Origin of the sequence: Haladaptatus sp. CMAA 1909, assembly GCF_043952005.1 — an archaeon.
GTDB lineage: Archaea > Halobacteriota > Halobacteria > Halobacteriales > Haladaptataceae > Haladaptatus.
The window spans coordinates 2,025,966-2,080,839 of the sequence record NZ_JBIOAV010000001.1 but is presented as its reverse complement, the minus strand read 5'-3'; the positions used below and the strand labels follow the sequence as shown (position 1 = coordinate 2,080,839).

The window sequence follows — 54,874 nt, the reverse complement described above, 5'->3', positions numbered from 1 at the left end:
TCGACCGGCGAAGCGAGGAGATCGACGTGGTGCTGCTCGACCGGAAGATGCCGGAGTTGAGCGGTTCGGAAGTCCTCGAACGGATCCGGTCCCAAGCGTACAACTGTCGTGTTGCCATGATCACCGCGGTGGCACCCGGATACGACATCATCGAGATGTCGTTCGACGAGTACATAACCAAACCGGTCGATGGTGAAACCCTTCGCAGAACGGTCGAGGCGCTTTACAATCGGGCACAGTACGCGGAAACGTTGACACGCTATTACTCGCTCGTTTCGACGCACTCGAACCTGCTGGCGGAACACTCCTACGACGACTTGTGTGAAAACGACGAGTTCGTCTCGCTCGAAACGGAGATCGAATCCGTTCGCCGCAATCTCGATTCCTCCCTCGAAGTCGGCGACCATCGGGAGTTTCAACACGTCCTCCGCGAGCTTCGATAACCTTCTTCTCACAAAAACCGGCAGAGTGCAGACGGAACACGTTCGTTTAAGACCGGTTCGACCATTGTACTGAGACATCTATGTCCGGGCGCAGAGCGGGGCGTGTCGATATGACCGACGGCGCTATCACGCCGAAACTGGTGACGCTGGCGTGGCCGCTGGTCGTGGGCAATCTCCTCCAGACGTTTTACAACCTCGCGGATATGTTCTGGGTCGGTCGCGTCGGCACCAACGCGGTGGCCGCCGTCTCGCTCATGTTTCCGACCTCGTGGCTCTTCGTCTCCCTCGCGATGGGCCTCACCGCGTCCGCCGTCGCGCTGGTGTCACAGCACATCGGCGCGGGGGAGGACCGAGCCGCGGACAACGTGGTCGCCCAAACGACGCTCCTCACCGTCGTCGTCGGGGTTCTCCTCGCCGCGCTCGGCTACGCGTTCCGCACGCAACTCCTCACGCTCGTCGGTGCAAAGGGGCCGGTGTACGTCCAAGCGCTCCAGTACATCGAGGTGTTGTTCTTCTCCATTCCGTTCACGTTCCTGTTCTTCGTCTTCAGAGCCGTCCTCCGCGGCGCGGGCGACACCCGAACCGCGATGTGGTTGATGGTGATCTCGGCCGGGTTGAACGTCGTCCTCGACCCGATACTCATCCTGGGATACAGCCCGCTCGGCCCGATGGGAACGCAGGGAGCGGCCCTCGCCACGCTCATCGCTCGCGTCTTCGCCGCCGTCGTCGGCGTCTACGTCCTTCTCCGCGGAGATTGGGGGATTCGACTTCGACTCGAGGACCTCCGTCCCGACTGGCCGGTCCTGAAACGCCTCGTCACGGTCGGCTATCCCGCGACAATCGACGGTGCGGCGCGGAGTTTCGCCGCCGTGGCGATGGCAGCCCTCGTCGCCAGATTCGGCCCGGTACCGACGGCCGCCTACGGCGTCGGCGTCAGGATGATGTCCGTCTCGTGGACCGTCTCGGGCGCGGTCGGACAGGCCGCCGCGACCGGCGTCGGACAGAACCTCGGCGCGGAGACGCCCGACAGGGCGGCCGAGGTGACGTGGAAGGCGACCATCGGGACGCTGGCGGTGTTGTTCGCCGCCGGCGGTTTGATGATGCTCTTCCCCGACGTCGCCATCGGCGTGTTTACCGACGACCCGGCCGTGATCCGAGTCGGTGCCCACTTCCTCACGGTCATCGGACCGTTCTTGGCCTTCTTCGGCGGGCTAATGGTGATTCAGGGCGGCTTTCGCGGCGCGGGAAACACCGGCGTCGCGATGGCGCTTTCGTTCCTCTCGCGGTGGATGCTTCGGATTCCCATCGCCGTTCTCCTCGCCTACCAGTGGACGCTGCAACTCGGCCCGCTCACGCTCTCCGGACTCTCGTGGGGCGTCAACGGCCTCTGGTGGGCGTGGTCGATTTCGGCCATCGGGTCGTTCGTCATCGGTGTCCTCTGGTTCAGCCTGGGTCACTGGCGACAGGGCGTACTGAAGGAAGAACGCCAACCGACGACGGTGGACTGACCGCTCGTGGTCGGAGTGGACCGTCTTGGACCGAGCGCTTCGAACACCGGTTCGCAAAAAAGTGTGCGTTGCAGGCTTACGCGTCGGTGAGGTACCGCTCGACGGACCAGCCCCAGACGTTCCGATCGAGCCAGTGGACGCCCCACCACGTGTAGCCGCCCTTGTCCGTCGGACCGTTCATGATTTCGCCGACCTCTCCGGGTGAGATGGTCGCGACGATAGGTTGACCGGTTCCGGGTTGTTCGCGCGTGTTCAAGTTGGTCGTCGGTGTCACCTGGTCACCATCGACGAACCTGTCACCGCCGCCACCGCCGTCATACGCGTCGCGGTAGTACGCGGCGGCGTCCTTCACGTCGCTGACGTAGGACCAACTGTGGTTGTAAGCGTAGAGCGCGCTGTCCCAGTCGCCCGGTGCGCCGTTATCGGTGAGGTAGTAGGCAGCCGCGGGAATCGCGTCCCGATAGTTACAGATGTCGGCGACGCCGTCCCCATCGCCGTCGACGCCGTAGTAATCCCACGTCGATGGCATGAACTGCATCGGCCCTCTCGCTCCCGCCGACGACTCGTCGCATCCGGCTTCGTACTGTCCGTGTTGGGTTTCTATCCACCCGACACCGGCGAGGTACGTCCAGTCGATACCGTAGTCGCTTCCGGTCTGTCGATACTCGCTCAGGTAGTTCGACGGGATGGAACCGGGCGCTGCCGCCGCCGATCCGGAGAGCCCCGAAATGGTCACTGCCGCCGTTCCCGTCGCACCGACTTTCTTTAGTATGTTACGTCTGGATGGCATCTGCATTTATCTCGCCGGACCCCACGAGAATATATTTTTCTTTCTCTATCAACAATAAATTAATATTCATGACCATGGAATTTCATGAGCGAAAGCCACCAGCAGTGCGTTCGTCCGGCGATTCCGAGCGAAAACATCGACACGGAGGTTACGGAGTCTCTAGCGCAGCAACAGGAATTCCCGCTTGAGGTGTTCACGGGCGAGCCAGACACCGACAACGCCGACCGTGAGGACGAATCCGAGGCTTACGACGAAGACCAGGTTCCCCCGCAGCGCGCTCGACGCCGCGTGGATGATCCAATCGAGCGGCGAGGTTTCCCCTGCTCCTTCGTACACGAGGTAGGTGAGAAACACGTTGAAAACGAGCGACCCGACCGCCGAGTAGACGGTGAAAGTACGCAAATCCATCTCGGCGAGTCCGGCGGGAATCGAGATGACGGCACGCATCAGCGGAAGCATGCGGCCCCACAGAACGGAACTGCGACCCCACCGTCGGAACCAGCGTTGGCTTCGCTCCAAATCCGACTCGGACACGTGAAGGACGTGCCCGTATCGGTTGAGGGCCGTCTTTCCGTTCTTCCCGAACACGTAGTAGCCGAGGAGGCTCCCCGCCGTCGCTCCGGTGGTCGAGACGGCGACGAAAACGGCGAACGAGATCGGGTCGTGAACGAGCTGCGTGGCCGCGAACGGGACAACGATTTCGCTCGGCGCGAAGTGGAGAATGAAGGCCGTTTCGAGTGTCAGGTAGATGAAGACTGCTATATATCCATACTTCGTGACAAACGAGAGTATGGTATCCGCTAGCCAATCGAACATCCGGCTTATGGCACTATCGTCTACGCTATCAATTTTTCCATACCGGAGGTTCTCGATACACCTGTCGACGAATCATGCCCTTCTATATCCGTGATGTGTTCTCCTGTGCCACACCGTCAGCGGCGGTTCGATTCGAGAATCGTGACGGCCGCACCACCCGCGACGATGGGGAGCAGATACGTCGTCCCTCGAAAGACGAGCAGCGCGGCCGTGATCGTCGGAAGCGGCACCTTCGTCACGCTCACGAGCAGGATGATGTACGCCGCGTCGATACCGCCCGAACCCCCCGGAAGCGGCGTTATGCTCGCCGTCATCGCGAGCGGTACGATAAACAACGGCGCTTCGACCGGAATAGCGTAGCCGAACGAGTAGAGGGAAAGCCACAGTGCGGTCGTCAGGAACAGCCACCCGCCCGCCGAGAAGAACAGTCCGACGGCGAGAACACGGGGTGTTCGCGCGATTCGTTCCAGATTCGAGACGAACACCGAAACCCGGTGTTCCAATTCCTGCTCCGGCAGGTCGGCGTCGAACGGCGTCCTTCTATCGATCCATTCGAAGAGTCGTGAGATGCCGCCGACAACCGATGTCGCGAGTCGGTCCCGCGACCGCCACGCGAACACGGCGATGACGGCGACCGCTACGGCGACGGAGAAAAAGAGGGTCACCGCGAATTCGAGTCGGGGATTGAGCGTCGCACGCACCGTGAAATACCCGAGTCCGACCATCGCTAATCCGACGGAGGGAAGCAGGTTGATGGTGTCGACGCTCACTACCGTCGACAACCCCGTTTCGTACTCCGCACCCGTCGATCGGGAGACGAACAGCGCGGCCAGCGGTTCGGCACCGGCCTGTGCGAAGGGCGTGATACTGTTGGCGAAGACGATGCACATGTATATCAGCACCGTCCGTTGCCGCGTCTGCGGATGGTCGAGCAAGGAGAGGAGGGCGTGAAGGGCGGAACTCCACGATATCAGCCAGAGCGACGCGGCGACGATGATGGCGACGATGACGTACCCGTTCGCCGCCCGAAATGCGACGATGACCGCGTCGACACCGACGAACCACACGATGAGAGCGATGACGAACAACGACGCGAGCAGGCCCAGAGCGACCGACCGGACGTTCAATTCTTCGCTCGCTGCGTCCATCCCCCATCTCCCCCGTTCGACCCGATCCCGACTCGGTTCATCCGTTCCAGCAAACGGTCCCCACGGGTAAGAATCATCATGACGGGTTCGTCGGTGGACTACTCGTGTCGGGGTCGTCGTCCAGACGTACTCTCCGGCACGCGGAACTAAAAGCCAGAAAACGTATGTGTTTTCGAACGCAGAAAACGGATATGGATGATTCGAAGCGTCGCCTCTCCCTCCTCGTGACGGTCCCTCTCTACGCGCCCGCCTTCCACATCACCGGGACACGATACGAGTACAAAAGTGCCGAAATCACGCCCACAAACGATACACTCTCCATCGCCGACGACGGGCGATTCGACGAAATCGCGGGCATCGACTGTCTCCGCGAACACGACATCTCTCGACTCTGTGTTTACGAAGCACGCGCACTGAACGGCACCGTCAGAGTAGACCATCCCGTGACCAGTCGAGCTTCCTTCGGGAGGCACTTGTATCCGAAAGAGCAGTACGTCGCGTTCAACGCAAACCACCCCCTCTACCGGCGGACCGCGGAGTAGAGAAACGGCTCGTACGTCCTCGGTCTCGAATGCGTGTCGGCTACGACTGTGCTGGAAGACGTGGCAATCGACGGGAAACACGTATCACGCCGGACGAGAACTGCCGTGGAGGAAGGGTCCGTGAAAACCCGCAAGAAGCTTCCACACGCGAACCGAATCGTGGACACTCCCGACGGCTACTTCGTCGTCTACCAATCGGAACGACATACCTTCATGAAGACGAGCCCGGAAACGGAGTAGATTGTCGAGTGGGCAGCGGTGCTGGTCGGCGCTGACGTGCTCCGGCGACTCTGAGATTTCTCGATTTCGAGCTCACCTCGTCCGTAGATTTAAACCCGAAAACGAAGCCAAATCGCCGCATGACATAGCCGACCGTCACGATGGGGTCGAGGCGGGTGTGTGGCACTCCCCATCGCAATCATCGCCCGTGCCGCCTGTTCGCAATTACTCGTCCAGTCGCTCGCGGAGCATGCCGTTCACGCTTCCGGGGTCGGCACTGCCGCCGGTCTTCTGCATGACCTGTCCGACGAGGAAGTTGATAGCGCCGCCTTCGCCCGCGTGGTAGTCCTCGACCGTGTCCGGATTCTCCTCGATGGCTTCCGTCACGGCCCGTTCGACTTCGCCCGAGTCGGCTTTCCCGAGTCCCTCGCGGTCGATGATGGTTTCGGGGTCGTCGCCCTCGTCCAGCATCTCGCGGAGAACCGTCTCTTCGGCGTTTTTGGCCGTAATCTCGTCCCCGGCGACGAGTCGGATGAGGTTCTTGAACTCGCCCAGTCGCCCCTCGACGTCCGTGATTTCCATGTCGCGGTAGTTGAGTTCGCCGAGGAGGCTGTCGGCGACCCACGCCGCGGCGAGGTCGGGGTCGAACTCCTCGGCCACGTCCTCGTAGAAGTCGGCGACCTGCTTGCTCGACGTGAGCTTGCTCGCTGCTTCCTTGTTCAGGCCGTACTCCTCGCGGAACCGCTCGCGGCGGGCGTCCGGCAGTTCCGGAATTTCGAGCTTCTGCTTCCAGTCGTTCACTTGGAGCGGCGGTAAGTCCTCCTCGCGGAAGTAGCGGTAGTCCTTCTCGGCCTCCTTCGAGCGCATCGAGACGGTCGAACCGTGCGTCTCGTTGAAGTGCCGGGTTTCCTGCTCGATGGCCTTTCCGCGCCGGATGAGGTTCTTCTGTCGACTTTCCTCGTAGGCGAGCGCGCTTTCCGCGCCCTTGTGACTGGAGATGTTCTTGACCTCGGTTCGGTTCGCGTCCGTGAGAACGTCCTCGGGAATCGACCCGTCGTCGTTCACGTCCGCTTCGGGGACGATGGAGAGGTTCGCGTCGATGCGCAGACTGCCGTCTCGCGTCGAGTCGAAGGCGCCGAGGTATTCGAGTACCTCTTCGAGCTTTTCGAGGAAGGAGACGACTTCGCCGGGTTCGCGGAAGTCGGGATCGGTGACGATTTCCATCAGTGGTGTCCCGGCGCGGTTGTAATTGACGAGAGTGTAGTCGGCGCGGTCGATGCCGACGGTTCGCGTTTCGATATCGCCCGTCCCGTCCCGAACGTGACGGAGACTTCCGGGGTCCTCTTCGAGGTGGGCACGGTGAATACCGACCGTTCGAGTGTCGCCTTCGAATCCGAACTCCAGTTCGCCGTTCTGGCAGATAGGCGCGTCGTACTGGGTTATCTGGAACCCCTTCGGGAGATCGGGATAGAAGTAGTTCTTCCGGTGGAAGGTCGTCTCCTCGGGGATGTCGGCATCGATGGCTTTGCCGACTTTGACGGCGTACTCCACGGCCGCCTCGTTCAGTACCGGGAGCGACCCCGGAAGTCCGAGACAGACCGGACATGTGTAGGTGTTCGGTTCGGCGTCGTCTTGGTCGGTCGAACACCCACAGAAAATCTTCGTGTCCGTCTCCAGTTGGACGTGGATTTCGAGGCCGATAACGGCCACGAGCTCGCCCTCTTGGACAGCCTGAGCAGTCATTACAGACTGGTTGGTCGGGTGAGTGTTAAAAGCCTACGGGACGCTTCGAACGGGGGCATCCCCGCGTACGATGCGCGGTAGTACTACCCGATAATCGCGTCGTGGTCGTTCACTGTCCTCGCCATCTGATGACGACAGGTCTGTTCAGTTCCGTGTACGTCCACTGTACGGTGAGTTCCGACTGTGAGACCGACTTCGGGATTTCGAATCGAAGTTCACCGTCGCGTATCGCTCCCGGTTTGCTCTGCCCACCTCGATACTGATATCGCGTGTACTCGCTACCGGTATAGCTCGTCGTCGAGTAGCTCTTGCCGTTCGCTTTGAGTTTCAGCGTTATCGCCCTCGGCAACTCGTGCTTTTCCTTCCCTTTGTTTTTGGTTTCGACGGAGACGATGGCGAACTGCTTTCCCTTCGCCGGGGTGACCGCCGAACCCAGCTTGACGTATCGGTCCTTGAACTCGACCTCCTCGACGGTGATGTGGATGCCCCCTTTCAGCGTCGCAGTCTCTCCGATTTGAACCGTTCGGACGTCTCGTTTTTTCGTCGCCCCGTTTTGAACCGGAGACAGACGGCCCGCTATGCCACCGGAAAGCCCTGCTCCGACCGCCGTAAGTACTTGCCGTCGGTTCACGGTTCGGCGCTCAACCCGCTCTCCTAATGATGTTGTGGCGGTTTCCAGACACGAACGCGGCGATGTCGTAAAAATTGTCGTCGACCGGTGTTGATTATTCCCCGTTGTCACGTTCTGCCGGATTTTATCAACTGTCTGCCGTATGTCTGACGCACATTTATTGATAAACCGTCACGCATACGATGTATGACTAGCCAGCGCGACCGAATCGGTTCGCTCGAATCCCGAATGGAAGAACTGGAAGCGACGATTCGCGGCCTGACGGAGGAATTGGTTGAGGCGAACCAGCGCATCCGCGAACTGGAGCAGGCACGGGAAGCAGCGGAAGCGGCGAAAACGGACGCGAAACCGGAATCGACACAGGCCGAAGAGGCTAAATCTGATGAGTCTAAGGACGACATAGAAGAAGAGGAGTCGTCCGAACTCGGTGACGACATCATCGTCGCGTAGGACTTCTCTTTCCCACGAGCAATCCATGCACATCAAAACGCTCGTCCTCGACAAGTTCAAGAGCTTCGGCCGGAAGACCGAAATCCCGTTTTACGAGGACTTCACCGTCGTTACCGGTCCGAACGGCTCCGGGAAGAGCAACATCATCGACAGCGTTCTCTTCGCGCTCGGACTGGCACGAACCCGCGGCATCCGCGCCGAGAAACTGACCGACCTCATCTACAACCCGGGCCACGACGGGGACGAATCGGCGAGCAGCGGGCCGCTCGAAGCGTCAGTCGAAGTCGTTCTGGACAACAGCGATGGGACCCTCGACCGGACGCAAGTCGTCAACGCCGCCGGTACCGACAACGTCGGCGACGTGGACGAAATCACCATCAAACGCCGGGTCAAGCAGACCGAGGACAACTACTACTCGTACTACTACCTGAACGGACGCTCGGTCAACCTCTCGGACATCCAGGACTTGCTCGCGCAGGCGGGCGTGACGCCGGAGGGCTACAACGTCGTCATGCAGGGCGACGTGACCGGCATCATCAACATGACGCCGTTCGAACGGCGCGAAATCATCGACGAAATCGCCGGCGTGGCGGAGTTCGACGCGAAGCGGGACGCGGCGCTGGAGGAACTCGAAGTGGTCAAGGACCGAGTCGAGGAGGCCGAACTCCGAATCGAGGAGAAGGAGGACCGACTCGACCAGTTGCGCGACGAGCGCGAGACGGCGCTCGAATATCAGGGCCTCCGCGAGGAGAAAGAGGAGTACGAGGGCTACCTGAAGGCCGCCGAACTCGAAGAGAAGCGCTCCGATCTGAACGCGACCCGAACGGACATCGACGAAAGAAAGGAGGAACTCGTCTCCCTTCAGCGCGAGTTGGACGAAAAACAGGGAACGGTCGTCCGCCTCGAAGACGAACTGGAGGAACTCAACGCCGAAATCGAGCGCAAGGGCGAGGACGAACAGCTCGCCATCAAGAGCGAAATCGAGGAGGTCAAAGGGGAGATTTCCCGCCTCAAAGACAAAATCGAGACGGCGGAGGAGAAGATAGCGGACGCGGAAAACCGCAGACGGCAGGCGTTCGTCGAAATCGACCGCAAGCAGGAGACGGTGGACGAGTTGGGCGGCGACATCCGCGACATCAAAATCGAAAAGGCCTCCGTCAAGGGCGAAATCGGAACCGAGGAGTCGAAACTCGCCGAAATCGAGGAGGAAATCGAGAACGTCGACACCGAGTACGACGAGGTGAAAGCAGACCTCGCCGAGAAGAAGGAAGCGCTCGAAGAGAAGAAGAGCGAGAAAAACGAGCGCCAGCGCGAGAAGGACCGCCTGTTGGACGAGGCACGGCGGCGTTCGGACTCGGTGAACGAGAAGCAGGACGAACTCGCGTCTGCACGCGACCGGATTCCGGAACTCGAAACCGAACTCGGGGATTTGGCCGACGAACTGACCAAAGCCGAACGAAACGCGAGCCAAATCGAGGATGTGGTGTCCGACCTGAAGGCCGAAAAGTCCGAACTCCAGTCGGACCTCGATGCGGTGGAAGGGAAGATACAGTCCAAACAGCAGGAGTACGCCGAACTGGACGCGCGGGCGAACGAGAGCGGCGATTCGTCGTTCGGTCGCGCCGTTTCCACGATTCTGAACGGCGGGGTGGACGGCGTTCACGGTGCGGTCGCGCAACTCGGCAGCGTGAGTCAGCAGTACGCCACGGCCTGCGAGACGGCGGCGGGCGGCCGACTGGCGCAGGTCGTCGTGGACGACGACAGCGTCGGACAGCGCTGTATCGAGTATTTGAAGCAGCGAAATGCGGGGCGGGCGACGTTCCTTCCCATCACGAAGATGCAAAAGCGCCGTCTACCGTCCCTGCCCAACACGCCGGGCGTGGTCGATTTCGCGTACAACCTCGTCGACTTCGATTCCGAGTACGCGTCGGTGTTCTCCTACGTCGTTGGCGACACACTCGTCGTGGAGGACATGGAGACGGCCCGCGAGTTGATGGGCGACTTCCGCCTCGTGACGCTCTCGGGCGAACTGGTGGAAAAGAGCGGGGCGATGACCGGCGGTTCGACCAGCGGGTCGCGCTACTCCTTTTCGGCCTCCGGCAAGGGCCAAATCGAGCGTGTGGCGCGCCAAATCAACGAGTTGGAGGACGAACGCCAGTCGATTCGTCAGTCCATCAGCGGCGTCGAGGAGCGGTTGGACGACGCCCGCGACCGACAGACCGACGCGACGGACCAAGTTCGCAGCATCGAGAACGACATCGAGCGAAAGGAGTCCGAACTCGAAAGCATCGAGGAGAAAATTGGGTCGCTACAGGACGACATCGAGGAGATACAGGAAGAACGCGAGTCGGTCACCGAGCGGATGGAGGAACTCGACGCCGAGGTGTCCGCCCACGACGAGACCATCGCCGATATCGAAGCCGACATCGCGGACCTCGAAAGCGAACTCGCGGACTCGAAGATTCCCGAGTTGACGAGCGAGGCCGACGAAGTGCAGGCCGAAATCGACACGCTCGAAGAGCGGATGGATTCGCTCGACGGCAAACTCAACGAACTGCAACTCGAAAAGCAGTACGCGGAGGACGCCATCGACGACCTCCACGACGACGTGGAGTCCGCTCAGAATCGAAAGGCCGAGCAGGAAGACCTCATTTCGGACCTCGAATCGGACATCGCCGAGCGGGAGGAGACCCTCGAAGAAAAGCGCGAGGCGGTGTCCGAACTCGAAGAGGAACTCACGGAACTCAAGGACGAACGCGCCGAATTGAAGGAGGAACTGCAGGACGCGAAGTCGAAACGCGACGCCCAGCAGTCGAAGGTCGAAGGCGTCGAAAACCGCCTCGAAAGCCTTCAGCGGAGCGCGAGTCGTCTCGAAGAGGAGGTGGCTGAACTCCGCGAGGAGGTCGGTGAGTACGACCCCGAGGACGTGCCGGACCACGACGAGGTGCAGTCGAACATCGACCGACTCACTCGACAGATGGAGGCACTCGAACCGGTCAACATGCTCGCCATCGACGAGTACGACGAGGTCGAGAGCCAGTTGGACAACCTGAAGGAGCGGAAGGCGACGCTAGTGGAGGAGCGCGACGGCATCCGCGAGCGCATCGACTCCTACGAATCACAGAAGAAGGAGACGTTCATGGAGGCCTTCGACGCCATCGACGAGCACTTTCAGGACATCTTCACGCGCCTGTCCGCCGGGTCGGGCGAACTGTTCCTCGAAAACGACGACGATCCGTTCGACGGCGGGTTGACGATGAAAGCGCAACCCGCGGACAAACCCGTCCAGCGTCTCGACGCCATGAGCGGGGGCGAGAAGTCGCTGACCGCGCTGGCGTTCATCTTCGCCATCCAGCGCTACAACCCGGCACCGTTCTACGCGCTGGACGAGGTGGACGCCTTCCTTGACGCCGTGAACGCCGAACGCGTCGGCGAGATGGTGCACGAACTGGCGGGTGACGCACAGTTCGTCGTCGTCTCGCATCGCTCCGCGATGCTCGACCGCTCGGAGCGGGCCATCGGTGTGACGATGCAAGGGGACAACGTGAGCAGCGTGACTGGTATCCGGTTGGACGGGGAGCAGGAGGTGCCCGCGGGTGACTGACGGTTTTCCGGAGGAAAACCGAAACACGAGCGGCAAAGCCGCGAGTAGCGATTCTTCGGACGACATCCCGTTGAATATCGCCGGTCACGAGGACCGTGACCGCGAGGAGTCCGACCTCCTGGCCGACCTGCCAACGGAGGACTCGGACGACGAGGTGGAACCGGTCGAACTCCTCGTCCAACTCGCGGAGGAGGGCGAAATCGAACCGTGGGACATCGACATCGTCGACGTGACGGACAAGTTCCTCGACCGATTGGACGGCACGGACCTCAGGACGTCGGGACGGGCGCTGTTCTACGCCAGCGTCCTCCTTCGGATGAAAAGCGACGCCCTGATCACGGAGGACGAACCGGAAGAGGAGGAACTCGAACCCTGGGAGGCACCGATGTCGATGGACGAGACGGACGGCGTCGACCCCGTCGCGTCGCTCGAAGACGAGATGGAGCGCCGACTCGACCGGAAGAACGCCCGCGGAAAACCGGAGACGCTGGACGAACTCGTCCGCGAACTCCGGGAACGCGAACGCGGGTCGTGGTGGAAGGAGTCGCGGACCTACGACACGAGTGGGTCGCCGCAGGGCTTCCAACGCGGGACACAGACGCTCGATTACCACTCGGGCGACGACATGCGCTTCGACGACGAACCCACGGAGTCGGAGGTGACGGGCACGACCCACGACGAGGACATCGAGACGGTCATCGACGACGTGCGGGACGCGCTGGTTTCACAGTACGAAGCGGGACGGACGGAGGTACTCTACGCGGAAATCGAGATGGTCGGTTCGACGCGGGTGATGACGTACCTCGCTCTTCTGTTTCTCGCCCATCGGGGAACGCTCACCCTCGAACAGGACGACCTGTTCGGCGACCTCTGGGTGCAGGACGCCCGCGGTGCAGACGACGAGGAACCGCCGGAACTCCTCGCGGACTAATCGAGGACCGCTTCGAGCGCGTCCATCGTTTTCTCGACGGCTTCGAGGTCGGCACCGTACCCCATGTGACCGATTCGGAGGAGGTCAGCCGCCATCTCCCCGAGTCCCGTCGCGACGAGGATTCCGTGGTCGTCGTACAACCGCTCCTGTATCTCCTCCGCCCGTCCCTCGATTTCGAAGGCCGTGACGGTGGGCGAACAGAGCGACTCCGTTCCGGGGAACGGTTCGAGTCCGAGTTCCTCGCCGCGCTCACGACAGCGGCGGGCCGCCGTTTCGTGCCGCGCGAACACGTTTTCCCGCCCTTCGTCCAAAATCATATTCAGCGACGCCTCCAATGCGTAGAGGTTCGAAACGAGGTGCGTGTACGGAAGGAACGAGAAGTCGGCGTCCTGCCACGGTTCCAGACTCGTGTAAAACCCGTTCTGTTCCGTCTCCTCGACCTTCTCCCACGCCGCATCGCTGACGGACATGGTCGTCAGGCCGGGCGGCGAACTGAAACACTTCTGGGACGCGCCGAGACACACGTCGATGTGTTCGACCGGAACCGGCGCTCCGCCGAGCGACGACACGGCGTCCACGATGGTCAACACGCCCGCGTCCTGCAACGTCGGCAGAATCTCGCCGAATCCGTTTAACAGGCCGGTCGGCGTCTCACAGTGGACCATCGTCGCGGCGGCGAAATCGCCCGCCTCCACGAGCGCGGCCACTTCGTCCGGGTCGAACGCCTCCCTGTAATCGACGTCGTGGAGTATCGGGTTGCCACCGGCCATCTCCACGAAATCCGCGAACCCGTCGCCGTACAGGCCGTTGGCAAGACAGAGCACGTCGTCCCCCTCCTCGACCAACGAATCGACGGCAGTTTCCAATCCGAGGATACCCTCGCCGCCGAGGACGACCATCTCGTCGTCCGTTCCGTACACCCGCGCCAGTTTGTCGAGTACTGTCCCGTAGTACGATTCGAATTCGGGATTCACGTCCGGGTTCATCGCCGGTTCCGCCATCGCCTGTCTGACCTCCTCGGGGACCGCCGTCGGTCCCGGCGTCATCGTGAGCGCGTTCTCGTCCATGGGTCCTATGTGTGCGTAGGGGAAGTAAAACCGTCCCTCAAGCGCCCCGGGCGAAGACGTGAACGAGTCCCTCGGATTTGATCCGCGTCTTCGCCCGTCGGTTCCGTTTCCCCGTGCGTGCCAACTCACGAACGATACAGCAGGAGGGCTATCAGGAAAATCAACAGCAGCGGGATGACCGAAACAGCGGTTTCGAACGGAACCAAGAGCAACACAACCGAAGCCATCACGACGAACTCCAGCGCCACCAGCACGCTGACGATTTCGCTCTGGTCCGCCATGTCCCGATATCGTTCGCGCACTGGTGTAAGTTTTCGGAACGTTCGGAGCGATACCCGAGGCTCGTCTCGACCCGGGTTCAGAGGTATTCGCCCGCGAGCAGGTCTATCTCCTCGCGCGTCTCCTCGGGAATCGCTTCAGTCGGGGTGTTGATGGTGCCTTCGAGCGCGTGATCACAGTCACACTCGCGCTCCTCGGGCATCGTCCGAATCGCGTGTTCGACGACCTCCTTGATGGCGTCCTCGTTCTTCGCCGCGTTCTCCAACACTTCCTCCAACGTCACTTCGCTGTCCTCCTTCCACACGTCGTAGTCCGTGACGCCCGCCACCGTCGCGTAGCACATCTCGGCTTCGCGGGCGAGTTTCGCCTCCGGAATCGCCGTCATGCCGATGATTTCGAAGCCCTGTGCGCGGTAGAACTCGCTCTCGGAGCGGGTCGAGTACTGCGGGCCTTCGATACAGACGTAGGTGCCGCCCGAGTGGTGGTCCGCGTCGGTCGCCTCGCCGCTCGCGTCCGAGAGGTGAGACACCATGTGCGGGCAGTACGGGTCCGCGAACGGCATGTGGACGACCATGCCGTCGCCGAAGAACGTCGGGGTCCGGTGTTTCGTCCGGTCGAAAATCTGGTCGGGAACCACGAGCGTCTGTGGTGGGAGTTCCTCGCGAAGGCTTCCGACCGCGTTGCTGGCCAGAATCCGCTCCACGCCGAGTTGCTTCAGCGCGTGGATGTTCGCCTGGTAGGGCGCTTCCGTCGGCGTCTTCTGGTGCTTCGGGCCGTGTCGGGGCAGGAAGGCGACTTCCTTCCCAGCGAGTTTGCCGACGGTGACGGGCGCGCTCGGTTCGCCGAAGGGCGTCGTCACGTTCTCCTCGCGGGTGTTTTCGAGTGGCAGCGCGTCGTAGATGCCGCTTCCGCCGATGAAGCCTATCATGTCGGGTACTCGTTCCGGTGCCCACCTAAACGACACGGGTTCGGCTCACGTCCTCTCCCGTCTCTCGTCTCACGCTCTTCGACTTCCGTCACACTCCCGTGCGATATGACATCATACCATACGCGTTTTAAAATAGGTTCCCTGAGTGGGTACGTTCCATGTCATCTCCTCGTTCTGCGACGGGAATCACGGAGGGTCCGCTCGTTGGACCCATGGTTCGCCTCGCGTGGCCCATCGTGGTCATTCAGCTCTTGCAGGTCACGTACAACATCGCCGACACGTTCTGGCTCGGCGCGCTCTCCTCGGAAGCGGTCGGTGCGCTCTCGCTCGCGTTCCCCATCATCTTCTTCCTCATCTCCATCGGGGGTGGGTTCACGACGGCCGGGAGCATCCTCGTCGCACAGCACACCGGCGCTGGCGGTGAGGAGGAGGCGAGCGCGGTGGCGGGACAGACGCTTTCGTTCGTCTCCATCGTCGCGGTCGTCATCAGCGTCGTCGGCTATCTCCTCGTGGATCCGATGCTTGGCCTGCTCCCCGCCGACGAGCAGACCGCCACGGTCATCGTTCCGATGGCAGCCGACTACATGCGGGTGTTTTTCCTCGGATCGCCGTTCCTCTTCGGTTTCTTCGTCTTCTCGGCGCTCATGCAGGGCTACGGCGAGACCCGACCGCCGATGCGAATCATGGCCGTCAGCGTCCTGCTGAACGTCGTCCTCGACCCGCTGTTCATCTTCGGCGTCGGATCGTTCGACGGCATGGGCATTCGGGGCGCGGCGATAGCTACCGTCCTGTCGCGGGCCGTCGCCACCGTCATCGGCCTGTACGTCATCTTCGGCACCGACGCGGGACCGAGCGTCGAACGGAAACACCTCTCGCCGGACCTGGACCGCATTCGGGAAATCGTCCGCATCGGCGTTCCGACCGCCGCCGAACAGTCCACGAGTTCGCTGGCGATGGTCGTCCTCACCGGGATGGTGGCGACGTTCCCGCCGGCGGTCGTCGCCGCCTACGGCCTCGGAAACCGTCTCTCCTCGCTCGTCTTCCTCCCCGCGATGGGACTCGGGCAGGCGACGAACACCATGGTCGGGCAGAACCTCGGGGCGCGGAAACCGGACCGCGCGGAGCGGTCGGTTCGCTTAGCCGGAGCGCTCGTCGCGGGCGTGATGTTCGTGGTGGCGCTCGTGGCGTTTCTCGTCCCCGAACCGCTCGTTTCCGCGTTCCTCTCCGCCGACTCGCCGCAAGCCGTGGCGACCATCGCCTACGGGAGCGACTACCTCAGAATCATGGCTCCGATGTTCGTCTTCATGGGCGTCCTCCAGGTCGTCCTCGGCGCGTTCCGCGGCGCGGGCAGTACCAGAACCGCGCTCGCGTTCTCGATGGTGACGCTGTGGGTCGTCCGCGTCCCGGCGACCTACCTCCTCGTCTTCCTCGGCGACTGGGGTCCGACCGGGATTTGGACGGGCGTCGCGCTCGGTGACACCGTCGGCGCAATCGTCGCCGTCGCGTGGTTCCTCCGCGGAACGTGGAAGAAAGCGGTGGTCGCGGATGCGGACGGTACGAGTACGGACGCGGATATCGAGGCGGATGTGGGTCCGGAAACGGATTCCGACGCCGAGACGGACCCGGAATCGCCGGCGGCGGACTGATTACTCGTCCGTTCCGCCCTCTCCCCCGTCCCGAACCGTCTCGTAGCGCGTCCGGATCTCCTCGAACAGTTCCCGTCCGACCGCGGTTCGGAGTCTCGGTTCCGCCGTGGCGAAGAATTCGTCCAGGTCCTCGTACTCCTTGAACTGTTCGTTCTCCCGTTCGCCGTCGTAGCGGTTCCCGCGTTCGTAAACGAGCGCTTGCAGGCACATGTCCACCAGATCCATATCTTTGACGAAGAGGGACTCGGACGTCTCGCGGGCCTCGTACTCCTCCCACAGGTCGCGGATTTCGGGGTCGAGCGCGGGCGCGAGGGCGTCCATGGCGTCGCGTTCCCGTCGGTCTTTCTCCGTCGCCGAAACGCGCTGGTCGGCGTCGTTCACGCGGGTGGCGACGTCGCCGGTCTTTGCCTCCGCGAGGTCGTGGACGAGCGCCATGCGAAGCGCTCTGTCGATGTCGATGTCGGCCTCGTTTCCGTACTGCAAACAGAGCAGCGCGACGCCCCACGTGTGTCCCGCGACCGTCTCGGGGTCGGTGATTCCCCGGAGTTGCCACCCGGTTCGGCGTTCGTCCTTCAGGGCGAACGCCTCCGCGAGCGCATTGATGGTGTCCATGGTCTCTCGACGGCTACTGGACGCCCGTCGCGTTCTTCAGCAGTCGCCAGCCGTCGTTTTCGCGGGCGAGGACGTCCCGCCGAACCATCTCTTCGAGGACCTCGCTCAAGCGGTCGGGTTGGGCGATTTCCATCTGGATTCGCTCCACGTCGTGGTACTCGTTGAGGTAGTGGCGGATGTCGTCCTTCGAGAACACCTCGTCGTCGGCCCGGTCCATCGCGCCGCTCGTGATGTCTATCATGTCCTCGATGAAGTTCCACGGATAAACCATCCACGCCCACTCTTCGAGGCGCTCGCCGATGTAGTCGGGTTCGAACTCGCTCGTCTGGAGGAGTTGGAGGGTGGCCGTTCGAATCTCCCCGGCGTCGCGGTCCTCGACGTACTCGCAGGCGTGTTTGAGCGACCCGCCCGTGTCCGCGATGTCGTCGATGATGAGCACGTCCTTGCCCTCGACGCTTCCCTCGGGCATCGGATAGCGGACTTCGGGTTCGCTCGATTTCTTGGCCGCACCGACGTAGTGTTCCATCTTGAGGCTCGTCAGGTCGTCCAAGCCGAGGAAGTCACAGATACATCGCCCGGCGAACCAGCCACCGCGTGCGAGCGCCACGATGACGTCGGGTTCGAAGTCGGAGGCTTTCACCTGCTCGCTCACGTCACGGCAGAGGCTGTAGATGTAATCCCAGTTGGTGATGGTGCATTTGAAATCGTCCGGGATGTCGCTCATTCTATCCGAACCTCGCGCGTCGTCACACTTAACGGTTTACAGGTCGCCGCCTCGCCGATTCACCCTCGAAATTTTACTTCCGCGACCACCATGAACTATATTACCACACACGACTTAATATCATTGAATAGCCCGATGAAAACACCCCCCGGCCGAACGGCTGTCGTGACGAGATACACATGACACATACACAAGAGTACGAACACCTCCTCGACTGCAAGAACGTCCTCGCCGTCGATTACGACGAGGAGACGAACACGCTCACCGTCTTCGTCTCGCAGAAACTCCCCGACGCGGACCTCGCCGACGAGGACAACGTGAAAAAGCGCGTCTCCGGCGTCACCGTCCGCGTCGAGGACGCGGGCTACGGCGACGAACGCGACGGGTTCGACGCGCTCTCGTTCCTCGAACCGCTCCCCGAAGCCGAGGCGGGCCGGCAAGACCGCCACCGACCGGTGGTCGGCGGCGTCAGCGAAATCAACGCGAAATCGACGGCGGCGACCGCCGGACCGTACCCCGCCCGCGTGACGGATTCCTCGAAAGCGAACTGGGACGACTCGGTTTCCGAGGGCGACCTCGTGCGCCTCTCGAACAACCACGTCTACGCCCGAGTGAACGAAGGGGAGTTCGGCGAACCGATCATCCAGCCGTCGCCGAGGGACGGCGGGAGCATGCCGGACGACAAGACCGGCGAACTGCGCGGCTACGTCACCGTCGAGGACGGCGCGCTGGTGGACGCGGCGGCGCGCTCCGTGGACCCCGAGCGGGAATCGCCCGAGTACTACAAGTTGGACGACTCGTGGCCGACGAGCGTCCGCCGCGAGGACTACCGCTCGCTCAAGGGCCAGACGGTGACGAAATCGGGCCGCACAACCGGCGTCACGCAGGGCGACGTGAAGGCCACCGGCGCGAGCGTCCGCGTGAACTACGGCGACGCGGGCACCATCAAACTCCGCGACCAACTCATCGCGGGGCCGATGTCCAAGGGCGGCGACAGCGGGTCGCCCGTGTTTCTCGATTCGACCGGCGAACTCGTCGGCCTGCTCTTTGCCGGGTCCTCGCGCCAGACCATCTTCTCCAAAATCGCGGCCGTCGAGTCGGAACTCGGCGTCGAACTGCTGACCGAGGAACCCGGTGAAGGCGGTGGCGGCGACGGTGGGAGCGGTGGCGGACGCGGCGGCGATGATGGTCGTGGTGGCGGTGATGGTGGTCGCGGCGGAGACGGCGGCAGCGGCGGTGGCGGAACCGGCGACGGGTCGGTCACCTACCGCGAGACGTTCGACACCACGGTCACGGTTTCGACCGACGGACCGGAACTGTCATTGGAATCGTTCTCGGTGTCCGGCGCGGCCGGTTTGGGAAAGCAGGTGAAGGCGACCGCGGAGGTGTCCGGCACCGCCGCCGGGACCGGATGGCTCTCCGTGCAGGGGAATCGAACCACGTTCGAGTTGACCGACGACGACGCCCGCGACGGAGCCTTCGTCCGCGACGTCTCCCTGACCGTCGCAGTCCCCGACTCCTCGACGGATTCCTTCGATTTGCGCGTCACCGGCGGCTACGTCGTTCAGTCGTCGTAACGGCGTTCGAGTCGAGTTGGATCTCATTTTTATCGTTTCAGTAGTTAGTGCTGCCAATCACCCCGAAAATCGAGAGGACGACGTCCGAATACAACAAAAACTCGGCGTGAACGATTATCCGCTCTCATACGCGATTTGCCGGAGCCACCAAATGCAGACCATGGACAACAGTGTCGAGCCGAACATAAGCACGAATTTCAAGACCGAGCCAAACCCAAACAGTTCGCTCACCCTGCTGCCGAGCAAAATACCGACTGCAAGTGAGAGTGACCTCGTAGCTAGTCCCACATCTTTCAATGACTCATGCATTACTCTCGATACTGATTTGAAATATTTGAACTCCTCCTATTTCCTTTTGGTCGTGCTCGTTGCCGGACTCGTTCGACGCACGTTACCGGAGGCTACGTCGTTGAGTCGTCGTAATCGCCATCGGAACTGAATGCAAGGCGCACATCTTTCACCCCACGCCTCCAGTTCGTTGCGTCCGTGGTGTTCTCGTAGCAGAACGAGGGGGAAGACAGACGAGAAACTCACGCAGTATCTCAGACGACGGCGAAGGTCGCAACGAGGCTCCAGAGGACGATGCCGAGGAGGTAGAACGTGAGAATCGCTCGGTTGTTCGTGGGGAGCGAGGACCCGACGTGCAACTGTGATGGTGCGGCGTCCGTTTCTACGAAGTCGTTTCCCTCACCACCTTCTATCGCCATGGTCGGGGCGCTTCCGGTCCGTGCATGGAGAAAGCAGAACACGAACAGGGACGCGATCAGCAGCAGGCCGATGGCTTTGCCATAGATGTATGCGAGCGGAACGACCGTTATACCCGCTGCGAGGACGGTGTACGCGAGGAGGGCGGAAACGAGCGTATTTCGTTCCATAGCTTACTGCAACGAGTTGCAGGCATAAGTTTTGTGAAGAAATCGATGTCTATTCGATTACGGTATCGAATCCGGCTATTCCGAACTAACAGGGGAAGTGCAGTCTGATTTCTGGGATTTCATCGCGTTTCGAGATGCGTGATTGGTTCGATAACTGAAGTAGAACATGCGACGGCAGTGAGGTCGAATTTTCGAATTTGGCCGGTTTGGACGGTTTACTTCCTGTGGGCAGTATAAGCGGTAGTGGAAAATATTCGGGATCTCGAATTGAGCTGGATACAGCACGTCATGCAATATAAGCGGAGATTTATTACCGCTTACACAGAATTATAGCGACAATGAGTACAGAACATCGCCGCACCCGGGGCAATGTGATCGGTATCGTGTCCATCTTACTCACTGCAATAGCGGTTCAACTCAGTGGATCACCACTCCCGGATTTCTTTGGCCTTGATACATTCGCTTGGTTCACTTTATTTGGACTCGGTGTGATTATACTACACACGGTGGGCGTTTTCGGAAAGTAACTTCTTCAGGTAGAAGAGGTCTACTAACACACATGGATACCCTCGGTGAGAAGATCATCCAAGCCGATGCCCTTCTCTGGCACATCAGTAACGTTGGTGTTGGGATCGCGGTCTTCGTTGGTTGGCTCAAAACGACTATACAGTAGAACTCAGATAACAAACCAGTTGAAGATCGCAACGACAACGAGTAGCGGTGCAAGTACGCCGTATTTTACTAGCCGCCTCGTAAGATAGCGACGAAATTCCGTCGATTCTTGATCCGTAACCGCTAGAGGTAACGCATCAGTTCCGTAGAGTACTGGAGTTCCGTCCTCAATACGAAGGTTCCCGTATACTGTGAGTGTTGTTCCGTTCTCTATGGGCTTTGCCTGGACGTAGTACTGGCGTGCTCTGTCGCCTTTTGACTCGATCAGATCGATAACGTCTTCGATCTCATGTACGGTCTCGGTGCTCGTCAGATGGATGTATGGCGACGACCACATACTGGGCGAGACACTGATGGTTCTTGGTATTGTTGAGATGGTTGCCTCGGATAATGGAATTGTATTATGGGTGCGGATAAGCCACGTCGGATCGATCTTTGCAGTTCCCTCGTTGGTAGTAATCGAGAATTCCCCACATTCGATTCCGGACTCGTACCCCACTTTAGTCCGAGATATCGTTCTATCTTTTAGATCGATAACATAGAGGTTATCGCTATGTGAGATCCGCCACAGATATGCTCCTACTGCTGGATTATAAGCCGGAAATAGCTGGGTAGATCCCTCTGGAGGTGAGTCGACGGTTATGTCTCCTCGTAATAGGACTGTATCTCCTGTGTCAGTAATCTGTTTTTCTGTGTATGTCCCCGAGCGAATCGGCCAAAATATCTTGAGCGTACTGATTGCGTTGCTAAAATATGGTACCGACAATACTCCCGAAACTAGTGAGATAAAAATATTCAGTTCCATATACAGCCATCCATGCGTAAATGACGTATATATTTGCTGAATAGTCGTCTGAACCGGTCTGGATGCTCTCTTCGTAATATGAGAGAACTCATATCGGGTTTCTAGAATTCTTTGAGTTTGATACGCTTGCCAGTCTCGCTTAGTTCTGCGTAGTGCAACATGAGGCAGTGAGACAAACGGATCACAATCAATCTACTCTCCATATACCAGTGGACCACGTTTACTCCCGTCCGAAAAGCGGAAGCAGACGTGCTTACCGCCGCTACTCGATACGAACCGAATGTACTGGGCGTTTATCATTCTTCCTCCTCCGATAACAAGAAATGTAGCGTGGCAGGAGAATCGCGGAGTGATATCGAAGACGAGGGAGAACCGACGACGGATTCGGTTTGACCGCGATGGGAATGGACGACGGGAAATCCTATTCAACCGCCCACGGATATCGAGAACCGAGGCTTAAACACCGTTCCGAACACACCCACAGGACATGCAAACCTGTCGAACGCTGCTCGTGGACGCGTTCACGGACGAACCGCTGGCCGGAAACGCGGCCGGAGTGGTCCCCGACGCCGACGATTTGACGGCCGACCAGATGCAGGCCGTCGCCCGCGAACTCTCGGTGAGCGAGACGGCCTTCTTCGTCGAAAGCGATGCCGCGGACCGCCGGGTTCGGTTCTTCACGCCGACGACGAAAGTCGACCTCTGCGGCCACGCGACGATCGCTTCGCACGTTCACCTGCTCGAAGACGACCGCGTCGAACCGGGAACGCACACGCTCGAAACGAACGTCGGCGTGCTGGACATCGATGTGGAAGCGGACGGAACCGTCTGGATGACTCAGGATGACCCCGAAGTCGAGTCGGTCGATATCGAGTACGAGCGACTTGGCGCGGCGCTCGGCATCGACCCGGCGGCGCTCCGCGACGTGGGCGAGGACCTCCCGCTCGCGGTTTCCTCGACGGGATTTCCCGTTCTCGTCGTGCCCGTCAACTTCCTCGAACACCTCGGCGGTGCCGACCCGGACATGGAAACCATCGAGGAAATCGGCGAGGAGGTCGGCGCGCTCGGCGTCTACGTCTTCACGTTCGACGCCATCGAGGCGGGTTCGACGCTCCACGGGCGGATGTTCGCGCCCGCAGTGGGGATTCCCGAGGACCCCGTGACCGGAACGGCGAGCGGGTCGGTGGCGGCGTATCTGGACGTCCACGACGCGTTCGACAACGATGGCGAATCGGGCGGATTCCCCGACGAACTCCGATTGGAACAGGGGCACTTCGTGGACCGACCGGGCTACGTGCGCGTGCGGGTTGACGACGAGAACGCGGTCCGTGTCGGTGGTCGCGCGACGACCGCGCTGGACGGCAGTTTGGTCGTCCCGGACGCGGAGGAGGACGACATCATCGAGTGTTAGTACCTCATCGAATCCGACGATAGTCGTATGCGCCCCTGACGTTCTCGTGGAAATACGACCCGTGTGAGCGGGCGCTCAGCAGGTCCTGATACACCGACTGGGGAACGTCGACGTACCGATAGACGCCGCCGCTGTGGAACTCGATTTCGAGTATCTCGTCCTCCGAGTCGTAACCCACGCTCGCCAGACTGGTCGAATCCACGGGCGTCCGGGTTCGCCTGACGGACGCCAGCATCTCGTACGGTACGTAGCCGACGACCCCCGAACGGCGTCCTCGGAGGACGATGCCCTCGCTTCGCTCTTCGAAGTCGTCACATTCGATTCGCTCGCCGTCCCGTGTGCGCGCTTTCATCGTCGGGGTCACGATCCGAACGGGCGTCAACGCGTCGGCCGACGAATCGTTGCTGTAAGTTATACATAGTCACAGAAAACTATTTAACAATCCTCTGCATCTGTTCTATCGTACCTACTCGGGTAGTTCTGCACTCCCCATTCTATCGGTTCACCGTGCTATCCGGGCGGGTCGGAGTAATCATGACTGACAGCGATACGCCAACCGAGTCCGGAGCAGCGACGCCGGAACTGACGAGGGACGACCTTTCGAACGCCTTCGACGCCTTACAACGACCGGAGCGTCGAGCAGTTCTGTCGTTTCTTCACGAGTCCGGAACCGACACCATCGACTTGAACGAACTCTCCGACCACGTCTCGTCTCGGCTTTCCGGAACGGACGAACCCGTCGTTCGATCGATTCTCCATCACCATCACCTGCCCAAACTGGCCGACTTCGAGTTCATCGACTACGACAGAACGTCCCGAGTCGTTCGACCCCGCGATGGGGCAACCGAACTGGTCGCCATGTTCGTCGAATGACCGAAAACGATCGAACTGCCGCGGTGGCGAATCCAAAGTATATTCGGTTCTGAGTTACTTTTCCACGGCGAACTGGTCGGAACATTCTTTATGTACCTGCTTGTTTCCCCCCATACGCAATGGTTGTACTCTGGCTGGACGAAATCAGTGCAAACGACCTCGAACTGGTCGGTGGCAAGGGGGCCTCGCTCGGTGAACTCACCGGTGCGGACCTCCCTGTCCCGCCGGGATTCGTCGTGACCGCCGAGACCTATCGACGGTTCATCGAGGAGACCGGCATCGCGACGGAGTTGTTCGAGGCCGCCGACGTCGATACGGAGGATTCCGCGGCACTGGCGGAGGCCGAGTCGCGAGCGGAAGAACTCATTCTCGGAACGGAGATTCCTGACGACATGCGCGAGGGTATCCTCGCCGCCTACGACGACCTCGACGACGGGAAGGCGTTCGTCGCCGTTCGTTCCTCCGCGACGGCCGAAGACCTCCCGGACGCGTCCTTTGCGGGACAGCAGGAGACGTTCCTCAACATCACCCGTGACGACCTCGTGGAGCGAGTCAAGGAGTGTTGGGCGTCCCTCTTCACGCAGCGCGCAATCTACTATCGGCAGGAGAAGGATTTCGACCACAGGAAAGTGGACATCGCCGTCGTCGTCCAACGGATGGTCGACGCCGAGAAGAGCGGCGTCATGTTCACCAGTCACCCGTCGACTGGCGAGAGGAAGATAATCATCGAGGCCGCGTGGGGACTGGGCGAAGCGGTCGTCTCGGGGTCGGTGTCGCCGGACAACTACGTCATCGACCGCGAATCCGGCGAAGCCGAGGAGGTCACCATCGCCGACAAGAAGGTCATGCACATGAAGGACTCGGAGACCGGCGAAACGGTCGAACGGGACGTTCCGGACGACAAACGGAACGCCCGCGTCCTCACGGAGGCGGACATCGACCGACTCATCGAACTCGGCGAGGAGGTCGAATCCCACTACGGGACCCCTCAGGACGTCGAGTGGGCCATCGTGGACAGCGATGAGCAGAGCTCATCGAGCAGTCGGGCGTCGCCCGACGATGGCGAGGTCTACATGCTCCAATCGCGGCCGATAACCACCATCAGCGACAACGGCTCCATCGAAGCCGAGTCGTCCGAGGGCGTCGCCGACGGTAGCGGCACGGTCGAGGTGGCGGGGGGAGGCGGTCACGAAATAATCGTCGACGGACTCGGCGCGAGCCCCGGCATCGCGAGCGGCGCGGTCCGACTCGTCTCGAAACTCGACCAACTCGACAAGGTCAGCGACGGCGACATCATCGTCACCGAGATGACGACGCCCGACATGGTCCCCGCGATGAAGCGGGCGGCGGGTATCATCACGAACGAGGGCGGCATGACCAGCCACGCCGCCATCGTCTCCCGCGAACTCGGCGTCCCGGCCGTCGTCGGATGTGGCAACGCCACCGACGCCCTCGACGACGGGCAAGTCGTCACCTTGGACGGCGACAAGGGAACCGTCCGCGAGGGAGAACCCGAACGGGAACGCGAGTCCCAACGCGAACCCATCGAGGACGCGCGACCGAAGACGCCCGTCAAACCGATGACGGCGACGGAGGTCAAGGTGAACGTCTCCATCCCGGAGGCCGCCGAACGCGCCGCCGCGACCGGCGCGGACGGCGTCGGCCTGCTCCGGATGGAACACATGATTCTCTCGACCAACAAGACGCCGGAGCGGTACATCGAGGACCACGGCGTCGACGCCTACGTGGACGAAATCGTGGAGGGAATCCGCGGCGTCGCGGAGGAGTTCTATCCACGACCCGTGCGCGTCCGCACGCTCGACGCCCCGACGGACGAGTTCCAACAGTTGCAGGGCGGCGAGAACGAGCCGAACGAACACAATCCGATGCTCGGCTGGCGCGGCATCCGCCGCAGCCTCGACAAGCCGGACGTGTTCCAGCACGAACTCGACGCCTTCCGCGAGCTGTTCGAGATGGGCTACGACAACGTCCAGATAATGTTCCCGCTCGTCAACGACGCGGAGGACGTCCTCCGCGCTCGGCGATTGATGGCCGAGACGGGCATCGATCCCGACAAACGCTCGTGGGGCGTGATGATAGAGACGCCCGCCAGCGCCCTTCAAATCGAGGAGATGGCACAGGCGGGCATCAAGTTCGCCAGTTTCGGCACGAACGACCTCACGCAGTACACCCTCGCGGTGGACCGCAACAACGAGAACGTCGCCGACAGGTTCGACGAACTCCACCCCGCCGTCCTCGAACTCATCGGTCAGACCATCGACTGCTGCCGCGAACACGACATCAACACCAGCATCTGCGGACAGGCCGGGTCGAAACCGGAGATGGTTCGCTTCCTCGTCAACCGCGGCGTGTCGTCCATCTCGGCGAACATCGACGCGGTGCGCGACGTGCAACACGAGGTCAAACGCGTCGAGCAGAAACTGATGTTGGATTCGGTTCGGTAACGCGACCCCGTTTTCGTGGACTCCCCGTGACGAGTTTTCGTGGGCTTTCCGTGACGAGTTTTCGTGGGCTTTCCGTGACGAGTTTTCGTGGGCTTTCCGTGACGAGTTTTCGTGGGCTTTCCGTGACGAGTTTTCGTGGGCTTTCCGTGACGAGTTTTCAGAGTCCTTCGCAGGACGTCTCGAACGCAATCGTTATTGTATTCCATTCCTTCGTAACAGAAGATTAACTCGTGCGGCGACAGCTACTGGGATTCCTGTCCATCTCGTTTCTCGTGCTGCTGGTAGCGTGGGCGGCGACGGCCGTGGCGCTCAAACTGCACCTCATCGAGTCACCGCTCCTCGAAAACGCGGTGTTGCTCGTCACCGGTATCTTCTGCGTTCTCGGCCTCATCTTGTACTGCTGGCGCGGCGTTCGATGGCTTCAGTCCGCGCTGGAGACCGGCGCGTAACCGGGCCGTCAGCCCTCTCCGCTTCGCGCCGTTATCCGTCCGCCTCGACGCGCCACTTTAAGCATATCCGACACCTCCTTTCATGGGGGAATCGAAATGGGGGAGACACACGGAGATAGATACGTTTCGCGCCGCGATATTCTGAAAGCGGTCGGCGCGGCGGGAACCACCGGGGCAGTCGTCGGTGGAACCGCGAGCGCACAGATGGCACCGATAACCGTTCAGTGGGGGGCGGACGCGGATTTGGCTTCCGTCGCCGGACGGCTTCAACAACTCCTATGGGAGGCCGGCCTTCCGCGCAACATCAACGTCGACATCATGGCCGGGACCGAGGAGACGGACATCCGCGAGGAGCAGTACACGCGGTGGCTTTCGGGAAACCTCGCCACCCCGGACATGCTTCTCACGGACAGCGGCTGGACGCTCAACTTCGTCGTCCGGGACCAGCTACTGAATCTCGAACGCCACCTTCCGAAATCGCTGGTGAATCGGGTGAAAAACGGCTACTTCGAGGCGAGCGTTTCCACTGCAACCGGACCGAACGGCGACCTGTACGCGATACCGCTGTATCCCGACTTCGGGGTGATGCTGTACCGAAAGGATCTGGTCGAGAAGGCGGGCTACGACCCCGAGGGGGAGAACTGGGCCGAAAATTCCATCTCGTGGAAGAAGTTCTCCCACGCGACGAAGGACGCGATGGAGAAGTCGGGCGTTCCGTACGGCTTTACGTTCCAAGCCGATCTGTACGAGGGACTGCCCTGTTGTGATTTCAACGAGTTCATGAGTTCGTGGGGCGGTGCGTACTTCGGCGGACGGAAACACCTGTTCGGCCCCATCGGCGAACGCCCGGTGACCATCGCGGACTCGGGCGTCGTGGACTCCGTTCGGATGATTCGAACGTTCATCTGGGGAGGCGACGACCCCGCCGCGCTCGACGGTTATGCCGGAAACATCGCGCCGACGGGCGTCCTCCAGTGGATAGAGGACACCTCGCTCGGACCGTTCACGGCCGGCGACGCCGTGATGCACCGAAACTGGCCGTACGCCATCGCCAGCGCCGGTGCGGAGGGGGTTCTCGGCGACCGACTCGGCGTGATGCCGATTCCGTACGCGGTCAGCGAACGGCGGTCACAGTTCGGAATCGGCGGTTCGACGTCCGCGCTCGGCGGGTGGCACATGGCCGTCAACCCGAACACGGAGAAGTTGGGCGCGGTGACGCAGGTGCTGGAAGCGATGACGGACGAGCGGATTCAACTGATGCTGTTCGAGGAAATCGGAACGCTGCCGCCCGAGGTTCGCGTGCTGGAGTCGAAGGCGGCCAAGCGGATACCCGTCGTCGGACAACACACCGAGACGCTCAGAATCGCCGGCGCGAACGCTATTCCGCGACCTGTCACCGTCGCGTGGACGCAGGAATCGACGCGGACGGCCGAACTCGTCCACGAGGCGTATTCGCAGGACATGCTGCCCGAGTCGGCACTGACACAACTTCGCTCGGAACTCGTGGAGATAGAACAGTACAACCGCGGGGGCGGCGCGTAACGGAACCGATAAACGGGTCGCGTCGAATTCTGGGGTATGCAGGTGGCCGCGAGCCAGTCGTTCCGCCGGGTTCTTTCCTCGATGTGCACCGAACCGCATCCGGCGGCCCGTGACGCCGCCGAACGATTCCTGGCGTCGAATCCAGGCGACCCGACCACGTACCCGACGGTTTCGGCGCTGGAAGACGAGGCAGTTTTACTTCTCGGCGAGATAACCGGCCTGTCGGACCCGCACGGCTACGTCGCGAGCGGCGGAACGGAGGCGAACATTCAGGCGGTTCGTGCCGCACGGAACCTCGCGGGGACGGACGACCCGAACGTCGTCGCGCCGGAGAGCGCTCACTTCAGTTTCCAGAAGGCGGCGGACGTACTCGGCGTCGAACTCCGACTCGGCGCGGTCGACGACGACCGACGTGCGGACCCGGACGCGATGACCGAACTGGTGGACGACGACACCGTTCTCGTGGTCGGAATCGCGGGAACGACCGAATACGGACGTGTGGACCCGATTCCGACGCTGTCGGGAATCGCCCACGACGCCGACGCGCTGTTCCACGTCGACGCCGCGTGGGGCGGTTTCGTCCTCCCCTTCACGGACCACGAATGGAACTTCGAACACGCCGTCGTGGACACCATGGGTATCGACCCGCACAAGATGGGGCAGGCGGCGATACCGGCGGGCGGCTTCTTGGCCCGCGAAAAGCGCGTACTGGATGCCTTGGCCGTCGAAACGCCGTACCTCGAATCGACCTCCCAAGCGACCCTGACGGGAACGCGAAGCGGTGCGGGTGTCGCGAGCGCGTGGGCCGCCATGGACGAACTCTGGGCAGAGGGCTACCGCGAGCAGTACCTCCGCTCACAGGCGAACGCGGAATGGATCGCGGACGCCTTCGACTCCCGCGGCTACGATGTGGTCGACCCGGTGCTCCCGTTGGTCGCAACCGACGTCCCTCGGGAGACGGTCGAAGCCCTACAGGACCGCGGCTGGCGCGTCTCGCCGACCGGGGCGGGCGAACTCCGAATCGTCTGTATGCCCCACGTCACCCGCTCGATGCTGGAGGAGTTCGTCGCGGATTTGGACGCCGTCCCGCGATGATTTCGATTGCGACTACGACTCGCCCGGGGGGTCCGACTCCTCCACCGGCGCGCCGAGCGCGTTCCGCTTGACGCTTTTTATCCCCTTCTTCGCGGCGCGTTTCGACGAGTAGCCCTCGCCGCCGTCGGCGATGATGTTCCCGTTTCGGTGGACGAGTCGCCAGCGCCACTCGCCGCCGTGGTCTTCGTACACCTCGAACGTCGCCTGCGCCGGCGGACGAAGCGCTTCCACGACGCTTCCGTCGTCCTGCGTCACGGCGACGGGCCACGAGTCCGGTTCCGTCCCCTCCTCTCGCATCGGGAGTTCGCCGACGTTCCCTCTGTTCGCCAGTCGGCCGACGAAGGAGGCGACCGACGACCCGTATCGTTCTATCAACTCGGGGCTGAAGTGTTTCTCCAGCAGCGATTCGCCGTCACGGGTGACGGCTATCTCTCGCCCGCTGAGTTCGATGCTTCCGGCCGATTCCTCCCACTCCCCGTCGCGTCGATACTCGACCGTTACCGTCACCGCCGACCCGTCCTCTGCGTACCCAAGACGCGCCTGTAGCGTCGGATGGACCGTAAGGCGGTATTCTCTGTCCGAAGTCACGTTCCTCCCTTCGTCACGGCTTGTCATCAGTCTGTTCGCCATCGAATAACATGTTTCCGAGTCCAATCTCAACCTTTACGTCGGTCGATTACGGAACTATACCCGTGCTCGATAGCCTCGTCCCGTTCGCTGATGTCGTCACCAGCGGCATCGCTCTCCCGTCCTTCGGAGGGCTGACGGACGCCGTCGAACACGCGACGGGGTGGCTCGGTTTGATACTCATCGCCGTCTACTCGTTTCTCATCTCGTTCGTCCTCCCCTTGCCCAGCGAAATCGTTCTCCTCGCGCCGCTCGACCTCGGAATCGGTGAAATCGGACAGCTGTCCCTCATCATCCTCATCAGCGGTCTGGGCAAGGCCGCGGGAAGCGTCTTCGCCTTCCATATCGGACAGGAGGCCAAACAGTCCGGACCCGTCATCCGGGCGCTCCGCCGCTCGAACATCGACATCGTGGAATGGTCGGAACGGAAGACGGTCGGACTCGCCCAAGAGTGGGGGTATCTCGGACTGGCGGGGGCGCTCTGCGTTCCGGGTTTTCCCGATACCATCTCTATCTACGCCTTCTCGATTCTCGAAACCGATTACGTGAAATTCGCGCTGGCGTCGTTCGCCGGGAGCGTCGGCCGACTGGTGTTGGTGACGCTCGTCGGTGCTGGCATCTTGTCGCTGTGACGTGGGTCGAAGGGTTGATTCCGAAGTATCCTCCTCGGACGGGCGAGACTTTATATACGATCACGAACCTATCGCTTGGTATGTGCCGGACGGCCCACCTCACTCGGATGCCTATGCGTAGCCAGCAGTAGCGTCGGGTGAATCCTTCTGGGCCGGTCGTCGGTCGGTATCCGGGGTGAAACCCGTCCGTTCGGAACCTTCGGAGAGCGACCGCTACTCGAACGACTGACACCGATCAAAATCACGCATGACGAGACGAAAACAGGAGACGGAAGGGACAGCGAAATCGGCGGTTTTTACACCCACAGATACGGAGTCGATAGCATGAGTCACGACAAGTATCCCACCGAGGAACCGGCGGTGGTGACGTGCGGACTGCCCTACGCGAACGGGGAGTTGCACATCGGCCACCTCCGAACCTACGTCGGCGGCGACGTCTATTCGCGCGCCCTCGAAACGCTCGGCCAGCGGACGGCGTTCGTTTCGGGGTCCGACATGCACGGCACGCCGGTCGCCGTCAACGCGGAGAAGGAAGGCGTTTCGCCCCGCGAGTTCGCACTCCGTCACCACGAGAAGTACGAAGCGACGTTCCCGCGGTTCAACATCGAGTTCGACAACTACGGGCACACGGACGACGAGACGAACACCGAACTGACCCGGGAAATCGTCCGCAAACTCGACGAGGAGGGGTACATCTACGAGAAGGAGATCAAGGTCGCGTGGGACCCCATCGAGGACGACCCGCTCCCGGACCGCTACGTCGAGGGGACCTGCCCGTACTGCGGTGCCCACGCCCGCGGTGACGAGTGTGACGAGGGTTGCGGACGGCACCTCGAACCCGGCGAAATCGAGGACCCGACGAGCACCCGCACCGGCAACCCGGCGGAGTACCGCGAGCGGACGCACAAGTTCTTCCGCGTTTCGGACCTGCAGGAGTACCTGCAGGGATTCATCGACCGACTCGAAGGGACGAGCAACGCGAAGAACCAGCCCCGCGAGTGGATAGAGGGCGAACTGCAGGACTGGTGTATCTCCCGCGATATGGATTGGGGCATCGACTATCCTGGCGAAGAAGAAGGCACCGAGGACCTCGTGCTCTACGTCTGGGTCGACGCGCCCATCGAATACATCTCCAGCACGAAACAGTACACCGAGCGCGTGGGTGCGGACACCTACGACTGGGAGGAAACGTGGAAGGAGAGCGGTGAAATCGTCCACATCATCGGCCGCGACATCATCCAGCATCACACTGTCTTCTGGCCCGCGATGCTCCACGTGGCAGAGTACAACGAACCGCGCGCCGTCATGGCGAGCGGGTTCGTCAACCTGAACGGCAAGGGCTTCTCGACCAGTCGCAATCGCGCCGTCTGGGCCGACGACTATCTGGACGAGGGATTCGACCCGGACCTCCTGCGCTACTACCTCGCCACCAACGGCGGGTTCCAGCAGGACGTGGACTTCTCGTGGGACCGATTCCAGGAGCGCGTCAACGGCGAACTCGTCGGCACGGTGGGCAACTTCGTCTACCGGAGCCTGCTGTTCGCGTCGCGGAACTACGACGGCGCGCCGGACGCCGAGACGAGCGACGAGGTGCACGAGCGAATCGAGGAGACCATCGAGGAGTTCGAAGCGGCCGTCAACGACTACTCGCTCAAGGACCTCGGCGACGCCGCGACGGCGCTCGCCGCGTTCGGAAACGAGTACATCCAGCGCAACGAACCGTGGAAGCTGACCGACGGGGACCCGGAGCGGGCGGAACAGGTCATCTACGACTGCGTGCAGTTGTCGAAGGCGCTCGCCGTGTTGTTCGAACCGCTCCTGCCCAGCAAGGCCGAATCCCTCTGGACGCAACTCGGCGAGGACGGTTCGGTTCACGACGCCGTCGTCGCGGACGCGCTCGAAGCACCGCGCGGTGACTTCGGCGAACCGGATGAGTTGTTCGCCAAAATCGAGGACGAACGGGTCGAGGAACTGAACGTAACGCTCGAAGAACGTATCGAAGCGGCTACGTCGGACGACGACGAACCCGAGGACGAATCCGTGAGCGACGAAGAACCCATCTCGAACGACCGCATCAGCTTCGACGAATTTCAGGACCTCGACCTCCGCGTCGGCCGCATCGAGTCGGCGGAACCGATCGAGGGTGCCGACGCGCTCCTCCGACTCGAAGTCGATATCGGGAGCGAGACGCGCCAAATCGTCGCCGGCCTCAAACAACTCCACGACGTCGAGGAGTTGCCGGGGACGAAAATCGTCGTCGTCGCCAACCTCGAAAAGGCCGAACTGTTCGGCGTCGAGAGCAACGGCATGGTACTGGCGGCTGGCGAGGAAGCCGACCTGTTGACGACGCACGCCGACGCCGAACCCGGAACGAAGGTCAAGTAACCGAACTTAGAGGTCTTCGACCAATCCCGCGAAATCCTCCATCGGGATGATTTCCATCGTCTGCATGTCGAGGCCGTAGCGTTCGATGCAGAGCGACGCGCGGTACGCCGCATCGCGGTCTTCCGCGTCAATGACGAGGAGGAAGTCGTACTCGCCGAGGATGGCGTACGTCGATTCGAGCGCCGCGTCGTGCGTTTCGAGTTCGTTTCGAACGTCCCCCCAAATCGACGCGAGTTCCTGTACGTTTTGGTAGTCCCGTTCGACGGTGACGAGCGATGCGTACTTCGACATATTTTCCCATTTCGAAAGGTGTACAAATATCCGTTGTGGCCGGAATTCGGTCATCTAAACTCGCCCGCGAGTTAACTGTAGGGTTTTTTTGGTGGCACGCACCAATTGCCGCCCATGAGAAACGCGAAAATCGTCTGTACCCTCGGACCCGCGTCCGATTCCCGGAGTACGGTTCGGGAACTCGCAAACGCCGGAATGACCGTCGCTCGGGTGAACGCGAGCCACGGTTCGCGCGAGGACCGGGCCGAACTCATCGACACGATTCGCCGCGTCGACGAGGCGACCGAAAACCCGCTTTCGGCCATGCTCGACATGCAAGGGCCGGAAATCCGAACCGCCGAAGTGGACGAACCCATCACGCTGGAAACCGGTTCGACCGTCCGATTCGTGGAGGGTGACGACGCAACACCCGAGGAAGTCGGCCTCTCGGTGTCCATCTCGAACGCCGAACCCGGTGACGCCGTCCTTTTGGACGACGGCAGAATCGAGACCGAAGTCGAAGCGGTCGAGGACGATGCCGTCGTCGCACATGTCGTGAGCGGCGGCGAGTTGAGCAGTCGCAAGGGCGTCAACGTTCCCGGCGTCGAACTCGGTCTCAACGTCGTCACCGAGAAGGACCGACAGGACCTCCGTCTCGCGGCGGAAAAAGGGGCGGACTTCGTCGCCGCGAGTTTCGTCCGCGACGCGGACGACGTGTACGAGGTCAGCAAGGTGCTGGAGGAGTTCGGGGCCGACATCCCCATCATCGCCAAAATCGAGCGCCGCGGTGCGGTCGATAACTTGGACGAAATCGTCGACGCGGCCTACGGCGTGATGGTTGCGCGCGGCGACCTCGGCGTCGAATGTCCGATGGAGGACGTGCCGATGATTCAGAAACGAATCATCCGGACGTGCCAGCAAGCCGGGGTTCCGGTCATCACCGCGACGGAGATGCTGGATTCGATGGTTCACTCCCGCAGGCCGACACGGGCCGAAGCGTCGGACGTGGCGAACGCCGTCCTCGACGGGACGGACGCCGTGATGCTCTCGGGCGAGACGGCCATCGGCGAGCATCCGGTTCGCGTCGTGGAGACGATGGACCGAATCGTCCGCGAAGTCGAGGAGAGCAAGGAGTACGCCGAGACGCTCGAACAGCGCGTTCCGACGAGCGACGACACGCGAACCGACGCCATCGCGCGCTCGGCCCGGTATCTCGCCCGCGACATCGGCGCGAGCGCGGTGGTCGCGGCCAGCGAATCCGGATACACCGCGCTGAAGGTGGCGAAGTTCCGCCCGGGCGTCCCTGTCGTGGCGACGACGCCGAACGACCGAGTCCGACGCAAACTCGCCCTCTCGTGGGGTGTCAACTCCCAGTTCACCGACCTCGGCCACAGCGTCGAAACCATCGTGGAGGACGGCGTGCAGGCCGCACTCGACGCCGGCGTCGCGGAGAGCGGCGATACCGTCGTCGTCCTCTCGGGCATGATGAGCGAACTCGACGGGTCGGACACGGCGAACATGCTGAAGGTTCACGTCGCCGCGGAAACCATCGCGACCGGACGCGGCGTGGTTCGCGGCCAAACCGTCGGACCGGTGGCACGCTCCTCGACGGGCGACCTCTCGGAGGTTCCGACGGGCGCGATTCTCGTCCTCGAACCCGACTTCGACGGGGAGTTCACGGGCGAAACCTCCCGTCTCGCCGGTATCGTCGATTCGCGTCCCGGCATGACCGGGTATCCGGCGCTCATCGCGCGCGAACTCGAAATTCCGATGGTAAGCGGCGCACCGCTCGGGCCGTCGGTCAGCGACGGCGACGAAATCACCCTCGACGCGGAACGCGGCGTCGTCTACGAGGGTGACGTTCGCTCGCACGAGCGGCCGTAGCCAGCCTTTTGGTCGCAGGTCGCCTACCCTCTCGTATGTCCGACTGGAAGTACGACGTGGATGACGTTGGAGAGGACGCGGACGACGCATCACCCGACATCTTCGCCGAGGAGGAACCCCTCGAACCGGGGTCGCCCTCGGCCGAAAACGTCCTGTTCGTCCTGCTCGGCGCCCTCACCGTCGTGTACATGTTCCTCCACGTCACCGGAGTCGCCTGACCCACAAACCCTTAATCGCTCGACACCAAGGCCCACCCATGGCTTCGCCCTTCGATTCGCTCGCGCTCCTGCTCGTCCTCGCGGGTGCGGCACTCGCCTTCGCGGAGGCGCTCATCCCGGGCGCACACTTCATCGTCTTGGGCATTGCCCTCCTTCTCACGGGCTTGCTCGCGCTCGTCTTTCCGCCGCTCGCACAACCGTTCGTCCTCGCCTTCCTCGTCCTCGCGTTCGGCGGGTTGGCGTTCTACGGCTACCGTCACTTGGACATCTACGGTGGCAAAGGCTCCGGGCGAACGAAGGACTCCGACTCGCTGAAGGGGACGACGGGCCACGTCACCGAACGGGTGACGCGTTCCGGCGGGCAGGTGAAATTAGACGGTGGCGGATTCAGTCCCTACTTCGCCGCCCGGTCGATGGACGGCGAAATCCCGGAGGGAACGGAAGTGATGGTCATCGACCCCGGCGGCGGCAACGTCGTCACCGTCGAACCGATCGACTTCATCGAGGACGCCATCGACCGCGAGCTCGCGCGTGAACGAGCGGACACGGAAGGGACGAATGCGGACCGGACGAACGCGGAACGCGAAACCGAAGAGTTGTAACGATCCTTTTTCTTCCGTCCTCCGACGCTCATGTCAAACGATACGGGATAAAGTAGCAGAATACTTAACAAGTATCTATCCCAACATCCGGACGTAATGCTGCCTGGAATCCCCCTACAAAGCGTACCCGCCACGGATGGGTTCATGATAGTCGCACTGGTGTTGCTGATGCTGGCTGTCGTGGTCATCTGGCAGGCGGTGGAGATCGTGCAGGCGACCGAAAAGCGCGCGCTGACCGTGTTCGGCGAGTACCGAAAACTCCTCGAACCGGGTATCAACTTCGTGCCGCCGTTCGTCAGCAAGACGTACCGCTTCGACATGCGGACTCAGACGCTCGACGTACCGCGACAGGAAGCCATCACGCGCGACAACTCGCCCGTGACCGCCGACGCCGTCGTCTACATCAAGGTGATGGACGCGAAGAAGGCGTTCCTCGAAGTCGAGGATTACAAACGCGCCGTCTCGAACCTCGCGCAGACGACGCTTCGTGCCGTCCTCGGTGACATGGAACTCGACGACACGCTCAACAAGCGGCAGGAGATCAACGCGAAGATCCGCCGCGAACTCGACGAACCCACGGACGAGTGGGGTATTCGCGTCGAGAGCGTCGAGGTCCGCGAGGTCAACCCGTCCAAGGACGTCCAGCAGGCGATGGAGCAACAGACGAGCGCCGAGCGGAAACGCCGTGCCATGATTCTCGAAGCACAAGGTGAACGCCGCAGTGCAATCGAGAAGGCGGAGGGTGACAAGCAGTCGAACATCATCCGCGCGCAAGGTGAAAAGCAGAGCCAGATTCTCGAAGCGCAGGGTGATGCGGTGTCGACCGTGCTGCGCGCGAAGTCCGCCGAGTCGATGGGCGAACGCGCCGTCATCGAGAAGGGCATGGAGACGCTCCAAGCCATCGGTGAGGGCGAGTCCACGACGTTCGTCCTGCCGCAGGAACTCTCCTCGCTCGTCGGCCGCTACGGCAAACACCTCACCGGCAGCGACGTCGCCATCGACGGCAAGCAGGACTTGGAGAGCCTCGACTTCGATTCCGAGACCCGCGAACTCCTCGGACTCGACGACATCGACGAAATCCTCGGTCAGATAGACGAGGAAGCGGAGATGGACGTCGAAGCGATGGAAAAGGAAGCACAGGCCATCAAGGAGGGCGAGGACAAGGCGAACATCAAGAGCGCGGACGAAGTCATCGAGGAGATGGACGCCGAGATGGAGTCCGCGCAAGGCGAATCGCCGGAGTCGGAGAACGAACTGGAAACGGAAGTCGAATAGCTGCCCTCCCCTGCTTTTCCGGCCGGATTGACGGAGAGTCGTACCGTTTTTCGTCGTAATCGGTCGCGGCGTTTCGCGGTTGTTTTTCGAACCCAGAGGAAACTCCCGAAACCCCGGGGATGAGTTGTTTACTGATACTTCGAGACCTATTGTACCGCTCTCCCCTCTCGGTATCACTCGATTGTAACTGTCTACCAAGCGAAGCTGTTTTACGTTCCCCAGTTGTACGGTGTGTAGATGGTTCAGCCCGGTAACGTCGATGAAAATAAGCGCGCAACGCTCCGCCGCTTCGCGGTTTTGGGAGCAGCGACGCCATTGACGAAGCTCGCCGACGGGGACCGCAGCGGCGAGCGGAGCGAGGCCCGCGATGCGATCGCGGGCTACGTCACGACGACACCGGGCGCTCACTTTTCGAAGGTACGGGACGACCTCCAACTCGGAACCGGCGAGACCCAACACCACTTGCGACAACTCGTCGAACTCGGCGTGGTCGAGAGCCACCGGGACGGCGACTACCGGCGGTTCTTCCCTTCGGGACAGTTCTCCGCCTTCGAACAGGTGGCCTTGAGCTACCTCCGACGCGACACGCCGCGGGGAATGATGATAGAACTGCTTCGCAACCCCGACGCGACCGGCGGCGACCTCGCGACCGCACTCGACGTTTCCCGACCCACGGTGAGCAAGTACGCCGCCGACTTGGACGAAAAGGGGCTCCTCTCGCGTGAAGACGGCTACGCCGTCCGCCACCCTGAAACGCTCATCACTTTATTGGTTCGGTACGCCGACTCGTTCGACGCGAACGCCGAGGAGTTCGCGGCCGAGGCCGCGAATCTGATATCGTTCGACCCCTGAAATCGGTCGTTTCCTTCCCCCGTTCTCGACATGTCTGTTTGAATCAGATTCGTTTCCGAAGGGTGAAAATAGACGACAGTAGCCGAACCGACGCCCCCGACTGGAACGACGCACCGTTCCTATGCGCTGACTTTCCACGTCGTGGAGGAGGAGTATCCCCACTTTTCGACTTCGACATCGAAGTTCCCGTCCGCGATGGCGGTCATGTTCGTACCGACTTCCTTCGCGGTGAGGCCGAGTTCGTCGCCGATGAGTCGGGATTTGAAGTAGGTTTTTGTCGCCCCGTTTTCACGAAGGTAGCGGAGGATACGCTGTTGTTTGTCAGTAAGCGTAGTCGTGCCAGCAGTGGTGGTGCTCATACCTCTACAGTGGGAGGATACGACCTTAGTGGGTTTGGTACGAGCGGTTAACATCGCTCCGTCGTGTGTTTTCTCCCGCTGATTGTGTGAAAATAATACCTCCCATGGGGGTGGTTGGTACGGTTGGTTAACGCCGGGTTGTACGAAGACGTGTCCGTCAAATCGTGACAGACGTGGCCCAGAAGCTACTTACGGTGCGAGGGTGAGACAGTTTCATAATGAGCGGTGGTCCTGTAGAGGTGAGTGTCGTCCTCCCGTCGTACAATGAGGAGGCGACAATCGAGAACACCGTCGAGACGACTCTCGACACATTGGAATCGTTCCTCCCTCCGGATAGTTTCGAAGTTATCGTTGCCGAAGACGGCTGTGACGACCGAACGCCGGAAATCGCAGACCAAATGGCGGAGCGGGACAGTCGCGTCCGTCACTTTCACAGCGATGAACGATTGGGGCGGGGGGGTGCATTGAATCGGGCGTTCGAGTCCGCGAACGGGGAGACGCTGGTCTACTTCGATACGGACTTGGCGACGGACATGAACCATCTGGAGGAGTTGGTCGAGAGCGTTCGCTCCGGCGACTACGACTTCGCCACCGGTTCGCGTTGGATGCCGGAAAACGTCGCCGACCGACCGGCGAAACGTGACGTTGCTAGTCGCGGGTTCAACGGGTTGACACGACTGTTCCTTCAGTCCGACCTGCGGGACCACCAGTGTGGGTTCAAGGCGTTCGACCGAACCGCCCTGTTCGACGTGCTCGAAGGCGTCGAGGACAACCACTGGTTCTGGGACACAGAAGTCCTCGTCCGCGCACAGCGCAAGGGGTACAAAATCAAGGAGTTCTCCGTGGACTGGACGCCGAAGGGGGACACGAAGGTGGACCTCGTTCGGGACGTGTTCGGGATGGGGAGCCAAATCGGTCGCTGTTGGTGGGAGTTCACCGTCGAACCACGTATCACCCGCGGCGTGTCCATCTCCGTCGGTGTCCTACTGACCATCATCGCCGTCGCGTTGATGGGCAAGTACCTCCCGCTCGGGAAGGTTCTCAATCAGATGGAGAGCGCGAACCTCGCGCTCGTCGGTATCGCGGCCGTGATTTACGTCTTCTCGTGGCCGCTTCGCGGTGCCCGTTACAAGAACATCCTCGAAGAACTCGGCTTCACGGAGAGCGTCGGGTTCCTCACGGGCGCGATATTCATCAGCCAGACTGGGAACCTCGTGTTCCCCGCACGACTCGGCGACGGTGTACGTGCCTACGTGATGAAGGCTCGACGCAACATCCCGTACCCGTCCGGATTCGCGTCGCTCGCGGTCGAGCGCGTCTTCGATCTGCTCACGATAACCGTCCTCGCGGGTGTCGTCCTCATCGGGTTGACCGTGACGGGACAGGCGGCGGACATCGTACAGGCCGTTACGGGCGCAAAACACGCCGAGGCCGCACGAACCGCGGTCTACGTCGCGGCAGGCGTCGGTGTCGCTGCCATCGCAGCGGTCGGCGTCATCGTCGCCAGCGCACGCTCCGACAGCAACCTCGTCCGCTCGCTCATGACGAAGATCAGTTCGGATTCGTACGCGAACCACGTCGCGGGTATCGTGGAGCGGTTCACCGGTGACGTCCAGACGGTGGCGAGCGACCGGGCGGCCTTCGCCCGCGTCGGCGCGAGCAGCCTCGCCATCTGGTCGCTCGACGTGCTGACGGCCATCCTCGTCCTGGTGGCGTTCCCGTCGGTGTCGCTCGACCCGATCACGCTGGTCGCCATCGGCTTCTTCGCGGTGAGCGTCGGGAACCTCGCCAAGGTTCTCCCGCTCTCGCCCGGTGGTGTCGGACTGTACGAGGCCGCGTTCACGGTCTTCGTCGCGGGACTGACGCCGATTTCGTGGGAAGTGGCTCTCGGAGCCGCCATCCTCGACCACGCGGTGAAGAACATCGTCACGCTCGTCGGCGGCGTCGGTTCGATGTTCTCGCTCAACGTCTCGCTTACCCAAGCGGTCGAGGAGGGACGCGACGTGTCCGTCGAGGAACCCGCCTCGCTCGACGACTAGACTAGTAAAAATCGGTGACGAACGGGGCGAGCGCCCCGGCGACTGCACTTTCCAACGCTTCCTGTCGGTCGATGACTCCGTCCGTGAGCGCGCCCGCCGCGCCCTGCTTTTTGGCCACGTCGTCCTCCCCGAGAACGTCGTCCATCACCGGCCCTAGCTCCTCGCCGTCCCAGATTCTGCGGGTGACGGATTCGGGGAGACGGAGCCGCGGTCCCGCACCGCGGCCGGTCGTCTCGCCATCGGTCACGGCCGCCCACATGATTAGATAGAGCCCGTCGGTTCCGGGCACTTCGGCGACGCCGCCTTCCAGTCCGACGCCGAGTTCGTAGCCGTTCCCCGACTCCACGACGCGTCGAGCGCGGTTTTCCGCGCCCGCTATCGTCTCCGGTTCACCGAACGGCTGTTCCGCGACGCCCGATTCGACGTCCACGGACTCGACTCGCGCATCGAACCGCCCGTCGAGGGCGGACCTCACCGCGGCTACCTTCACCGGATTTCCGCTGCCAACGCCCACGTGCATGGTGGCCCTCTCTTCCGTTCCGACTTGGGGGTTGCTACTCGAACGCGTCCGGATGGAGCGTACGCGCCATCGCCTCGATGCCGTCAAGGAGTCGCGGACTCGGCTGGTTCAGCAAGGAGTCGTCGAGGACGTGAACGGAACCGGTTTCGATGGCGGGAACGTCCCAGTCGCGACGGAGGACGGCGTCGGGGTCGCTTCGCTCGCCCCGGCCGCAGACGTGTAGAAAGACGTGTTCCGGTTCGGCCTCCTCGACGGTTTCCGCCGCTACTTCGCGGGACCGTTCGCCCGCCGGGAGGAACGGGTACTCGCCACCCGCGGCGCGAACCGCGTCGGGGACCCAGTTTCCGGCGGCCGTCGGCGGGGAGGACCACTCCTCGCAGTAGACGACCGGTTCGGGTCGTCCCTCGACACGTCGTCGAACGCGCTCGATTCGGCTTCGAGCGCGTGACGCGAGTTCGTCCCCGTCGTCCGCCTTTCCGACCGCGCGTCCGACCGCGGCGAACGATTCGACGACCTCCGGGAGCGTTTCCGGTTCGACGTGGACGACGCGATTGCCGCGGTCACGGAGTTCGTCGCGCAGGTCCGCCTGCAACGAGTCGGTCGTGAGAACGAGGTCCGGGTCGCACTCCTCGACCGCGTCGAAATCCGGGTTCAGCCAGCCGCCGACCGCGGGAACGTCGAGCGGGCAATGATGGGTGACGCCGACGAGTCGGTCGATAGCATCGAGTTCACGGCAGATTTCGGTCGCGCTGGGTGCGAGGGAGACGACCCGGTTCGTTGCCATTGGTCGCGGTTCGATCCGAACCCGGTTAACGTTTCGTTACCGTGTCGAAATCCACTCTTAAATATTTCGATCGGTTGACGCTGGACGGCTATTTCACGCCGTGTGTGAGTGTTTCACGAACTCATTGCGTCTCAAAAACGAATTGTTTAAGTACCTTTCGTCCTAACGACGTGTTAAGACTAGCGGCACCCGGGTTTTTCAGGATTCACCTGCCCGGTAGCCGACGCGCTCTCCCCCAGAGGAGGTATTGCACATGCAAAACACGACTATCCGAACGAGAAGCGAAGAGAAGGAAGTAGAGAAAAGCGGACAGAAGGGTCAAACCTGCCCCGAATGCAGCGGTAAGCTCATCGCCGACTCCGGCCACGGCGAAACCATCTGTGAGGACTGCGGCCTCGTCGTCGAGGTGGACAACGTGGACCGCGGTCCGGAGTGGCGCGCGTTCGACGCGAAGGAGAAAAACGAGAAGTCCCGCGTCGGTGCCCCGACGACGAACACGATGCACGACAAGGGTCTGTCGACCAACATCGACTGGCGGAACAAGGACGCCTACGGCAACTCGCTCGGCAGTCGCCAGCGCGAGAAGATGCAGCGCCTCCGCAAGTGGAACGAGCGCTTCCGCACCCGCGACAGCAAGGAGCGCAACCTCAAGCAGGCGTTGGGTGAAATTGACCGCATGGCGAGCGCGCTCGGCCTGCCGGACAACGTCCGGGAGATGGCCAGCGTCATCTACCGCCGTGCGCTGAACGAGGACCTCCTGCCGGGGCGCTCCATCGAGGGTGTCTCGACGTCCTGTGTGTACGCTGCCGCGCGGCAGGCCGGCGTCCCGCGCAGTCTGGACGAAATCACCGAGGTCAGCCGCGTCGATAAAAGCGAAGTCGCGCGCACCTATCGCTACGTCGTCCGCGAACTCAGCCTCGAAGTCAAACCCGCCGACCCCGAGAGCTACGTCCCGCGCTTCGCGTCCGGCCTCGAACTCTCCGACGAGGCGGAACACCGCGCTCGCGAACTCCTCCGAAACGCGAAAGAACAGGGCGTCCACAGCGGCAAGTCGCCGGTCGGACTCGCCGCGGCCGCCGTCTACGCCGCCGCGCTCCTGACCAACGAGAAGACGACGCAGGCGGAAGTCAGCGACGTGGCCGACATCAGCGAGGTCACGATTCGCAATCGGTACCACGAACTCCTCGAAGCCGAGGAAGGAACCGTCGCGCTGTAAACGAGTTTGAAAAGAGGTTTTTATGTTGCGCCGATAGCTTCAGAAAGCTACCGCAATGGAAACCGAGCACGAGATTCACGTCGGTGACGCGCGCGACAGTTCGCTTCCCGACGATTCGATAGACCTCGTCGTCACGTCTCCCCCGTATCCGATGATAGAGATGTGGGACGACCTGTTCGCCGAGTCGAACCCCGAAATCGGGTCGGCGCTGGCGGCGGGCGACGGCGACACGGCGTTCGAGTTGATGCACGACGAACTCGACGCCGTGTGGGCCGAACTCGTCCGCGTCCTGAAACCCGGCGGCATTGCGGTGATAAACGTCGGCGACGCGACCCGCAAGGTGGACGGTACGTTTCAATCGTTTCCGAACCACGCCCGCGTACTCCGTCACCTCCGCGACCGCGGTCTGAATCCGCTTCCCGACATCCTCTGGCGAAAGCCCTCGAATCGCCTGACGAAGTTCATGGGATCGGGAATGCTGCCGCCGAACGCCTACGCCGCCCTCGAACACGAGTACCTCCTCGTCTTCCGAAACGGCGACACTCGCGGGTTCGAACCCGGTGTCGACCATCGCTACGAGTCGGCGTACTTCTGGGAGGAGCGAAACCAGTGGTTCTCCGACCTCTGGACGAACGTTCGCGGCGAGGAACAACTCCTCGACCACGGCGACCTCCGCGAGCGCTCGGCGGCGTTTCCCCTTGAACTGCCGTACCGCCTCATCTCGATGTTTTCCGTCCACGGTGACACTGTTCTGGACCCGTTTTGGGGTACCGGAACCACGTCGCTCGCCGCGATGATTGCCGGTCGCGATTCCGTGGGCTACGAACTGGAAGCCGACTTCGCCGAACTGTTCGCGGAGCGCGTCGAGGCCGCACCGGAACTCTCGCGAACCGTCGTCGGTCGGCGACTGGATGACCACCGGGAGTTCGTCGAAGGGTACGACGGTGCCCTCAAATACGACGCCACGAACTACGATTTCCCGGTCAAGACGTCCCAAGAGCGCGATATACTATTCTACGACGTGACGGACGTGACGCGCGACGGGGCGCACTTTTTCGTCACTCACGAGCCCCATTCCGAGTAGCCTTTTATTCGCCGGGTCGAAGTCGGCGTATGGACTTCGATTCCTTTTCGCTCGCGGTGAGTACGGCCGACCTCACCGACGAACCCCGCGCCCGTGAACACGCCGATATCGTCGAATTCCGCATGGACCTCGCCGACGACCCGCTTTCGGCGCTCGCCTCCTACGACGGGGAACTTCCCATTCTCGCCACGAACCGCGCCGAGTGGGAAGGTGGCGAAGCGACCGGCGACGAGCGACTCGACGCCCTCCGCGAAGCGGTCGACCATCCGGCGGTGGGCGCAATCGATCTCGAATTGGAGACGCTGTTCACCGCGCCCGGCGGGGAACTCGCCGAGCACGCCCGCGAGAACGACGTGCTCGTCGTCGCTTCGGTTCACGACTTCGAGGAGACGCCACCGCAGCAGCGGATGCGCGAACTCCTCGAAAACTGCACGGACCACGCCGACGTAGGCAAACTCGCCGTCACCGCCCAGTCCGAATCCGACGTCCTCGACCTGTTCCGCGTCACGAACCTCCTCACGGAGCGCGGGAAAACCGTCGCGACGATGGCCATGGGCGAAGTCGGCCGTCACTCGCGCGCCGTCGCTCCGCTGTACGGGTCGAAAATCGGCTACGCGCCCCTCGACCCCGCCGACGCGACGGCTCCGGGTCAGTACGACGTCGCCACGCTCTCGCGACTTATCGGCGAGCTTCGCGGTGAATAACCGCAATTCCAGAGCAGTCGCACCGGAAAATACATGCCACAATGGATAATATATTGTCATATGGTCCCATCCAAATCAGATGACCGACGCCGGTCACATCTCCGCGCCGCAGTTACGACCGTCTGCGGACTCGGCACCCTCCTCGGCGCTGCCACCTTCGTCCCACCATCGGTTCTTGGTGCCCTCTTCCTCGTCGTTGCTGTCGGCACTGCTGTCGCCGAGCGCCGATACACGACCCGCTATCGGGGTACTCTTTCGCTTCCCACCGCTGCGATGGGTACGACGGTTCTCCTGTGGGATATCCTCGCTCGTCCTTCGGCCCCGGGCTATGCACTCGGCGGCCTCCTCTTCATCGTCTTCGGCCTCGCGAACGCGTTCGGGTTGAGCGCCGTGTCCCGCAGTTTCCGCGAGTTGGGCGAAGCGACCGGGCGAGTGCTCCGTTAAATCGAATCCGTTCGAAGCGGTCGTTTCCGGATTTTCATCCCGAACCGTTCTCGATACCGACCGTTTGCCGTCGATTTACGGCTCGCTCACGTCGTTCGTCCGGTAAAACACCGTATCGGAAGGGTTTAACACGTTCCACCAGCTATCAACGACTAGTGACACGGAAGAAAAAACGCCCGTGGTTCGCGGCCCTGTGCGCGCTCATCTACCCGGGAGCGGGCCATCTCTACCTTCGGGAGTGGCTTCGCGCGTTTCTCTGGTTCGGGTTCGCGTTCCTGACCGCCTACCTGTTCATCCCGCCCGAAGTCGTTCAGGCGGTCGAGAGCAGCGGATGGTCCGGATACGTGCAGGCGAGCCAAAACCTCCACTGGGAACAGTCCCTCCCCGTTCTGTTCGTCTCGCTGTGTAACATCCTCGACGCCTACTGGTCCGCGGTTCGAAACAATCGCGCCGTCCAAGACGCCGCCGAGGGGACGACACGCTGTCCACACTGCGGGAGAAAGGTGGACAACGACCTCGACTTCTGTCAGTGGTGTACGTCGCCGCTCGAAACGGACGCTACTGCTCAATAATACTCTCTTCGACGCTCTCGCCGAAGTGCCGAGCACCGCCTTCGAGGAACAGTTTCACCTCGTCGCCGACTTCGATGTCCGTCACCGCTTTTCGTCCGTCCGGCGTGGCGACTTTGATGGTTTCGGCGTTCTGCAAAAGCGTCTCCACGCGGTCCCCGTCGGCCGTCTCGACTTCGAGGCGGAACATCGGCCGTTTCTCTATTTTCACCCGACCGACGATGGCTTCCCGCGTCTTGCCGTCGGTATCGACCACCTGTACCTCGTCGCCGCTCTGGAGTTCCGCGAGGTATTTCGTCCCGCCGTCGGGTGTGCGAACGTAGGCGTGGACCGCCCCCGCATTCACCCGGAAGGGTCGTGACGCGACGTACGGGGACTCCGCCGTCTCCGCGTGGACGAAAAAGAGGCCGCGCGACATCGACCCGACGAGCATGCCCTCGTCGTGTTCCATCAGCGACCCGGTATCGACACAGACGCGATCCGCGCTGCCGGTCTGTTCGATGGTGAGGACTTCGCCCCACTCCAAGTCCAGCGTTTCGCGTTCTGTGGCGTCACGAACCTCCACGGTGGAGCGGATTTCGTCCGGATCGTCGCTGTCGAGCAGGACGGCGTCCGCGCCGAGTTCCAGCGTCTCGAACGCGGTTCGTGCCTCCTCCGCGTTCGTCACGCCCGCCACGAGATCCGTCTCCTCGCCGATCCGTGCGATGAGGTTTTCCAGCGGGATGATGGTCCAGTCCTCGCCGACCACGATGGTGTACTCCGCGTCGTCCGCCGCCGTCTCGGCGAACGCTTCGTACTCCTCGCTGAGGATGCGAACGTAGGCACCCTCGGCCTCGTCCTCCCGTCGGAGCGTCGAGAGGTCGGCGGACCCGGAGAAATCGGACGGGAGGTCCACCGTCCCGTCACCTTCTCCGTTCTTCCCGACGATTCGGGCGTCGGCACGTCCGCTCTCGTTCTCTTCGGCGTCGAAGACGTGGACGTCGCCCTCGGAGCGAAACGCCGCGACGTTCACCTCGCCGAGTTCTCGGACGCGCTCTACGTCGCCATCGTCCACCAAAATCCAGTCCACACCGGCTTCCAAACCGGCCGTGATTCGTTTGCGTCGGGTATCCCAGTCGCCGACCGAGGAGTCGGCCTTCAACCATACGGAGCGTGTCATGCTGAATCGCTCGTAGGCCCACGGCTTGAACGTGGCGGAATCCGCAACTTCTCTGTACTCCCCGTCGACGAAGTACCCCGCTCGTCGGCGGATTCCGCTCGCGTACCTCGCGTCGACGAACGCGGTACCTTTTTTGATCCCCCTCGAATACCGCTAGCGAATGACCGATTTCGATGCGGTTCTCTTCGACCTCGACTCCACGCTCTGTGTCTCCGACCAGAACGAGGAGGCTCTCATCGCGGACGCGTTCGAGCGGGTTCCAGTCGAGCAGTACTGCACGCTGGACGACATCATCGCGGCGGTGGACGGGATTCCGATAGCGGAAACGTCACACGAGTTCTACGAGTTCTGTTTCGCCGCCGCAGCGCGGGAAGCGGGCGTCGAGGAACATCACGCCTCGGTCCTCGCCACGGCGTACGAGGCGTGTCTCGACCACTCGGCGGTTTCGTTCCGCCCCGGTGCCGAGGCGGCGTTGGAGGCCGCGAGCGGGGAGAAACTCGGGCTCGTGACGAACGGGGACGAGGCGACACAGAGTACCAAACTCGACGCGTTGGGTATCGCCGACGTCTTCGATACGCTCGTCTTCGTGGACCCGAGAAACGGCGTCCCGCCGAAACCCGACACGGCACCGTTCGAGAAGGCGCTGACCGAGCTCGGCGCGACACCCGATGATGCGCTTCATGTCGGCGACTCGTTACGAGCGGACGTCGCCGGTGCGAACGCCCTCGGCATCGATTCCGTCTGGGTGCCGAACGAGGAGCGAGTCACCGACTCCGCACCCGAACCGACGTACACGCTTTCGTCGCTCGCGGAATTTCCGAGTCTCCTCTAACAAAGAAAGGTGCGAATAACGAGTTAGGCCGTCGGCGTCAGTCGGTTCGTCGTCTCCACGCTGGTCCAGAGGACGGCGAGCGACCCGGTGAGCGCCGCCACCAACAGGATGGTGCTGTCGAGCGATCGCGTCCAGTCGGATTCGAAGACGAGCGTGGGAACGATTACCCCTGCGAGACCCACGCTTATCGCCGCGAGGAACGCGAACCGTACGCGCTGATCCTCCGGGGCGTAGCGGACGACACACCACCCGAGCAGGAGGAGAATCGGTGGGATGGCAAGGATTGGCGTTCCGAGCAGGACGTACGCGAGAAACAGGAGGAGACTCGCGACGACGATGCCGAACGCGAATCGGTTGGTTTCGGCGACGGTATTCATATCCGAGAGATACGTCCCCTCAGTAAACAATTTTATGTAGCTGAACAAAACAGTCGGGCTATATTTCGACCGACAACCCCGCCTGGTCGAGCGCATCGTCGGCGGACAGGTCGTCGTGGACTACGCCCGCAACCGCTCTGGCGATTGCCTCCGGGTCGTCGTGCTGGAAGACGGACCGTCCGATGGAGACGCCCGCGCCGCCCGCGTCCATCGCGCCGCGAACCGCATCGAGGGTCGCCTTGTCGCCCTCGGGTGCGCCGCCCGCGATGACGACGGGGAGTCGCGTCGACTCCACGACGTGCTCGAAACTCGCGGCGTCGCCGCTGTAGGCCGTCTTCACCACGTCCGCTCCGAGTTCCTCGGCGAGTCGAACGGCGTGTCCGAGGCTTTCGGCGTCGTGCTCGTCGATACCCGGTCCGCGGGCGTAGGACATGGCGAGGACGGGAACCCCGAACTTGCTCGCAGTGTCACAGACCTCCGCGAGGTCGGTGATCTGTTTCGGTTCGTACGTGCTGCCCACGTTGAGGTGGAGCGAGACGGCGTCGGCACCCGCCGCGATGGCCTCCTGTACCGTCCCGGTCATGCGTTTGTCGTTGGAATCCGGGCCGATGGTCGTGGAGGCGTTCAGGTGGACGATGTATCCCGCGTCGTTCTTGTTCGGATGCACGCGCGGTGCGATTCCCTTCTGCGTGAGAACGGCGTCGGCACCCCCCCGCGTTACCGCGTCGATGGTCGATTCGATGTCCTTCAGTCCTTTTACCGCGCCCAATGTAATGCCGTGGTCCATCGGGACGATGATGTAGCGCCCGTCGGACCCGATTCGGTCGAGGCGCGCTGTGATTCCTGTGTTCATTGTATGTGACTCTGTAGCAAGCTAGTTTGAAGTCCGTTCCGGTTCCGGTATCTCTTGTTCCCCTTCGTATGCCCCGGATTTGAGTTCCGCGGCTTTGGATTCGAGGCGTTCCGCGACGTCCTCGCCGGACGCGACGATGTCCACGAGCGCGCTGCCGACGACGACGCCGTCCGCGCCCGCCGAGACGATTTCCCTCGCGTGTTCGCCTTCGCTCACACCAAAGCCGACGGCTTTGGGCAAGTCGCTTCCGGCCAATCGTTCCAGACTGTCGTGGGTATCGCCGCTCACGTCCGACTGTGCGCCCGTCGTTCCCATCCGGGCCTGCACGTAGACGAATCCCGACGCCTGTTCGGAGATGCGCCGTTTGCGCGCGTCCGTCGTCGTCGGCGCGACGATGAACACGAGATCGAGTCCGTACTCGTCACACGCCAAGCGGAGCGGACCGCTTTCCTCGACCGGCAGGTCGGGGACGATGAGCCCCGAAAGACCGGCGTCCGCGGCGGCGGAGACGAACTCCTCGACGCCCTCCTCGCCCCCATACTGATAGATGAGGTTGTAGTAGGTCATGCAGACGATAGGCACGTCCGCGTCCACATCCGACACGAGTTCGAGGTAGTCGTCCGGGGTCATCCCGCCGGAAAGCGCGCGCTGGATGCCGTTTTGAATCGTCGGGCCGTCCGCGATGGGTTCCGAGAACGGCAGGCCGAGTTCCACCACGTCCGCGCCGCCGCGAACGAGCGCCCGGACGTACTCCTTCGTTTCTTCGATACCCGGGTCGCCGGCCACGACGTACGGAATCAGGGCAGGACCGTCGGAAAAGGCCGATTCGAGATCCGATTTCGAGTTACTCATTCAAAAACCTCCATACTGGGTGCCGCGTCGATACCGCGTTTCGCGCTCTCCTCGATGACCGTATCGAGGTCCTTGTCCCCCCGGCCGGAGACGTTGACGATCACGAGGTCGCCGAGGTCGTCTGCCTCTTCTAGGAACGCAACCGCGTGGCTCGACTCCAGCGCGGGGATGATCCCCTCCAGTTTCGAGAGCCGGTGGAAGGCTTCGAGCGCCGCGTCGTCGCCGACGCTGACCGGCGTCACCCGCCCCGTATCCACGAGGTGGGCCAGTTCCGGACCGACGCCGGAGTAGTCGAGTCCCGCGCTCACGCTGTGGGATTCGAGGATTTGGCCGTCACGGCTCTGAAGGAGCTTCGTCCGCGCACCGTGAAGCACGCCGTCTCGGCCCGTTCCCAGCGAGGCCGAGTGCGGGGCGACGCCCTCGTCCTCGTCGATGGTCAGGCCGGAGCCTCCCGCTTCGACGGCGAACAGCGAAACGCCTTCGTCGTCTCGCGGGCCGTGCCCGCTCGAATCATCCGTGTCGTCTACGAACTCGTGGAACGCGCCCATGGTGTTCGACCCGCCGCCCGCGCAGGCGACGACGCTGTCCGGGAGTCGCCCGGCCTGCTCCCGAATCTGCTCACGGGCTTCCTCGCTGATGACCGACTGAAAGTCGCGGACCATCTTCGGGAACGGATGCGGCCCGACGACGCTTCCGATGACGTAGTGGGTGTCCTCCACGTTCGTCGCCCAGTCGCGCATGGTCTCGTTGATGGCCTCCTTCAGCGTTCCCGACCCCACGTCGACGGGGTTCACCTCGGCGTCGTGGGTTCGCATTCGGAACACGTTCGGGCGCTGGCGGTTGATGTCGGTGCGGCCCATGAACACCTCGCAGTCGATATCGAGGTACGAGGCGGCCATCGCGGTCGCGGTGCCGTGCTGGCCGGCACCGGTCTCGGCGACGATTCGATCCTTTCCCATGTACTTCGCCAGCAACACCTGTCCGAGCGCGTTGTTCAGTTTGTGCGCGCCGCCGTGGAGCAGGTCCTCGCGTTTCAGGTAGATATCGCGGTCGTACCGCTCGCTCAGCGCGTCGGCGCGCTGGAGCGGCGTCGGTCGGCCGCCGAAATCGCGGAGGTGACGGCGGAACTCGTCCATGAAGCCGTCCTCGTTGTCGAGGACGTAGCGTTCGTAGGCCGACTGGAGTTCCTCGATTGCGGGCATCAGCACCTCGGGGACGTACTGACCGCCGTACTCGCCGAACTTCGTCTCGTTTATTCCGTCCGTTCCGCTCATGCGTTCACCAACCTCCGCATGTTGTCGCCGACGTCGCCGTCCATGATTGCGCTTCCGACCAGCAGCGCGTCCGCCCCGGCGTCGCGCATTCGTTCGACGTCGGCCGTCGTCGCGATACCGCTCTCCGCGACGAGCGTCGTGTCCGCGGGGACCACGGGTGCGACCGATTCGAACGTTCCCAAATCGACCTCCAATCGCGCGAGGTCGCGGTTGTTCACGCCGATGATGGTTGCGCCCGCATCGAGCGCGTCCTTCAGTTCGTCCCCGTCGTGAACCTCGACGAGGACCTGAAAACCGCGGTCGCGGGCGGCGGCCAGCAGTCCCTCCAAGTCGTCCACGAAGCGAACGATGAGAAGCACGAGGTCGGCGGCGACCACGTCCAGTTGCTCCTCCCGGACGATGAAGTCCTTCCGGAGAACCGGGACGTCGACGGCCTCTCGGATCCGCCGGAGGTTCTCCGGACTGCCGCCGAAATGCTCGGGTTCGGTGAGGACCGAGAGTGCGGTCGCCCCGTTCTCGACCATCGTTTCGGCCAGTTCGACCGGGTCGTCGGTTCGTTCGCCGTCCGTCGTCGGACTGGTCGGTTTTACTTCCGCGATCAGCGGCATCCGTCCGTTTTCCTCCGCGTCCGCGAGCGCGTCCGGAAACGAGCGCGCGTCCACGGACACGCGCCCCGCCGTCTCGGGCGTTCGTTCCCGTGCGGCCCGGAGGATGGACTCGACCGCGGGTGCGAGCGCACCATCTACGTTCATTGTAGTACATCAACGGACTAGTTTGTACATAAGGTTTGCGTCCGCGGGACGAATCTTGAAGGTCATGAGGTTCGTTTCCGTGGCTATGGACGAGACTGCCGGAATCTACGCACAGCAATCCCCGTACTTGGAGCGCGCCGTGCAGATCGGCGTCGCCAGCGGGCGCGTGTTGCGCGTGACGTTTCCACGCGAGGCGGACGACGACGCACTGGAGGACCACGCCGTCCTCGACCGAATCATGGCGTATCTGGAGGGCGTCGAGGACGACTTTTCGGACGTACAGGTCGCGCTCACGCTCCCGACGGACCAACGAAACGTGCTCGAATCCGTCCGAAGCGTCCCCTACGGCGAGCAGGTGAACGTCGAAACCATCGCCCGGATGAGCTCCGGAATCGACCACTCCGAGGAGGCCGACTTGGAACTCGTTCGGACGGCGCTCGACGCGAACCCCGCCCCCGTTTTGGTCCCCGACCATCGCGTTCGCGACGGGCCGAGTGCCGCGCCGCCGGACGTCGAACAGAAACTACGCTCGCTGGAAGGACTCTGAGTGCGTAATTCGCAGTTGGGCCGCGTACAGCAGTATCCCGGTGCCTTCGAATATTCCGGCGATTCCGTCCCCAACGACCGGATTCGTGGCGAGCAACACGTATCCGTCCAATGCCCCGCCGCCGACAAGCAGTGCAACCGTGAGAAGCGACAATCTCGTCGTTCCGTGTTCACGGAACGCGACTACGCCGAACACCACCCAAAGGGCCGCAAACGCGAGATGAGCCCCGAATTCGGCGGTGCCGTCGCCGCCGAGCAAACCGTACCCGACGAACACCAGTTGTACCGCGGCGACCGCGACGACCAGAGCGACATCCCACCGGTCGGTGAGTTTTGACCAGTTCATCGAATAATTGTCATTCGCCAGCAAACCGCATCAATCTTCGGACCACGGGTGACTTTTTGTCGGTAGCGAACGTATCCTGCGACATGTACGTCCGGGATGCCAAAAACCGCGAGGAGGTCTGGTTGCTCGACAGTATCGAGGCGATGGGACTCGACGATACCGCCTTTCGGTCCCGGGATTACGTCGTCGTCGTGGACGAAACCTCGGGCGAAAAAGCCGGATTCGGGCGGATTCGAATCCACAAGCCCGAAGACGCCCCCGAAATCTGTGAACTGACGAGCATCGGCGTCGTCGACCGGTGGCGGGGGCAGGGCGTCGGCGCGCACGTCGTCGAACGCCTCATCGACAAGGCGAGCGACGACGACTTCGAGGAGGTGTACGCCCTCGTCGGCGTGCCCGACTACCTCGCCCAGTTCGGGTTCGAACCCATCGAAACGGACGAACTGCCCTCGAAACTCCGCGACCGACTCGAAGCGAAACGGGAAGAAATCGAACCCGACGCCATACCGATGGTCCTCTCCGTCTCCTCCTTTCGGATGCCAGACCGCCTCCGCGAGCGGTTCAAGGACGCGGGACCGCAAGACGTCGAGCCATCGGACGAGGACGATGCCGAGGAGATGGCCGAGGAGTTCGGCATCGACCCCGACGAGGCGACCTACAAGTACGACACCGGTAGGCACTGACGGCCCACCGTTTTTCACCGGCCGTTACGAGCAGTCCCGAACAGCGAACGCTCTTCGGGGCGTCGAAAGAAAGAAGCGATAGCAAATCGCCGTTTCGCGCTACGACTTCCGCGCGAAGGTGAGATAGCCGGTGTGGCCGACGGGACTCGTGGACGGGCGCGTTCCGCGCTCGTCGAAGTCCATCTCGCGCTGGATGGTCTCCATCGTCCGAACGTCGTCCAGATTCGCTTCGCGGGCGGCCGCTTCGACGTCGCGGGCGCTCTCGACGAACGGCGCGTAGACGCCGAGGGATCCGCCGTTCGCGAGTAAATCCTGTGCGTGTGCGACGACGTCCGCCGCGTCCGGCGTGTCGAGGGTGAGGACGTCGAACTCGCCGAGGTCGTCGAGTTCGTCGGTTATGTCGCCCGTTCGGACCTCGACCGAATCGGCCACGTCGGCCATCTCGATGTTGTCGCGGGCCACCTCGGCGAAGTCCTCCTTTCGTTCGTAGGTGACGACTTCGGCGCCGATACGGCCGAGATACGCCGCGAGGACGCCGGTCCCCGTTCCGGCATCTAACACCCTGTCGCCCGCCGCGACGCCGGTTTCGCCGACGACGAGGCCGATATCCCGCGGGAGCATCGGCGCGCCGGTTCGGTCGAAATGGTGGAACAGGTCGGGACCGCGGAGCCGCCGCACCGTGAACTCCTCGTCCAAGTGGGTGGCGAGAACGTCGCCGGGTTGGACGTCCTCGGGAACGGTGAGAACGCCGAGATCGGTCTGGAGTTCCTCGCCGGGGTCGCGGAGGTACTCGCGGTCGCCGTGAACGAGTAAAACCGTCACTTCAGTCGGTTTACCGCCGCTGCGAGGTCGCCGTTCTCCGCTTCCAGCGCCTCGCGGGCCTCGTCTTCC

Annotated in this window: 58 protein-coding genes (2 of these 58 only partly in view); 31 read left to right on the top strand and 27 right to left on the bottom strand. The window is 62.3% G+C overall.

All coding sequences use genetic code 11. The features are described from left to right. Both ACGYLY_RS11400 and ACGYLY_RS11395 read left to right on the top strand, forming a co-directional pair. Positions 1–443, top strand: the 3' portion of a protein-coding gene (locus ACGYLY_RS11400) for a response regulator (RefSeq protein WP_395281498.1). Its footprint begins 130 nt before the window's first position; the window shows 443 of its 573 coding nt (coding positions 131–573); its start codon lies beyond the left edge, outside the window; it ends in the stop codon at positions 441–443. Between the two features lie 110 nt (positions 444–553). Further along, the gene (locus ACGYLY_RS11395) at positions 554–1,951 is read left to right on the top strand and encodes an MATE family efflux transporter (RefSeq protein ID WP_395281499.1); all 1,398 of its coding nucleotides are present in this window, start codon (positions 554–556) and stop codon (positions 1,949–1,951) included. 76 nt (positions 1,952–2,027) lie between these two features. Here ACGYLY_RS11395 and ACGYLY_RS11390 read toward each other — a convergent pair whose 3' ends face one another. The 3 genes from ACGYLY_RS11390 to ACGYLY_RS11380 all read right to left on the bottom strand — a co-directional run bounded on the left by ACGYLY_RS11390 (position 2,028) and on the right by ACGYLY_RS11380 (position 4,705). After that, positions 2,028–2,741, bottom strand: a complete 714-nt coding sequence (locus ACGYLY_RS11390) for a lytic murein transglycosylase (protein ID WP_395281500.1) — start codon at positions 2,739–2,741, stop codon at positions 2,028–2,030. A 159-nt stretch (positions 2,742–2,900) separates the two neighbouring features. Further along, a complete protein-coding gene (locus ACGYLY_RS11385; RefSeq protein WP_395281501.1) occupies positions 2,901–3,557 on the bottom strand; it encodes a DedA family protein in 657 nt (218 codons plus the stop codon). Between the two features lie 116 nt (positions 3,558–3,673). Beyond that, entirely contained in the window at positions 3,674–4,705 is a 1,032-nt protein-coding gene (locus ACGYLY_RS11380; protein WP_395281502.1) for a YbhN family protein, read from the bottom strand. A gap of 191 nt (positions 4,706–4,896) precedes the next feature. Between ACGYLY_RS11380 and ACGYLY_RS11375 the strand changes: the two genes are divergently transcribed. Together ACGYLY_RS11375 and ACGYLY_RS11370 are read left to right on the top strand one after the other, a co-directional pair. After that, positions 4,897–5,247, top strand: coding sequence for a hypothetical protein (locus ACGYLY_RS11375; protein WP_395281503.1), 351 nt, complete (start codon positions 4,897–4,899; stop codon positions 5,245–5,247). A 33-nt stretch (positions 5,248–5,280) separates the two neighbouring features. Beyond that, on the top strand, positions 5,281–5,487 hold the full coding sequence (locus tag ACGYLY_RS11370) for a hypothetical protein (RefSeq protein WP_395281504.1): 207 nt from the start codon (positions 5,281–5,283) through the stop codon (positions 5,485–5,487). Positions 5,488–5,691: 204 nt separating this feature from the next. Here the strand turns inward: ACGYLY_RS11370 and gatB are convergent, their stop codons facing one another. Together gatB and ACGYLY_RS11360 are read right to left on the bottom strand one after the other, a co-directional pair. Then, positions 5,692–7,209 (bottom strand): Asp-tRNA(Asn)/Glu-tRNA(Gln) amidotransferase subunit GatB, encoded by a 1,518-nt coding sequence (gene gatB / locus ACGYLY_RS11365; RefSeq protein WP_395281505.1) that lies wholly within the window; start codon positions 7,207–7,209, stop codon positions 5,692–5,694. 109 nt (positions 7,210–7,318) lie between these two features. Beyond that, positions 7,319–7,840, bottom strand: coding sequence for a DUF4352 domain-containing protein (locus ACGYLY_RS11360; protein WP_395281506.1), 522 nt, complete (start codon positions 7,838–7,840; stop codon positions 7,319–7,321). A 186-nt stretch (positions 7,841–8,026) separates the two neighbouring features. On the opposite strand from ACGYLY_RS11360, the gene ACGYLY_RS11355 reads away from it, so the two are divergent. The 3 genes from ACGYLY_RS11355 to ACGYLY_RS11345 are packed head-to-tail and all read left to right on the top strand — an operon-like array spanning position 8,027 to position 12,825. Next, complete coding sequence (locus ACGYLY_RS11355) at positions 8,027–8,290, top strand: hypothetical protein (RefSeq protein ID WP_231184667.1); 264 nt, start codon at positions 8,027–8,029, stop codon at positions 8,288–8,290. Positions 8,291–8,315: 25 nt separating this feature from the next. Continuing rightward, positions 8,316–11,894, top strand: coding sequence for a chromosome segregation protein SMC (gene smc, locus ACGYLY_RS11350; protein ID WP_395281507.1), 3,579 nt, complete (start codon positions 8,316–8,318; stop codon positions 11,892–11,894). Beyond that, positions 11,887–12,825: a segregation/condensation protein A gene (locus ACGYLY_RS11345; protein ID WP_395281508.1), complete on the top strand. Its 939-nt coding sequence runs from the start codon at positions 11,887–11,889 to the stop codon at positions 12,823–12,825. Before smc ends, ACGYLY_RS11345 begins: the two co-directional genes overlap by 8 nt. Here the strand turns inward: ACGYLY_RS11345 and ACGYLY_RS11340 are convergent. From ACGYLY_RS11340 to mtnP, 3 genes are all read right to left on the bottom strand, one after another. Further along, complete coding sequence (locus ACGYLY_RS11340; protein ID WP_395281509.1) at positions 12,822–13,892, bottom strand: pyridoxal-phosphate-dependent aminotransferase family protein; 1,071 nt, start codon at positions 13,890–13,892, stop codon at positions 12,822–12,824. The genes ACGYLY_RS11345 and ACGYLY_RS11340 overlap by 4 nt on opposite strands. 125 nt (positions 13,893–14,017) lie before the next feature. Further along, positions 14,018–14,173, bottom strand: a complete 156-nt coding sequence (locus tag ACGYLY_RS11335; protein WP_395281510.1) for a hypothetical protein — start codon at positions 14,171–14,173, stop codon at positions 14,018–14,020. 77 nt (positions 14,174–14,250) lie between these two features. Next, positions 14,251–15,099, bottom strand: coding sequence for an S-methyl-5'-thioadenosine phosphorylase (gene mtnP / locus ACGYLY_RS11330; protein WP_395281511.1), 849 nt, complete (start codon positions 15,097–15,099; stop codon positions 14,251–14,253). Positions 15,100–15,257: 158 nt separating this feature from the next. Here mtnP and ACGYLY_RS11325 point away from each other — a divergent pair, with 158 nt between their 5' ends. After that, entirely contained in the window at positions 15,258–16,745 is a 1,488-nt protein-coding gene (locus tag ACGYLY_RS11325; RefSeq protein WP_395281512.1) for an MATE family efflux transporter, read from the top strand. Here the strand turns inward: ACGYLY_RS11325 and ACGYLY_RS11320 are convergent, their stop codons facing one another. Then, a complete protein-coding gene (locus ACGYLY_RS11320; protein WP_395281513.1) occupies positions 16,746–17,357 on the bottom strand; it encodes an HD domain-containing protein in 612 nt (203 codons plus the stop codon). 13 nt (positions 17,358–17,370) lie between these two features. Beyond that, positions 17,371–18,081, bottom strand: a complete 711-nt coding sequence (locus ACGYLY_RS11315; RefSeq protein ID WP_395281514.1) for a phosphoribosyltransferase — start codon at positions 18,079–18,081, stop codon at positions 17,371–17,373. Between the two features lie 179 nt (positions 18,082–18,260). On the opposite strand from ACGYLY_RS11315, the gene ACGYLY_RS11310 reads away from it, so the two are divergent. Continuing rightward, on the top strand, positions 18,261–19,658 hold the full coding sequence (locus ACGYLY_RS11310) for a hypothetical protein (RefSeq protein ID WP_395281515.1): 1,398 nt from the start codon (positions 18,261–18,263) through the stop codon (positions 19,656–19,658). A gap of 542 nt (positions 19,659–20,200) precedes the next feature. Here the strand turns inward: ACGYLY_RS11310 and ACGYLY_RS11305 are convergent. Next, positions 20,201–20,533: a hypothetical protein gene (locus ACGYLY_RS11305; RefSeq protein WP_007979560.1), complete on the bottom strand. Its 333-nt coding sequence runs from the start codon at positions 20,531–20,533 to the stop codon at positions 20,201–20,203. A gap of 676 nt (positions 20,534–21,209) precedes the next feature. After that, positions 21,210–22,010 (bottom strand): hypothetical protein, encoded by an 801-nt coding sequence (locus ACGYLY_RS11300; RefSeq protein WP_395281516.1) that lies wholly within the window; start codon positions 22,008–22,010, stop codon positions 21,210–21,212. 487 nt (positions 22,011–22,497) lie between these two features. On the opposite strand from ACGYLY_RS11300, the gene ACGYLY_RS11295 reads away from it, so the two are divergent. Next, a complete protein-coding gene (locus tag ACGYLY_RS11295) occupies positions 22,498–23,421 on the top strand; it encodes a PhzF family phenazine biosynthesis protein (RefSeq protein WP_395281517.1) in 924 nt (307 codons plus the stop codon). A 4-nt stretch (positions 23,422–23,425) separates the two neighbouring features. On the opposite strand, the gene ACGYLY_RS11290 is transcribed toward ACGYLY_RS11295, so the two are convergent. Next, positions 23,426–23,773: a KTSC domain-containing protein gene (locus ACGYLY_RS11290; protein WP_395281519.1), complete on the bottom strand. Its 348-nt coding sequence runs from the start codon at positions 23,771–23,773 to the stop codon at positions 23,426–23,428. A 182-nt stretch (positions 23,774–23,955) separates the two neighbouring features. Here ACGYLY_RS11290 and ACGYLY_RS11285 point away from each other — a divergent pair, with 182 nt between their 5' ends. The 5 genes from ACGYLY_RS11285 (at position 23,956) to mfnA (ending at position 29,845) form a co-directional block, all read left to right on the top strand. Then, positions 23,956–24,294, top strand: a complete 339-nt coding sequence (locus ACGYLY_RS11285) for a hypothetical protein (protein ID WP_395281521.1) — start codon at positions 23,956–23,958, stop codon at positions 24,292–24,294. 119 nt (positions 24,295–24,413) lie between these two features. Continuing rightward, positions 24,414–26,759 (top strand): pyruvate, water dikinase, encoded by a 2,346-nt coding sequence (gene ppsA, locus ACGYLY_RS11280; RefSeq protein WP_395281522.1) that lies wholly within the window; start codon positions 24,414–24,416, stop codon positions 26,757–26,759. Positions 26,760–26,989: 230 nt separating this feature from the next. Beyond that, on the top strand, positions 26,990–27,208 hold the full coding sequence (locus ACGYLY_RS11275; RefSeq protein WP_395281523.1) for a hypothetical protein: 219 nt from the start codon (positions 26,990–26,992) through the stop codon (positions 27,206–27,208). 96 nt (positions 27,209–27,304) lie between these two features. Continuing rightward, positions 27,305–28,750, top strand: a complete 1,446-nt coding sequence (locus ACGYLY_RS11270) for an extracellular solute-binding protein (RefSeq protein ID WP_395281524.1) — start codon at positions 27,305–27,307, stop codon at positions 28,748–28,750. Between the two features lie 36 nt (positions 28,751–28,786). Further along, positions 28,787–29,845 carry a tyrosine decarboxylase MfnA gene (mfnA, locus tag ACGYLY_RS11265; RefSeq protein WP_395281525.1) on the top strand — a complete coding sequence of 353 codons (1,059 nt, stop codon included), beginning with the start codon at positions 28,787–28,789 and terminating at the stop codon, positions 29,843–29,845. 12 nt (positions 29,846–29,857) lie between these two features. Here mfnA and ACGYLY_RS11260 read toward each other — a convergent pair whose 3' ends face one another. Continuing rightward, entirely contained in the window at positions 29,858–30,433 is a 576-nt protein-coding gene (locus ACGYLY_RS11260; RefSeq protein ID WP_395281526.1) for an HVO_2922 family protein, read from the bottom strand. A 50-nt stretch (positions 30,434–30,483) separates the two neighbouring features. Between ACGYLY_RS11260 and ACGYLY_RS11255 the strand changes: the two genes are divergently transcribed. Next, entirely contained in the window at positions 30,484–31,104 is a 621-nt protein-coding gene (locus ACGYLY_RS11255) for a YqaA family protein (RefSeq protein ID WP_395281527.1), read from the top strand. A gap of 324 nt (positions 31,105–31,428) precedes the next feature. Continuing rightward, positions 31,429–33,489 (top strand): methionine--tRNA ligase, encoded by a 2,061-nt coding sequence (gene metG / locus ACGYLY_RS11250; RefSeq protein WP_395281528.1) that lies wholly within the window; start codon positions 31,429–31,431, stop codon positions 33,487–33,489. Between the two features lie 6 nt (positions 33,490–33,495). On the opposite strand, the gene ACGYLY_RS11245 is transcribed toward metG, so the two are convergent. Further along, positions 33,496–33,780 (bottom strand): GYD domain-containing protein, encoded by a 285-nt coding sequence (locus tag ACGYLY_RS11245; protein WP_395281529.1) that lies wholly within the window; start codon positions 33,778–33,780, stop codon positions 33,496–33,498. A 114-nt stretch (positions 33,781–33,894) separates the two neighbouring features. On the opposite strand from ACGYLY_RS11245, the gene pyk reads away from it, so the two are divergent. From pyk to ACGYLY_RS11220, 5 genes are all read left to right on the top strand, one after another. Next, positions 33,895–35,643, top strand: coding sequence for a pyruvate kinase (gene pyk, locus ACGYLY_RS11240; RefSeq protein WP_395281530.1), 1,749 nt, complete (start codon positions 33,895–33,897; stop codon positions 35,641–35,643). A 35-nt stretch (positions 35,644–35,678) separates the two neighbouring features. Continuing rightward, positions 35,679–35,861: a hypothetical protein gene (locus ACGYLY_RS11235; RefSeq protein ID WP_395281531.1), complete on the top strand. Its 183-nt coding sequence runs from the start codon at positions 35,679–35,681 to the stop codon at positions 35,859–35,861. 38 nt (positions 35,862–35,899) lie between these two features. Next, on the top strand, positions 35,900–36,463 hold the full coding sequence (locus ACGYLY_RS11230; protein ID WP_395281532.1) for an NfeD family protein: 564 nt from the start codon (positions 35,900–35,902) through the stop codon (positions 36,461–36,463). Between the two features lie 144 nt (positions 36,464–36,607). Further along, positions 36,608–37,738 (top strand): SPFH domain-containing protein, encoded by a 1,131-nt coding sequence (locus ACGYLY_RS11225; RefSeq protein WP_395281533.1) that lies wholly within the window; start codon positions 36,608–36,610, stop codon positions 37,736–37,738. A gap of 237 nt (positions 37,739–37,975) precedes the next feature. Next, complete coding sequence (locus ACGYLY_RS11220; protein ID WP_395281534.1) at positions 37,976–38,590, top strand: winged helix-turn-helix transcriptional regulator; 615 nt, start codon at positions 37,976–37,978, stop codon at positions 38,588–38,590. Between the two features lie 119 nt (positions 38,591–38,709). Here the strand turns inward: ACGYLY_RS11220 and ACGYLY_RS11215 are convergent, their stop codons facing one another. Further along, the gene (locus ACGYLY_RS11215; protein WP_395281535.1) at positions 38,710–38,949 is read right to left on the bottom strand and encodes a hypothetical protein; all 240 of its coding nucleotides are present in this window, start codon (positions 38,947–38,949) and stop codon (positions 38,710–38,712) included. A 218-nt stretch (positions 38,950–39,167) separates the two neighbouring features. On the opposite strand from ACGYLY_RS11215, the gene ACGYLY_RS11210 reads away from it, so the two are divergent. Next, entirely contained in the window at positions 39,168–40,988 is a 1,821-nt protein-coding gene (locus tag ACGYLY_RS11210; protein ID WP_395281536.1) for a flippase-like domain-containing protein, read from the top strand. A gap of 1 nt (position 40,989) precedes the next feature. Here ACGYLY_RS11210 and yjjX read toward each other — a convergent pair whose 3' ends face one another. Continuing rightward, a complete protein-coding gene (gene yjjX / locus ACGYLY_RS11205; protein ID WP_395281537.1) occupies positions 40,990–41,508 on the bottom strand; it encodes an inosine/xanthosine triphosphatase in 519 nt (172 codons plus the stop codon). 34 nt (positions 41,509–41,542) lie between these two features. Continuing rightward, positions 41,543–42,292, bottom strand: a complete 750-nt coding sequence (locus ACGYLY_RS11200; RefSeq protein ID WP_395281538.1) for a helical backbone metal receptor — start codon at positions 42,290–42,292, stop codon at positions 41,543–41,545. Between the two features lie 253 nt (positions 42,293–42,545). Here ACGYLY_RS11200 and ACGYLY_RS11195 point away from each other — a divergent pair, with 253 nt between their 5' ends. From ACGYLY_RS11195 to ACGYLY_RS11175, 5 genes are all read left to right on the top strand, one after another. After that, entirely contained in the window at positions 42,546–43,508 is a 963-nt protein-coding gene (locus ACGYLY_RS11195; protein ID WP_395281539.1) for a transcription initiation factor IIB family protein, read from the top strand. Between the two features lie 55 nt (positions 43,509–43,563). Further along, on the top strand, positions 43,564–44,592 hold the full coding sequence (locus ACGYLY_RS11190) for a DNA-methyltransferase (RefSeq protein ID WP_395281540.1): 1,029 nt from the start codon (positions 43,564–43,566) through the stop codon (positions 44,590–44,592). A 29-nt stretch (positions 44,593–44,621) separates the two neighbouring features. Continuing rightward, positions 44,622–45,296, top strand: a complete 675-nt coding sequence (locus tag ACGYLY_RS11185; protein ID WP_395281541.1) for a type I 3-dehydroquinate dehydratase — start codon at positions 44,622–44,624, stop codon at positions 45,294–45,296. 60 nt (positions 45,297–45,356) lie between these two features. Then, entirely contained in the window at positions 45,357–45,740 is a 384-nt protein-coding gene (locus ACGYLY_RS11180) for a hypothetical protein (protein WP_395281543.1), read from the top strand. 155 nt (positions 45,741–45,895) lie between these two features. Further along, complete coding sequence (locus ACGYLY_RS11175; RefSeq protein WP_395281544.1) at positions 45,896–46,312, top strand: hypothetical protein; 417 nt, start codon at positions 45,896–45,898, stop codon at positions 46,310–46,312. Here ACGYLY_RS11175 and ACGYLY_RS11170 read toward each other — a convergent pair. Beyond that, complete coding sequence (locus ACGYLY_RS11170; protein ID WP_395281545.1) at positions 46,299–47,468, bottom strand: 3-dehydroquinate synthase II; 1,170 nt, start codon at positions 47,466–47,468, stop codon at positions 46,299–46,301. The genes ACGYLY_RS11175 and ACGYLY_RS11170 overlap by 14 nt on opposite strands. 160 nt (positions 47,469–47,628) lie before the next feature. Here ACGYLY_RS11170 and ACGYLY_RS11165 point away from each other — a divergent pair, with 160 nt between their 5' ends. Further along, positions 47,629–48,300: an HAD family hydrolase gene (locus tag ACGYLY_RS11165; RefSeq protein ID WP_395281546.1), complete on the top strand. Its 672-nt coding sequence runs from the start codon at positions 47,629–47,631 to the stop codon at positions 48,298–48,300. A gap of 23 nt (positions 48,301–48,323) precedes the next feature. Here the strand turns inward: ACGYLY_RS11165 and ACGYLY_RS11160 are convergent, their stop codons facing one another. Genes ACGYLY_RS11160 through trpC form a run of 5 tightly spaced genes read right to left on the bottom strand, consistent with a single transcriptional unit; the run spans position 48,324 to position 52,408 of the window. Continuing rightward, a complete protein-coding gene (locus tag ACGYLY_RS11160; RefSeq protein ID WP_395281547.1) occupies positions 48,324–48,677 on the bottom strand; it encodes a hypothetical protein in 354 nt (117 codons plus the stop codon). Positions 48,678–48,735: 58 nt separating this feature from the next. Beyond that, entirely contained in the window at positions 48,736–49,530 is a 795-nt protein-coding gene (locus tag ACGYLY_RS11155) for a 2-amino-3,7-dideoxy-D-threo-hept-6-ulosonate synthase (RefSeq protein ID WP_395281548.1), read from the bottom strand. Positions 49,531–49,551: 21 nt separating this feature from the next. Continuing rightward, the gene (trpA, locus tag ACGYLY_RS11150; protein WP_395281549.1) at positions 49,552–50,382 is read right to left on the bottom strand and encodes a tryptophan synthase subunit alpha; all 831 of its coding nucleotides are present in this window, start codon (positions 50,380–50,382) and stop codon (positions 49,552–49,554) included. Beyond that, a complete protein-coding gene (gene trpB / locus ACGYLY_RS11145) occupies positions 50,379–51,656 on the bottom strand; it encodes a tryptophan synthase subunit beta (protein WP_395281550.1) in 1,278 nt (425 codons plus the stop codon). Before trpB ends, trpA begins: the two co-directional genes overlap by 4 nt. Beyond that, positions 51,653–52,408, bottom strand: coding sequence for an indole-3-glycerol phosphate synthase (gene trpC / locus ACGYLY_RS11140; RefSeq protein WP_395281551.1), 756 nt, complete (start codon positions 52,406–52,408; stop codon positions 51,653–51,655). Before trpC ends, trpB begins: the two co-directional genes overlap by 4 nt. 85 nt (positions 52,409–52,493) lie before the next feature. On the opposite strand from trpC, the gene ACGYLY_RS11135 reads away from it, so the two are divergent. Beyond that, positions 52,494–52,955, top strand: coding sequence for an MGMT family protein (locus ACGYLY_RS11135; RefSeq protein WP_395281552.1), 462 nt, complete (start codon positions 52,494–52,496; stop codon positions 52,953–52,955). On the opposite strand, the gene ACGYLY_RS11130 is transcribed toward ACGYLY_RS11135, so the two are convergent. Further along, complete coding sequence (locus ACGYLY_RS11130; RefSeq protein WP_395281553.1) at positions 52,932–53,300, bottom strand: hypothetical protein; 369 nt, start codon at positions 53,298–53,300, stop codon at positions 52,932–52,934. The genes ACGYLY_RS11135 and ACGYLY_RS11130 overlap by 24 nt on opposite strands. 83 nt (positions 53,301–53,383) lie before the next feature. Between ACGYLY_RS11130 and ACGYLY_RS11125 the strand changes: the two genes are divergently transcribed. Then, positions 53,384–53,983, top strand: a complete 600-nt coding sequence (locus tag ACGYLY_RS11125; RefSeq protein WP_395281554.1) for a GNAT family N-acetyltransferase — start codon at positions 53,384–53,386, stop codon at positions 53,981–53,983. 99 nt (positions 53,984–54,082) lie between these two features. On the opposite strand, the gene ACGYLY_RS11120 is transcribed toward ACGYLY_RS11125, so the two are convergent. Next, entirely contained in the window at positions 54,083–54,805 is a 723-nt protein-coding gene (locus ACGYLY_RS11120; protein WP_395281555.1) for a methyltransferase domain-containing protein, read from the bottom strand. Further along, positions 54,802–54,874, bottom strand: partial view of a nascent polypeptide-associated complex protein gene (locus ACGYLY_RS11115; protein ID WP_395281556.1) — the 3' end only. Its footprint extends 323 nt past the window's final position; only the last 73 of its 396 coding nucleotides appear in the window; its start codon lies off the right edge, out of view; the stop codon is at positions 54,802–54,804. The genes ACGYLY_RS11120 and ACGYLY_RS11115 overlap by 4 nt, the downstream gene beginning before the upstream one ends.

What these genes read in the sequence shown, in the direction of transcription:
- ACGYLY_RS11395 (WP_395281499.1), top strand. Translation starts at nt 554, where the DNA reads ATGACCGACGGCGCTATCACGCCGAAACTGGTGACGCTGGCGTGGCCG.
- ACGYLY_RS11390 (WP_395281500.1), bottom strand. Translation starts at nt 2,741, where the DNA reads ATGCCATCCAGACGTAACATACTAAAGAAAGTCGGTGCGACGGGAACG.
- ACGYLY_RS11385 (WP_395281501.1), bottom strand. Translation starts at nt 3,557, where the DNA reads ATGTTCGATTGGCTAGCGGATACCATACTCTCGTTTGTCACGAAGTAT.
- ACGYLY_RS11380 (WP_395281502.1), bottom strand. Translation starts at nt 4,705, where the DNA reads ATGGACGCAGCGAGCGAAGAATTGAACGTCCGGTCGGTCGCTCTGGGC.
- ACGYLY_RS11375 (WP_395281503.1), top strand. Translation starts at nt 4,897, where the DNA reads ATGGATGATTCGAAGCGTCGCCTCTCCCTCCTCGTGACGGTCCCTCTC.
- gatB (WP_395281505.1), bottom strand. Translation starts at nt 7,209, where the DNA reads ATGACTGCTCAGGCTGTCCAAGAGGGCGAGCTCGTGGCCGTTATCGGC.
- ACGYLY_RS11355 (WP_231184667.1), top strand. Translation starts at nt 8,027, where the DNA reads ATGACTAGCCAGCGCGACCGAATCGGTTCGCTCGAATCCCGAATGGAA.
- smc (WP_395281507.1), top strand. Translation starts at nt 8,316, where the DNA reads ATGCACATCAAAACGCTCGTCCTCGACAAGTTCAAGAGCTTCGGCCGG.
- ACGYLY_RS11340 (WP_395281509.1), bottom strand. Translation starts at nt 13,892, where the DNA reads ATGGACGAGAACGCGCTCACGATGACGCCGGGACCGACGGCGGTCCCC.
- ACGYLY_RS11335 (WP_395281510.1), bottom strand. Translation starts at nt 14,173, where the DNA reads ATGGCGGACCAGAGCGAAATCGTCAGCGTGCTGGTGGCGCTGGAGTTC.
- mtnP (WP_395281511.1), bottom strand. Translation starts at nt 15,099, where the DNA reads ATGATAGGCTTCATCGGCGGAAGCGGCATCTACGACGCGCTGCCACTC.
- ACGYLY_RS11325 (WP_395281512.1), top strand. Translation starts at nt 15,258, where the DNA reads ATGTCATCTCCTCGTTCTGCGACGGGAATCACGGAGGGTCCGCTCGTT.
- ACGYLY_RS11320 (WP_395281513.1), bottom strand. Translation starts at nt 17,357, where the DNA reads ATGGACACCATCAATGCGCTCGCGGAGGCGTTCGCCCTGAAGGACGAA.
- ACGYLY_RS11315 (WP_395281514.1), bottom strand. Translation starts at nt 18,081, where the DNA reads ATGAGCGACATCCCGGACGATTTCAAATGCACCATCACCAACTGGGAT.
- ACGYLY_RS11310 (WP_395281515.1), top strand. Translation starts at nt 18,261, where the DNA reads ATGACACATACACAAGAGTACGAACACCTCCTCGACTGCAAGAACGTC.
- ACGYLY_RS11305 (WP_007979560.1), bottom strand. Translation starts at nt 20,533, where the DNA reads ATGGAACGAAATACGCTCGTTTCCGCCCTCCTCGCGTACACCGTCCTC.
- ACGYLY_RS11300 (WP_395281516.1), bottom strand. Translation starts at nt 22,010, where the DNA reads ATGGAACTGAATATTTTTATCTCACTAGTTTCGGGAGTATTGTCGGTA.
- ACGYLY_RS11295 (WP_395281517.1), top strand. Translation starts at nt 22,498, where the DNA reads ATGCAAACCTGTCGAACGCTGCTCGTGGACGCGTTCACGGACGAACCG.
- ACGYLY_RS11290 (WP_395281519.1), bottom strand. Translation starts at nt 23,773, where the DNA reads ATGAAAGCGCGCACACGGGACGGCGAGCGAATCGAATGTGACGACTTC.
- ACGYLY_RS11285 (WP_395281521.1), top strand. Translation starts at nt 23,956, where the DNA reads ATGACTGACAGCGATACGCCAACCGAGTCCGGAGCAGCGACGCCGGAA.
- ppsA (WP_395281522.1), top strand. Translation starts at nt 24,414, where the DNA reads ATGGTTGTACTCTGGCTGGACGAAATCAGTGCAAACGACCTCGAACTG.
- ACGYLY_RS11270 (WP_395281524.1), top strand. Translation starts at nt 27,305, where the DNA reads ATGGGGGAGACACACGGAGATAGATACGTTTCGCGCCGCGATATTCTG.
- mfnA (WP_395281525.1), top strand. Translation starts at nt 28,787, where the DNA reads ATGCAGGTGGCCGCGAGCCAGTCGTTCCGCCGGGTTCTTTCCTCGATG.
- ACGYLY_RS11255 (WP_395281527.1), top strand. Translation starts at nt 30,484, where the DNA reads ATGTTTCCGAGTCCAATCTCAACCTTTACGTCGGTCGATTACGGAACT.
- metG (WP_395281528.1), top strand. Translation starts at nt 31,429, where the DNA reads ATGAGTCACGACAAGTATCCCACCGAGGAACCGGCGGTGGTGACGTGC.
- ACGYLY_RS11245 (WP_395281529.1), bottom strand. Translation starts at nt 33,780, where the DNA reads ATGTCGAAGTACGCATCGCTCGTCACCGTCGAACGGGACTACCAAAAC.
- pyk (WP_395281530.1), top strand. Translation starts at nt 33,895, where the DNA reads ATGAGAAACGCGAAAATCGTCTGTACCCTCGGACCCGCGTCCGATTCC.
- ACGYLY_RS11235 (WP_395281531.1), top strand. Translation starts at nt 35,679, where the DNA reads ATGTCCGACTGGAAGTACGACGTGGATGACGTTGGAGAGGACGCGGAC.
- ACGYLY_RS11230 (WP_395281532.1), top strand. Translation starts at nt 35,900, where the DNA reads ATGGCTTCGCCCTTCGATTCGCTCGCGCTCCTGCTCGTCCTCGCGGGT.
- ACGYLY_RS11225 (WP_395281533.1), top strand. Translation starts at nt 36,608, where the DNA reads ATGATAGTCGCACTGGTGTTGCTGATGCTGGCTGTCGTGGTCATCTGG.
- ACGYLY_RS11220 (WP_395281534.1), top strand. Translation starts at nt 37,976, where the DNA reads ATGGTTCAGCCCGGTAACGTCGATGAAAATAAGCGCGCAACGCTCCGC.
- ACGYLY_RS11215 (WP_395281535.1), bottom strand. Translation starts at nt 38,949, where the DNA reads ATGAGCACCACCACTGCTGGCACGACTACGCTTACTGACAAACAACAG.
- ACGYLY_RS11210 (WP_395281536.1), top strand. Translation starts at nt 39,168, where the DNA reads ATGAGCGGTGGTCCTGTAGAGGTGAGTGTCGTCCTCCCGTCGTACAAT.
- yjjX (WP_395281537.1), bottom strand. Translation starts at nt 41,508, where the DNA reads ATGCACGTGGGCGTTGGCAGCGGAAATCCGGTGAAGGTAGCCGCGGTG.
- ACGYLY_RS11200 (WP_395281538.1), bottom strand. Translation starts at nt 42,292, where the DNA reads ATGGCAACGAACCGGGTCGTCTCCCTCGCACCCAGCGCGACCGAAATC.
- ACGYLY_RS11195 (WP_395281539.1), top strand. Translation starts at nt 42,546, where the DNA reads ATGCAAAACACGACTATCCGAACGAGAAGCGAAGAGAAGGAAGTAGAG.
- ACGYLY_RS11190 (WP_395281540.1), top strand. Translation starts at nt 43,564, where the DNA reads ATGGAAACCGAGCACGAGATTCACGTCGGTGACGCGCGCGACAGTTCG.
- ACGYLY_RS11185 (WP_395281541.1), top strand. Translation starts at nt 44,622, where the DNA reads ATGGACTTCGATTCCTTTTCGCTCGCGGTGAGTACGGCCGACCTCACC.
- ACGYLY_RS11180 (WP_395281543.1), top strand. Translation starts at nt 45,357, where the DNA reads ATGGTCCCATCCAAATCAGATGACCGACGCCGGTCACATCTCCGCGCC.
- ACGYLY_RS11170 (WP_395281545.1), bottom strand. Translation starts at nt 47,468, where the DNA reads ATGACACGCTCCGTATGGTTGAAGGCCGACTCCTCGGTCGGCGACTGG.
- ACGYLY_RS11165 (WP_395281546.1), top strand. Translation starts at nt 47,629, where the DNA reads ATGACCGATTTCGATGCGGTTCTCTTCGACCTCGACTCCACGCTCTGT.
- ACGYLY_RS11160 (WP_395281547.1), bottom strand. Translation starts at nt 48,677, where the DNA reads ATGAATACCGTCGCCGAAACCAACCGATTCGCGTTCGGCATCGTCGTC.
- ACGYLY_RS11155 (WP_395281548.1), bottom strand. Translation starts at nt 49,530, where the DNA reads ATGAACACAGGAATCACAGCGCGCCTCGACCGAATCGGGTCCGACGGG.
- trpA (WP_395281549.1), bottom strand. Translation starts at nt 50,382, where the DNA reads ATGAGTAACTCGAAATCGGATCTCGAATCGGCCTTTTCCGACGGTCCT.
- trpB (WP_395281550.1), bottom strand. Translation starts at nt 51,656, where the DNA reads ATGAGCGGAACGGACGGAATAAACGAGACGAAGTTCGGCGAGTACGGC.
- trpC (WP_395281551.1), bottom strand. Translation starts at nt 52,408, where the DNA reads ATGAACGTAGATGGTGCGCTCGCACCCGCGGTCGAGTCCATCCTCCGG.
- ACGYLY_RS11135 (WP_395281552.1), top strand. Translation starts at nt 52,494, where the DNA reads ATGGACGAGACTGCCGGAATCTACGCACAGCAATCCCCGTACTTGGAG.
- ACGYLY_RS11130 (WP_395281553.1), bottom strand. Translation starts at nt 53,300, where the DNA reads ATGAACTGGTCAAAACTCACCGACCGGTGGGATGTCGCTCTGGTCGTC.
- ACGYLY_RS11125 (WP_395281554.1), top strand. Translation starts at nt 53,384, where the DNA reads ATGTACGTCCGGGATGCCAAAAACCGCGAGGAGGTCTGGTTGCTCGAC.